Source organism: Mycobacterium asiaticum, from assembly GCF_001673365.1.
Classification (GTDB): Bacteria; Actinomycetota; Actinomycetes; order Mycobacteriales; family Mycobacteriaceae; genus Mycobacterium; species Mycobacterium asiaticum_A.
In genome coordinates, this window is sequence record NZ_LZLS01000154.1 from 1 (window position 1) to 41,025 (window position 41,025).

The following is a 41,025-nucleotide window of genomic DNA, read 5'->3' on the forward strand; positions in this document are numbered from 1 at the left end:
CTGGGCGTCGACGGACAGAAGCGGCTCAAGAACGCGCGGGTGCTGGTGATGGGCGCCGGCGGGCTCGGCGCGCCGACACTGCTCTACCTGGCCGCGGCCGGCGTCGGCACCATCGGGATCGTCGACTTCGACGTCGTCGAGGAGTCCAATCTGCACCGCCAGATCATCCACGGCGTCGCCGATGTTGGCCGGTCCAAGGCGCAGTCGGCGCGCGAGTCGATCCTGGCCATCAACCCCCTTACCGAGGTGTGCCTGCACGAGTTCCGGCTGGATTCCAGCAACGCAGTCGACCTCTTCGCCCAGTACGACCTGATCCTGGACGGCACCGACAATTTCAGCACCCGCTACCTGGTCAACGATGCCGCGGTGCTGGCCGGCAAGCCCTACGTGTGGGGATCGATCTACCGGTTCGAGGGCCAGGTGTCGGTGTTCTGGGAGGACGCCCCCGACGGGCTGGGTCTGAACTACCGCGACCTGTATCCCGAACCGCCGCCCCCTGGTCTGGTGCCGTCCTGTGCCGAAGGTGGGGTGCTGGGCATCATCTGCGCATCCGTCGCGTCGGTGATGGGCACCGAGGCGATCAAGTTGATCACCGGAATCGGCGAGACGCTGCTGGGCCGGCTGATGATTTACGACGCGCTGGAGATGAGCTACCGCACGATCAGGATTCGCAAGGATCCTTCGACGCCGAAGATCACCGGGTTGGTCGACTACGAGCGGTTCTGCGGTGTGGCATCCGAGGCGGGGGCCGACGCAGCCACGGGTTCGACCATCACCCCCCGTGAGTTGCGTGACTTGTTGGATTCCGGCAAGAAGATCGCTCTGATCGACGTCCGCGAGCAGGCGGAATGGGACATCGTGCACATCGACGGCGCCACGCTGCTGCCGAAGTCGCTGCTGATCTCCGAGGAGGGCCTGGCGCAGCTGCCGCAGGACCGCACCACGGTGCTGTACTGCAAGAGCGGGGTGCGCTCGGCCGAGGCGCTGGCGGCGGTGCGGGAAGCTGGATTCTCCGACGCGGTGCACTTGCAGGGTGGGATCCTCGCATGGGCCAAGCAGATTCAGCCCGACATGGTCATGTACTGAACTGCGCTCAAAACCGCCGAATGATCAGGGGTTGCTGACGCCTTAGCAGGTACACAAGTTCAGCAGGCTGGCGCCCGACATGTGTTGTGCGACAAGTGGCTTCGTCTGTTCCAAACAATATTTGGTGAATTAGGCACCCGCCTACCGCGCCCCATGTGTCACTCGGTAGCTGGGTGCAGGGCCCAACTCCGAGCGATAACACTGCACTTGCCACACAAAGAAATCTCAAGGGATACGCACCGAAAAAGATTGGCAATTTCGAGCGGAGCACCCAAGAAAAGCTAACAATGTGACGCAGCGAGAGTGAGCCGCTGCCGGACGATCCGGCTTGTGTTGGATTGGAGCTTGGTCACATGTCATTTTTCGTTGCGACCCCAGAAGTGATATCGGCGGCGGCTACGGACTTGGCTAGCATCGGCTCGACCCTTTCGGCAGCCAACCAGGCGGCGGGAGCCACGACGACGGGTGTACTTGCCGCTGCTGTCGACGAAGTATCGGTGGCCATCGCCGCGTTGTTCGGAAACCACGGCCGCGCCTACCAGGCGCTCAGCACGCAGGCGGCCGCTTTTCAAGCGCAGTTTGAGCAGGTCCTCAATGCCGGCGCGGGCGCCTACGCGGCGGCGGAGTCGACCAACGCCGCACAGGTGCTGCTGGATGCGGTGAATGCGCCCACCCGGACGTTGCTGGGGCGCCCACTGATTGGCGACGGTGCAAACGGCGCGCCTGGTTCTGGCGCAAACGGCGGTGCCGGCGGATTGCTCTGGGGCAACGGTGGAAACGGCGGATCTGGCAAATCCGGTCAGGCCGGCGGCAGCGGTGGTGACGCGGGACTGTTCGGCAACGGCGGGGCCGGCGGGGCGGGTGGTGCCGGCGCGCTCGGTGGCACGGGCGGGTCAGGGGGCTGGTTAAGCGGTAATGGTGGTGCGGGCGGGCAGGGCGGAGCCGCCGCAGCGGGCATCAACGGCGGCGTCGCCGGCCGGGGAGGCAATGGGGGTAGTGCCACGTTGTTAGGCGCGGGCGGCGCCGGCGGCCAGGGCGGTACCGGTCTGGTCGGTACCAACGGCGTCAACCCCGTCATTACCGGGACCGCGGCCGCCGGCAGCGACGGCAGCAGCATCTTCGACCCCACTACTGGCAATGCGTTCGGTTTCAACGGCGGCGACGGCGCCGATGGTGGACTCAGCAGCACCGGAGGTACTGGCGGCACGGGCGGGCCGGCGTTCGCGAACGGGAGTGGTACCGCCAACGCCGGCAATGGCGGTACCGGTGGCGCCGGCGGTAACGGCGGCGCCGGCGGCAACGGTGGAACAGCTCAGGCAGGCGTCGGTGCGGTAAGCGTGGCCGTAGGGGGCGCAGGTGGCAATGGGACCAACGCGCTGTCCCCGGGTGGTACGGGTGGCGCCGGCGGTAACGGCGGGCCTGCCACGGCATTCGGAAACGGTTCGCTTGCCAGCGCCGGGGCCGCCGGCCACGGCGGGGCGGGTGCCGCGGGCGTGTCCGGTGGTACGGGCGGCGTAGGGGGCGCGGGCGGCGACGGTGGTCATGGCGGGTTGCTGGTGGGCTCGGGCGGGGCCGGTGGTGTGGGCGGCACCGGTGGTGGCGGCGGGCTAGGCGCGGGTGGTGGCCTGGGTGGCGACGGCGGCAAAGGGGTGTTCGCGGGCGCCGGAGTTAACGGCTTCCAGACAGTTGCCGGTGCGGGTGGGAACGCCGGCGACGGTGGCGCCGGCGGTATCGGTGGCACCGGTGGTGCCGGCGGCGCGGGCGGTAACGGTGGTGCCGGTGGTCTCTTCGGCGACGGCGGCGTCGGCGGCAACGCCGGCCTCGGAGGCCAAGGCGGCACCGGTGGCACTGGGGGCATCGGTGGTCAGGGCGGCACCGGTGGGAATGTCGCAAACAACAGCGGCGGGACCACGTACGGGGGTGCTGCTGGTGACGGCGGCAAGGGCGGCGACGGAGGCAACGGCGGCAACGGCGGTGGCAGCAGCACGGGCGGTATGGGCGGCGCCGGTGGCTTGTTCGGTCGGGCCGGCACCGCGGGTGGCGCCGGCGCGGGTGGCGCCGGGGGCGACGGCGGCAGCGGAGTCAGCGGCGGCGGTGCGGGCACACCAGGCACGGGCGGAATACCCGGAGCCGTGGGCACTCCAGGCGGCCACGGCGACGATGGTCTGTCCGGTCAGCAAGGCTGACATTCCGGGCTCCTCAGCGCTTCGTCGCCTGAATGGGGCGTGTCTAATAAATGGCGTCGTGTCGCACAGGGTTTTCCAGAGCACAGTTCCGTGGGCAGGGTAGGGCGTTGCGGCTGGTTCACCGCTTCGGTGTGAACTGATGGCGTTGGTTGTGGAGCGACGGCTTTCCGTGTGAACCCAGGGCGGCAGAATCGCCGAAATCCCACCCAGGATTCACACTCAAAGCCCAGGATTCACACTCAAACCCAGGTTGCACCCTGAAAGTCCAAGTTCACTCGAACGTGGCAACGATTGGCCCGCATCGTCGCCCGAGTAGCTGGGATTGTCGGGCTCCTCAGCGCGTCGTACCGACGCGCATCGTCGCCCGAGTAGCTGGGATTGTCGGGCTCCTCAGCGCGTCGTGCCGACGCGCATCGTCGCCCGACTAGCCACGATTGTCGCGCTCCTCAGCGCGTCGTGCCGACGCGCATCGTCGCCCGACTGACCACGATTGTCGCGCTCCTCAGCGCGTCGTGCCGACGCGCATCGTCGCCCGACTAGGCTAACTCCCGTGACCGTCGAGCCGCCGCCCGAGCACGTACTTGCGGCGTTCGGTCTCACCGGTGTACAGCCCGCGCCATTAGGCGGTGCCTGGGAAGGCGGCTGGCGATGCGGTGAGGTCGTGCTCTCCATGGTCGCCGACAACGCCCGCGCGGCGTGGTCGGCGCGAGTCCGGGAGACGTTGTTCGTCGACGGTGTGCGGCTGGCCCGCCCAGTTCGTTCCACCGACGGGCGATACGTGGTGTCCGGCTGGCGGGCAGACACATTCGTCGCCGGCACACCCGAGGCCCGGCACGACGAGGTCGTCTCGGCGGCCGTGCGGCTGCACGAGGCCACCGGCAAGTTGGAGCGCCCGCGTTTCCTGACCCAGGGACCCACTGCGCCGTGGGCCGACGTCGACGTGTTCATCGCCGCCGATCGCGCCGCCTGGGAGGAACGCCCGTTGCACTCGGTCCCGCCCGGCGCACGGACCGCGCCGCCGACCGCGGATGCCGAACGATCCGTCGAGTTGATCAATCAGCTCGCGACGCTGCGTAAACCAACCCGCAGCCCCAACCAGCTGGTCCATGGAGATCTTTACGGCACAGTGCTTTTCGCGGGCACCGCACCGCCGGGCATCACCGACATCACGCCATACTGGCGGCCCGCCTCGTGGGCGGCCGGGGTGGTCGTCATCGACGCGTTGTCGTGGGGAGAAGCCGACGACGGCCTCATCGAGCGGTGGAGCGCGTTGCCCGAATGGTCACAGATGTTGTTGCGCGCGTTGATGTTTCGGTTGGCGGTACATGCGCTGCATCCGCGGTCCACCGCTGAGGCTTTCCCGGGGCTGGCCCGCACCGCGGCGATGGTGCGGATGATTCTCTAACCCTCGAACTCGTAACGCACTTCGCTCAACGCGATTCGCCCGTCCACCGACAGCACCCCCTCGGCACGCAACAGTTCGAGTTGGCGGGTGCTCAGATGCCGAGCCGGCCGTCCGGATGCGGTGATCACCCGGTGCCAGGGCAGGTCCGCCGAGTCGGTGCGCATGATCCAGCCGACGATGCGGGGGCTGGAAAGCCCTGCCGCGGAAGCGATATCGCCGTAGGTCGACACTCTGCCCGCGGGGATGGCCGCGACGAGCGCGCGTACCCGCTCAATTTGCTCGTCGGTCACCGGTGCCACGGCTACCTCGCTGCCAACCGCTTACGCACCAGGGCGGCAACGTCGTCGGGTTTGGCGTGCGGAACCATGTGATCGCATTCGTAATCCAGCAGCTCGAAATTCGCACCGAGGCGCTCGCGCAGTCCGGTGATCAACCCGTCACTGACATACGGCGGCGACGTCCACTTGGCCCGTACCAGCGTCGTCGGCATACCTGCGGGCGGCAGCACGACGCCACGCGCCAACTCGCTCCAGTACGACATCATCGCGGGCAGACTGATCCGCCAGCCATACCGCCCGTTGGGCAACCGGATCAGGTGTTCGTCCAGGTCCGCATCGAGCACCGCCGAGTCCACATCGGCCCATGAACCGCCCGCCTTTTCCTGATGAGCCTGCGCGCGATCGGGATAGTCGGGGAAGGACAACATGGCTTCGGCGATCTGTGACATCCATTGCCCGTCCAGGCCGATCGCCGGATCAAGCAGCAACAATGCGCCCACCAACTCAGGCCGGGCTGCTGCCAGATGCAGAGCCAGCGCGCCGCCGAACGAATGCCCGACCACAAGTGCGGGACCGTCCGCGGCGGTCTCCAGCAAGTTGGCCAGCGCGGCGACGTTGGCGTCGATGCTCCACGGCGCGTTCCATGACGATCGGCCGTGACCGATCAGATCCGGCGCGGCGACCGAGATTTCGGGCACGTAGTCGGTGAAGTGTTGCCATCGCCGCCCGTGGCCGGTTAATCCGTGCAACGCCAGCATCTGGACCGGACCGTCGGGGCCGAATCGGTGCACGTGAAGGGTCACGCGTCGATGATGCCAGGCTGCTTGTCGGTGGCAGGTGGTTGCATGCGGCTATGTCATCGCAGTCCATTTTCTCCGTGGACGAGGTTGTGCAGCCCGGGCTGCGCGGCGTGGTGCGTGTCCTGGGTGGTCCGGGCACGGGTAAGAGCAGTGTGCTCATCGATTCGGCGATCGCTCATATCGCCGCCGGAGCAGATCCCGAATCCGTTCTGCTGCTTACCGGTTCGGGCCGCATCGGAATGCGGGAACGGAGCGCTTTGACGGCGGCCTTGCTGGGTTCGGAAGGGGTGAGAGCCGTGCGCGAGCCGCTGGTACGCACGTTGCACAGCTACGCCTACGCGGTGCTGCGCCGCGCCGCCGAACGCGGGGGTGATGCACCGCCGCGGCTGCTCACCGGTGCCGAGCAGGACGCCATCGTCCGGGAACTGCTGGTCGGCGACATCGAGGACGGCACCTGGTGGCCAGATCATTTACTGCCCGCGCTGCGCACGGCCGGCTTCGCCAACGAGTTGCGAAACCTGTTGGCGCGCTGCGCCGAACGTGGTGTAGACCCCCAGGCCCTGGAGCGGCTGGGACGTCGATGCGATCGTCCGGAGTGGATTGCCGCAGGCCGCTTCGCCAGGCAGTACGAACAAGTGATGCTGTTGCGTGCAGCAGTCGGCACCGCGGCCCCGCAGGCCACGGCACCAGCCCTGGCGGCGGCCGAATTGGTAGGGGCGGCGCTGGAAGCTTTCGCGGTGGATCCGGAGCTGCTCGCCGCCGAACGGGCCCGCGTCCGGGTGCTCTTGGTCGACGACGCCCAGCAGCTCGATCCGCAGGCGGCTCAACTGGTCCGCGTGCTGGCGGCCGGCACCGAAATCGCCCTCATCGCCGGCGACCCGAACCAGGCCGTGTTCGGTTTCCGCGGCGGCGAGCCTGCCGGGTTACTCAGTCAGGACGGCCCTTCGGTGACCTTGACGCAGTCGTACCGCTGCGCGCCGGCGGTGGCGCGTGCGGTCAGCGGCATCGCCGGACGGTTGCCCGGAACCAGCGCCGGCCGACAGATCGAGGGCACCGGCGCTGACGACGGCTGCGTGAGCGCGCAGCTGGTCGGTTCGGTCCACGCGGAGACAGCGCTCATTGCCGACACGCTGCGTCGGGCGCACTTGATCGACGGGGTGCCGTGGTCCCAAATGGCGGTGATAGTCCGGTCGGTCCCGCGGGCCGCGACGCGGTTGCCGCGCGCTCTGGCCGCGGCCGGAGTCGCGGTGGCAATACCGGCGATCGGCGGGTCGCTGTCCGGAGAACCCGCGGCGGCCGCGCTGCTTACCGTGCTGGCCGCGACGGCCGACGGGCTTGACGCCGAGCAGGCGTTGGCGCTCATCTCGGGACCGATCGGTCGCGTCGACCCGGTCTCGCTTCGTCAGTTACGCAGAACGCTCGAACGCAGCCGGGGCGACGGCAGGCCCGGCATCTTCGGGGAACTATTGGTGGCCATGCTGAACGGTGACGATCCGGTATCCGGCCCGCAGTCCGGTGCGCTGCGTCGCGTTCGCGCCGTGTTGGCCGGCGCGGCTCGATGCCACCGAGATGGCCAGGACCCGCGTTATACACTGTGGGCGGCGTGGCACCGCAGCGGACTGCAACGTCGCTGGCTGGCCGCGATCGAGCGCGGCGGCCCGGCAGCAGCCCAGGGCGCGCGGGACCTGGACGTGGTAACCGCGCTGTTCGACACCACTGAGGACTACGTGTCGCGCACTTCCGGTGCGTCGCTGCGCGGCCTCATCGATCACGTCGCGGCGTTGCAGTTGCCTCCCACAAATCGTGATCCGGTATCGCAGGCCGAGCAGGTCAAGGTGCTCAGCGCGCACGCCGCGGTGGGCCAGGAATGGGATCTGGTCGTCATCGCCGGTCTACAGGACGGCTTGTGGCCCAACGTGATTCCGCGCGGTGGTGTGCTGGCCACGCAACGGTTGCTCGACGAACTCGACGGCGTGACACACAACGCGTCGGTGCGTGCCCCGCTGCTAGCCGAGGAGCGTCGGTTGCTGGTCGCCGCGATGGGCCGGGCCCGCCGGCGGTTGTTGGTGACAGCAGTCGACAACGAGGCCGGCAGCGGCGGGGAAGCCGCGCTGCCGTCACCGTTTTTCTACGAGGCCGCGCAGTTGGCGAATGACAAAACCGTTGCGGCCCAGCCGGTGTCGGCGCCGCGAGTGTTGTCGTCCGCAGCGGTGGTGGGTCGGTTGCGGGCCGTGGTGTGCGCACCGGACGGCGCTGTCGATGACGACGCTCGTGCTTGTGCCGCAACCCAATTGGCCCGGCTGGCCGACGCTGGCGTTCACGGCGCGGACCCGGCCGGCTGGCACGGTCTGGTGCCGGTCAGTACCAGCGCGCCGCTGTGCGGCAGCACTGACGTTGTCACCCTGACACCGTCGACGTTGCAAACACTCAGCGACTGCCCGCTGCGCTGGCTGGCCGAGCAGCACGGCGGAACCGATCCGCGGGATATCCGCTCGACCATCGGCTCGGTGATGCATGCGCTGGTCGCCGAATCGGGCAAGAGCGAGTCGCAACTGCTGGCTGAGCTGGACCGGGTATGGGCCCACCTGCCATTCGAGGCGCAGTGGCATGCCGCCAACGAGCTTGCCCGGCACCGCCTGATGATTCAGGCGTTCGTGGAGTGGCGAGCGCAGACGCGAAGTGAGCTGACCGAGGTTGGCGTCGAGGTGGGTGTCGACGGTGTGCTCGACACGCCACGCGGCGACGGGGGACAGGTCCGGTTGCGGGGCCGCGTCGATCGACTGGAACGCGACGCGGCCGGTCGATTGGTGATCGTCGACGTCAAGACCGGCAAAACCCCGGTCAGCAAGGACGACGCCCAACAGCACGCTCAGCTGGCGATGTACCAGTTGGCGGTTGCCGAGGGCATGGTGTCAGCCGGCGACGAGCCCGGCGGCGCCCGCCTTGTCTATCCCGGCAAGACCGGCACGGCTGGCGCGGCCCAGCGGGAACAGGATCCGCTCACGCCCCAAGCTCGCGAGCACTGGCGTGACCTGGTCCGGCAGGCCGCCGAGGCCACGGCCGGACCGCAGTTCATCGCCCGGCGCAACGACGGTTGCTCACATTGCCCACTGCGGCCGTCCTGCCCGGCTTTCGACGGAGCGATCCAGTGAAGCCGCGCTACAGTCCGGCCGAATTGGCCAGTGCCCTAGGCCTTTTCCCGCCCACCGACGAGCAGGCCGCGGTGATCGCGGCACCGCCCGGCCCCTTGGTGGTGATCGCGGGAGCCGGTGCCGGCAAAACCGAGACGATGGCCGCGCGGGTGGTGTGGCTGATTGCTAACGGCTTTGCCGAACCCAGCCAGGTGCTCGGTTTGACCTTCACCCGCAAGGCAGCCGGCCAGCTGCTGCGCCGGGTGCGGTCACGACTGGCCAGGTTGGCCGCGGTAGCCGCCGGCAGCGTCGAATCCGCGGGTACACCGACGGTCAGCACCTATCACGCGTTCGCCGGCACGCTGCTGCGGGAACACGGCCTGCTGTTACCGGTCGAGCCGGACACCAGATTGCTCACCGAAACAGAGTTGTGGCAGCTGGCTTTCGACGTCGTCACCAGCTACCGCGGCGAATTACCCACCGACAAATCGCCCGCGACCGTGACGGCAATGGTGCTGCGGTTGTGGGGGCAGCTCGCCGAGCACCTTGTCGACACCGACCAACTCCGCCACACCCACGTGGAGCTGGAGAAACTGGTGCACACCCTGCCGGCGGGTCCGCACCAGCGTGGCCGTGGCCCCAACCAGTGGCTGCTGCGCATGCTGGCGACCCAGAACGAGCGCGCCGCGGCAGTGCCGCTGCTGGATGCGTTGCAAGAACGCATGCGTGCCGAAAAGGTGATGGATTTCGGCATGCAGATGGCTTCGGCGGCGCGGCTGGCGGCGACGTTCCCGCAGGTCGGGCAGGATCTGCGTAGCCGCTACCGGGTGGTGTTGCTCGACGAGTACCAAGACACCGGGCACTCACAACGGGTGGCGTTGTCGGCGCTGTTCGGCGGTGGAGTGGACCAGGGGCTGGCGCTGACGGCGGTCGGCGATCCGATTCAGTCGATCTACGGGTGGCGCGGCGCCTCGGCGACCAACCTGCCGCGGTTCACCACCGACTTCCCGCTGTCTGACGGCACCCCGGCGCCCACTTTGGAGCTGCGCACCAGTTGGCGCAATCCGCCCCGGACGCTGCACCTCGCCAACGCGATATCCGCCGAGGCGCGCCGCCGTTCAGTCGCGGTGCGGCCGCTGCGTTCCCGGCCGGACGCACCGGGCGGCACGGTTCGCTGTGCGCTGCTGCCCGACGTACAGGCCGAACGCGAGTGGATCGCGGACCGCCTGCAAGAGCACTACCGCCGCGCCGCGGACGAGGCCAGGTCGCTGGGCGTCGCCCCGCCTACCGCCGCGGTGTTGGTGCGCCGCAACTCCGACGCGGCACCCATCGCGGATGTATTGCGGGCCCGTGGAATTGCGGTGGAAGTCGTCGGCTTGGCCGGGCTGTTGTCCATACCCGAGGTTGCCGATTTGGTGGCTATGTTGCGGCTGGTAGCCGACCCGACCGCCGGTGCCGCCGCGATGCGGGTGCTCAGCGGTCCGCGCTGGCGCCTTGGCGGTCGCGACATCGCCGCGCTGTGGCGGCGGGCGCAGCAACTGAGCGGTGCGGCGCGGCCGACCGGGCCCGTCTCGGCCGAGACGATCGCCATCGAGGCTGGTACCGAGGCCGACACTGCCCCCTGCTTGGGCGATGCGATCGCCGATCCCGGCCCGGCCAGTGGCTACTCCGCGGCCGGATACCGGCGCATCGAAATGCTGGCCGCCGAACTGACCGCGCTTCGCGGCCACCTCAGCTATTCGCTACCCGACCTGATCGCCGAGATTCGCCGCGTGCTCGGTCTCGACTGCGAAGTGCGGGCCAAAGCGGCGGGGGAGTGGTCCGGCACCGAGCATTTGGACGCTTTCGCCGACGAGGTCGCCGGGTATGCCGAAAGGGCCGGCGCGACGGCGGCCAAAGCGACCGTCACCGGCCTGCTGGCCTACCTTGATACCGCGGCGCAAGTGGAAAACGGCTTAGCACCGGCCCAGCCGGCCGTCGCTCCCGACCGGGTTCAGGTGCTCACCGTGCATGCGGCGAAGGGACTGGAATGGCAGGTGGTGGCGGTGGCACACCTGTCCGGCGGAGTATTCCCCTCTACCGCGTCGCGAAGCAGTTGGCTCACCGACCCGGGTGAGTTGCCGCCGCTGTTGCGCGGCGATCGTGCCCTCAAGTCCAGTGGCGCGCTCGGCATCCCCGTCCTCGATACGTCGTCGGTCACTAACCGAAAACAGCTGTCAGACAAGATTTTCGAGCATCGAAGTGCGCTCGACCAACGACGTGTCGACGAGGAGCGCCGGCTGTTGTACGTCGGCGTCACCCGGGCCGAGGACACCCTGCTGGTGTCCGGCCATCAGTGGGGAGCCACCGGTATCAAGCCACGTGGACCGTCGGAATTCCTGTGTGAACTCAAGGACATCATCGAGCGGTCCGCGGCGACAGGCGACCCGTGCGGGGTCGTGGAACACTGGGCACCGGAACCGCCAAGCGGCGAGCGAAACCCGTTGTGTGACAGTGTGACTGAAGCAGTATGGCCCGCCGACCCGCTCTCGGTCCGGCGCCCGGACGTCGAACGGGGGGCCGCGCTGGTCGCCGAGGCGATGTCCAACCACGCAGAGGTGGCCGACGTCGACGGCTGGACCGCCGACGTTGACGCGCTACTGGCCGAGCGGGCGCGGGCTGCAACGCCGCCGGATCGCACACTGCCTAGTCAGCTGTCGGTCAGCGGTCTGGTCGAATTGGCCCGCGACCCCGAGGCCGCGGCACAGCGGCTGATGCACCGACTGCCGACGCGACCGGATCCACACGCGTTGCTGGGCAACGCTTTCCACGCCTGGGTTCAACGATTCTATGGCGCCGAGCTGTTGTTCGACCTGGGCGATCTACCCGGTGCTGCCGACTCTGACGTGGGGGACCCGCAAGAACTGGCGAGGCTGCAAGCGGCATTCGCAGAATCGTCGTGGGCGGCCCGCGTCCCGGTGGCGGTCGAAGTGCCATTCGAAATGCCGATCGGCAACGTCATTGTGCGCGGGCGCATCGACGCGGTATTCGCCGATGCCGACGGCGGCGTCACGGTGGTGGACTGGAAAACCGGCGAACCGCCGCGCGGAGCGGAGGCAAAGCGACAGGCCGCTGTCCAGTTGGCGGTCTACCGGCTGGCCTGGGCGGCCCTGCACGGCTGCCCCGAATCCTCGGTGCGAACCGCCTTTTACTACGTGCGCAGTGCAACCACCGTCGTCCCCGACGAGCTGCCCGATATCGACGAGCTGGGGGTACTGCTGGTCGACTCCGGTAGCTCTTGCGGTGCCTGATCGTGGTTACATGATGGGCGTGCGCTGGGTTGAGGTGACGGAATTCCGTGGCGAAAGGTAGCTGGCGGCTGCGGCGTCTCGACGAGAGACTGACCGCCCAGCCGAGTTACGCGCTGGTCGGCATTCTGCGTATTCCGCAAGGCCAGTCCAGCCCCGCTCGCATCATCACCCGTCGGGTAACCATCGCCTTGGCAGCGCTGTTCCTCGGCGCCATCACCGTCTACGTCGATCGCGATGGTTACCACGACTCACAAGGCGACCGCCTGACGTTTCTGGACTGCTTGTACTACTCGGCGGTGACCCTGTCGACGACCGGCTACGGCGACATCACGCCCATTTCGGAGTTCGCGCGAGCGACCAACGTCCTGATCATCACGCCACTGCGCATCGCATTCCTGATCTTGTTGGTCGGGACGACCCTCGAAGTCGTCACCGAAACATCCCGTCAGGCACTGAAGATCCAGCGTTGGAGGAGCAGAGTGCGCAACCACACCGTCGTCATCGGTTACGGGACCAAGGGCAAGACGGCGATCGCCGCAATGCTTGGCGACGAGGTAACCCCCGGCGAAATCGTCGTCGTCGACACGGACCGTTCGGCACTGGAACGCGCCGAATCGGCCGGCCTGGTCACCGTCCACGGCGACGCCACCAAATCCGACGTGCTGCGATTGGCGGGAGCTCAGCACGCGGCATCGATCGTCGTGGCCACCAGCCGTGACGACACTGCCGTCCTGGTCACCCTGACCGCGCGCGAGATCTCGCCGAAGGCCAACATCGTCGCCTCCATCAGGGAGGCCGAAAACCAGCACCTGCTCGAGCAGTCCGGCGCCGACTCGGTGGTGGTCTCCTCCGAGACCGCCGGCCGGTTGCTCGGGCTGGCCACCACCACCCCCAGCGTTGTGCACATGATCGAGGACCTGTTGACCCCGGACGAGGGGTTGGCTATCGCCGAACGCGAGGTGGAACCGTCGGAGGTCGGCGGGTCGCCGCGGCACTTGAGCGACATCGTGCTCGGGGTGGTGCGCAACGGGGAACTGCTGCGCATCGGCGCACCCGAAGTCGACGCCATCGAGGCCAGCGATCGGCTGCTCTACGTGCGTTACGCGGCGCAAGAACGCTAGGGGCCGGCGTGGATTTCCGGCTACGCGACATCCCGCTGTTGTCACGCGTCGGCGCCGACCGCGCCGACCAACTGCGCACTGACATCGATGCCGCGACGGCCGGGTGGGCGCAGGCCGCCCTGCTGCGGGTGGATTCGCGCAACCAGGTGCTGGCCGAGAACGGAAAAGTTGTGCTTGGTCCGGCAGCGGCACTGGGCGAAAAGCCGCCCCCCGACGCGGTGTTTCTGGGCCGCGTGGAAGGCGGCCGGCACGTGTGGGCGATCCGTGGCGCGCTGCAACCGCCCGACGACCGCCAGGTCGAGGTGCTCGACCTACGCAGGCTTGGCCGCATCATCGACGACACCAGCAGCCAACTGTTGTCGTCGGCACTGGCGCTGCTGAACTGGCACGACAGCGCCCGATTCAGCGCCGTGGATGGCACGCCGACGAAACCGGGCCGGGCCGGTTGGTCGCGGATCAATCCGCTCACCGGCCACGAGGAGTTCCCTCGCATCGATCCCGCGGTGATCTGTCTGGTTCACGATGGCGCCGATCGTGCGGTACTGGCGCGCCAGGCGATCTGGCCGGAACGGATGTACTCGCTGCTGGCCGGCTTTGTCGAGGCCGGCGAGTCGTTCGAGGTTTGCGTGGCTCGGGAGATCCGCGAGGAGATCGGGCTCACCGTTCGCGATGTGCGCTATCTGGGCAGCCAGCCGTGGCCGTTCCCGCGATCACTGATGGTCGGATTTCACGCCCTCGGCGACCCGGACGAGCCGTTCTCGTTCAACGACGGCGAGATCGCCGAGGCGGCCTGGTTCACACGCGACGAGATCAGCGCGGCGCTGGCCGCGGGCGACTGGTCCAATGCGTCGCCGGATACGAAACTTGTTCTGCCCGGGTCGATTTCGATTGCCCGCGTGATCATCGAATCTTGGGCAGCCGGCGTTTAGCGGGACTGGGCGTTACTTGATGCGGTCGGTGATGTTGTCCAGGATCGTGCTGGCGATCCGCTCCGCCGGTTCGATGCCCAAAACGCCGACCGACATCAACACCGACTGCTTGGCGCGGTACTGGTGACTCCAGCCGTTGTCGGTGATCCGCAACGTGTTGGGATCCGGCTTGTCGAGCGTGAAGGCATACCTCGGGTCGTGCAGGGCGACGCACGCGTTCAGCGAATTCTCCAGCTGATTGAGCGCGGTGCGCGCCGCCTGCGCGTCCGGATAGATCGCAACGGCCTGACTGACCGAGTCCTTCATGGTGCGACCACCCGGGTCGATGTCGTCGGTCACCCCGCTGTATCCGGCGCTGCGGAATTCGCTCCAGCCGCTGGCGAAGGTGAGATCGCTGGTTCCGGCCGCGCGGCAGGGACCCGGGGCGTTGACGTCACCGGCCGGAGGTTCACGCAGGTTCGCGTGCGCGCGGGCAGTGAGTTCCTCGTAGTTCGCGATGCGCCGCACATCTTCGACGCTGACGATGAGGGCGTCACCTCCGGTCGCGGCCGGGGTGGTCGACGACGCCGACGTGCTGTGGTTCGAACAAGCCGTCAGCACGGCGATCGAGCAGATCCCAATCAGAACCGCTCGCCGGACCAGCGCCGATGCCATGGTGCATATCGTAAAGGCGACCAGACCCGACGGTTCGCACCAGAAGTCGTGTCGGCGTCCCTACTGACCCGCTACTTCGGCCAGCTTCGCCTTGACCTGGTTGGCGCTCGGGTTGGTCAGCGTGGATCCGTCGGCGAACTTCACCGTCGGAACCGTGTGGTTCCCCCCGTTCACGGAGCCGACGAAATCCGCCGCGGCGGAGTCGCGTTCGATGTCGACCTCGTCGTAGGCGATGCCCTGCGACTTCAGCGCTGTCTTGAGCCGGAAGCAGTAGCCACACCAGGTGGTCGAGTAGATGGTCAGCGCAGCGTTGGTCATGACCCTTTAACGTAGCCGGACGATGAACCATTCCAGGCGCGACCCCGAGACGACCGATTTGTCGGTCGCCGCTGCGAAGATGGACGCCATGCCGGTAATGGCCGATCCGCTGCTCGCGGGTCTGGACGACGAGCAGCGCGAAGCGGTCCTCGCTCCGCGCGGCCCGGTCTGTGTGCTGGCGGGCGCCGGCACCGGCAAGACCCGCACCATCACCCACCGCATCGCCCACCTCGTCGCCAGTGGTCACGTCGCGGCCGGGCAGGTCCTCGCGGTCACGTTCACCCAGCGCGCGGCGGGGGAGATGCGCTCGCGCCTGCGCTCGCTCGACGCCGCCGCTCCCAGCGGCGTCGGTAGCGTCCAGGCGCGGACCTTCCACGCCGCCGCCCACCGTCAACTGCGGTATTTCTGGCCTCGGGTGGTCGGCAACACCCGCTGGGAACTGCTGGACACCAAGTTCGCCGTCGTCGCCCGCGCGGCCAGCCGCTCCCGGCTCAACGTCAGCACCGACGACGTGCGTGACCTCGCCGGCGAGATCGAGTGGGCCAAAGCCTCGCTAATCAGTCCGGAGCAGTACGCGGGGGCGGTGGCCGCCGCCGGCCGGGATACCCCAATGGACGCCGAGAAGGTCGTCGCCGTGTACAGCGCCTACGAGGCCCTCAAGGTGCGTGACGAGGACGTCGCGCTGCTCGATTTCGACGACCTGTTGCTGCATACCGCCGCCGCGATCGAAAACGACGCCGCGGTGGCCGCCGAGTTTCGGGACCGCTACCGCTGTTTCGTGGTCGACGAGTACCAGGACGTCACGCCGCTGCAGCAGCGGGTGTTGTCGGCGTGGCTGGGCGACCGCGACGACGTCACGGTCGTCGGCGACGCCAACCAGACCATCTATTCGTTCACCGGAGCCTCACCGCGCTTCCTGCTGGACTTCTCGCGTCAGTTCCCTGATGCCACGGTGGTACGGCTGGAACGCGACTATCGGTCCACCCCGCAGGTGGTGTCGCTGGCCAACCAGGTGATCGCCGCAGCCCGAGGCCGCGTCGCGGGCAGCAAGCTGCAACTGATCGGCCAGCGTCAGCCCGGCCCGGCCCCCTCATTTCGCGAGCACCCAGACGAGCACACTGAGGCCGCCGCGGTCGCGGCGTCGATCACCGGGCTGATCGAATCCGGCACCGCACCATCGGAAATCGCGATCCTGTACCGGGTCAACGCGCAGTCGGAGATATACGAGGAGGCATTGACCGAGGCCGGGATCGCCTACCAGGTCCGGGGGGGCGAGGGCTTTTTCAACCGCCAGGAGATCAAGCAGGCCCTGCTGGCCTTGAACCGCGCCGCCCAGCACGGCACCGAGGGCGCTCTGCCCGAGGTGGTGCGGGCCGTCCTGGAACCGCTCGGGTTGACCGCGGAGCCTCCGCAGGGCACCAAGGCTAGAGAGCGCTGGGAAGCGTTGACAGCGCTGGCTGAGCTGGTCGACGACGAGGTGGCGCAGCGTCCTCAGCTGGAGTTGCCTGGGTTGGTGGCCGAGTTGCGCACGCGCGCCGACGCGCGCCACCCGCCGGTAGTCCAAGGCGTCACTTTGGCCTCGCTGCACGCCGCCAAGGGTCTGGAATGGGACGCGGTGTTCCTAGTCGGGCTGGCCGATAACACGCTGCCCATCTCGCACGCGCTGTCGCACGGCCCCGACAGCGAACCCGTCGAAGAGGAACGCCGTCTGCTCTACGTCGGAATCACCAGGGCCCGAGTGCATTTGGCGCTCAGCTGGGCGCTGGCCCGGTCGCCGGGCGGGCGCCAGAGCCGCAAGCCGTCGCGCTTCCTCAACGGCATCGCGCCGCAGACCAGGATCGAAACCACACCGGGCAAGTCGCGGCGCAGCAAGGGTCCGGCGCGTTGCCGGGTCTGCAACAAAGACCTGACCACCCCAGCGGCGATCATGCTGCGGCGCTGCGAAACATGCGCCGGAGATGTCGACGAGGAACTTTTGCTGCAGCTCAAAGACTGGCGCCTGGCCGCCGCGAAGGAACAGAACGTGCCGGCCTACATCGTCTTCAGCGACAACACGCTGATCGCGATCGCCGAGCTGCGGCCTACCGACGATGCCGCACTGATCGCCATCCCCGGCATCGGCGCGCGCAAGCTCGAACAGTACGGACCGGACGTGCTCGACCTGGTTCGCCAAGCCCGCTGAGACGCATATCCGCAGGTCAGAAAATCGGTTGTCAGGATCAGCTGGTACCGTCTACTCTCGAAACCGCATTTTGCCGGCCTGAGCGCAAAGGGAGGTGGCCCGCGATGATCAGCACCGCATCGGTGAACGTACGCGTGGCGACCCATCATGCCGCCGCTACCCCGGCGGCCGCGGGTAAGCACCGCGTCGCCGCCGCGACTGAAGCGTCCGTGAGGCTCAACGTAGAGACGTAAAGAGCCAAGTTTCGCCAACTGGCCACGGACCCGAAGTCATCAGGATCCGTGGCCAATTCTTTTGGGAGACAAGCTCCCTGGTCCGGATCACCGCAGAAAGACAGCGTATGGACCCGGAAGCAGGTGAAGAGGACATGTCGGGACTGACCGTCCCCAGACGGACCCCCAGACGGACCCAGCCCGCGCTGCCGTGCCATGCCGGCGACCCCGACCTCTGGTTTGCCGACATGCCGGCCGACCTCGAGCGCGCCAAGACGCTGTGCGTCGGCTGTCCGGTTCGGCGCCAGTGCCTGGCGGCCGCGGTGGAGCGCGCCGAACCGTGGGGCGTGTGGGGCGGCGAGATCTTCGAGCGCGGCTCGATCATCGGCCGCAAGCGTCCGCGCGGGCGGCCACGCAAGGAGGCCGCCTAAACCCGTCGCGAGTCGAACGCCACGGCGATTTCCAGTGTCGGATTTCGCAGTGGCGTTCGGCTCGTGAGCCGCAAAGCTAGACGACGACGGTGTCGGGCTCGGTGAAGCCCGGAATCAGCTCCTCCGAGAGCGCCTTGATCGGCACATGCGCATCCAACTGACACAGGATCGCGGCCACCGAGGCAATCACCCGCATCGGGATCGCCAGCTTCGGCGGAAGATCCATCTGCCGGGCCGTCTTGATCTGCGCCACCGAGCGGTCGAACTGGCTCACCGTCATCCGCTGCAACCACCTGCGGGTGTAGTGGAACACTTCGACCTCGATGGGTTCGACGTACTGGCGCAGCATTTCGTCGATCTCCCGGACCGAGACCTGCTGACCCTGCTGGATGAACCCGACCTTCTCCATCGTGGGCAGCAGCTCGTCGTAGTTCTTGTCGCGGGCCAGCCGAATCGTCATGCCGAGCTCGATCGGGTAGCCACCCGGCAGCGGAGCCACCGCGCCGAAGTCGATGACGCCCAGCCGTCCATCGGGCATGAGCATGAAGTTGCCGGGGTGGGCGTCGCCATGCAGCATTTCCAACCGCCGCGGCGCGTCGAAGGTGAGCTCGAGCAGTCGCTCACCGATCAGGTCGCGTTCCTCGGTAGTGCCGTGCCGAATGATCTCGGCCATGTGCTTGCCCTCGATCCACTCCTGGATCACGACTTTCGGGGCGCTGGCAACCACGTGCGGTATGAGGAAACGGGGGTGGCCTTCGTAGGCTTTGGCGAACTTGCGCTGGTTGTCGGCTTCGAGCCGGTAGTCCAGCTCCATCTCGGTGCGCTCGATCAGTTCGTCGACGATGCCCTGCACATCGGCGCCAGGGGAGAGTTGCTTGAACACCCCCACCATGCGCTGCATAGTCTTCAGGTCGGCCCGCAGCGCTTCATCGGCGCCCGGGTACTGGATCTTGACGGCCACTTCGCGGCCGTCGGACCACACGGCCTTGTGGACCTGCCCGATGCTGGCCGAGGCGACCGGGGTGTCGTTGAAGGACGTGAACCGTTCCCGCCACTTGGTGCCCAGCTGCGCGTCGAGCACGCGGTGCACCTTGGCTGCCGGCAGCGGCGGGGCGTCTTTTTGCAGCTTGGTCAACGCTTCGCGGTAGGGCTCTCCGAACTGCTCGGGGATGGCGGCTTCCATCACCGACAGCGCCTGCCCGACCTTCATCGCCCCGCCCTTGAGCTCACCGAGCACGGTGAACAGCTGGTTGGCCGCCTTCTCCATCAACTCGGCGTTGACTTCGTCCTTCGACTTACCGGTCAGCCGCTTACCGAAGCCCAGGGCCGCCCGGCCGGCCATGCCTACCGGCAGGCTGGCGAGCTTCGCGTTGCGGGCTGCGCGCCCACGCTTGATTTCCGACACCCACCCATCATCCATCACCGATGGTGTGTCCGGCGCAGTGATCTGGATCTATTAGTCTCTTGCGCGTCGCAATCGTGTGACGGATCGAACCTTCGGAGGGTGGACCGCAGGAACATGGCAGCCAGACAATCGCAGCACGACGCCGCCGACGCCTTGTTTCGGGCGATCATCGAGACGCTGGATCGGCACCGCAACGAGCGCACTCTGACCGAGGACGTGCTCGACGCACTTGGCCGGGCGTACGCGTCAATCTCCACGTGTGTCCCGGAGCAGGGTCGTCTGGGGTAGACCGCTCAGCAACAGCACAACGGATGCCGGGTCCATGGCCGCGCCACGATGGAGCTGGCATGCAGATCGAACTCCAACGTCGCGTTCAGCGCTGCCGGCGGATCCGGATCCGACTTCTGGCCGTGCACTGCGGCGATCACTTGGTTCACCTGGCTGAGGGCCAGTGCGGCGGTGGCCAGCATGGTGGCCCGGTCGGCCACCCCCACCGTGTCGCGCAACTGAGCTGCGATGGCCGGCCACGCCGCGTCGCGGTCGCGGCGATGCAGGTCAGCGCAGCCCAGGCAGCTGGTTACCCCCGGTACGACGAGCGGTCCGACCAGGCCGATACCGTCGCGAACCCGGACCGCAAGGTGCGGAACGCGGGCGGTGTGCAGGTCACGCACGATGCGCGGATCGGTCACCAGGTAGTCGGCTAGCACGACCAGGTCGACGGGGGTGGCGGACACGGTCGCGTGCGGCTGGTTGCTGTGCCCGATCCGGGCCCCGGAGCTGCGCAGCGCGGGTATGAGCAGATCCGACAGCGGGCCCCGGCCGTGCACCCGGATCGAGGCGGCCCGTCGGACCGGTTTGCGGTCCGCACCGATCGCCACACCGGCGTCGACCAGCTGGGAGACCAGGTTGGTCAGGTCGTCATGGCACACGTCGCGGGCTTGGCGGCCGGCTTGGCGCTGCAGCTCGGTGATCGAAATCGGCGATCGCATCGACCGCAGCACGGTCGCCAGGTCGCTGGCGGTCAAACTTCCCGGCGGCTGGACCAGGACCGCCCGGCGGGGATCCCAGCCCACCTGGACCACGCCGTCGGGCCGCAGCAGCACAGGCATCGCCGGGTCCAGTGCGAACAGGGGTGGGGCGGCCCGGGCCATGGCGTCTCACGCTGCCAGCCCACCAGGTAAAGCCGCAGTCAGTTATCCACAGGGCCGGTTTGGGGTCCGGGATCGTCGCCCTCGAGTCTGGCTTGCAAGTCCGACAGGGCCTGGTCGATCCCGCTGGTGTCACCGCCGATGACCCGGTCGATGAACCCGGCCGGGTCGTCGAGGTCGTCTGCAGCCGGCAGCAGATCCGGGTGTTGCCAGACCGCGTCGCGCGCGTCCATTCCGGCGGCTTCGGTCAGACGGTCCCACAACGCGCCGGCCTCGCGCAGCTTGCGCGGCCGCAACTCGAGCCCGACGAGCGTGGCAAACGTTTGCTCGGCGGGGCCGCCGCTGGCGCGCCGCCGACGCAGCGTCTCACTGAGCGCGGCCTCGCCGGGCAACCGCTCACCCAGCGCGGCGGTAACCACCGTTTGCACCCAGCCCTCGATCAGGGCCAGCAGCGTCTCGAGCCGCTCGAGTGCCTGGGTCTGCGCCGGCGTTGCCTTGGGTTCGAACACACCCTGGCTGAGCAACTGCTCCATGGCGGCCGGATCGGTCAGTGTGGCCGGATTGAAATCCCGGGCCAGTTCCTCGATGCCGCTCATGTCGATCTTCATGCCCATGGCGTAGGCCTCGACAGCCCCTAGTAACTGGCTGGGCAGCCACGGCACGTGGCTGAACAGGCGATGGTGCGCGGCCTCACGCGCGGCCAGGAAGGTCATGATCTCGCTGCGTGGCTGCTCGAGCCCGCTTGCGAACGCTTCCACGGCTTCGGGCAGGATCGCGGCCACACCTTTGGGGCCGAGCGGCAGACCGATGTCGGTCGACGTCAGCACCTCTTTAGACAACCGCCCGAGCGCTTGGCCCAGCTGCGAACCGAAAGCCATTCCGCCCATCTGCGACATCATCTGCAAGAGCGGGCCGGCCATGCTCTTGGCCTCCTCGGGCAGGGCTTGCGCCCACACCGACGAGATCTGCTGTGCCATCGGGTCGCACAGCCGCTTCCACGTTTCCAGCGTGTTGTCGACCCAATCGGTGGGGCTCCACGCCAACGCTTTGCTGGTGCCTTCCGGCAGTGCCGTGGCGCCGTTGAGCCAGGTCTCGGCCAAGTGCACGGCATCGGAGATGGCCGACTGCGTGGCCGCGGGCACCGGCGCGACAAACCCAATCGAACTCGACGCGACCTGGCGTGCCAGGTCGTAGTTCACCGGGCCCGCATTCCCTGAGCTCATCGCGCTGCCGACGCCGCCGAACATCTCGCCCAGGCGGGTGAACAACTGACCGAGGTTGGCCATGTCGAAGTCGCCACCAAACCCGAACGGGTTAGCACCCGGTCCTGAGTTGGGATCGTTCTTCTCGCGCTTCTCGCGGTCGGGGTCGTCTCCAGAGGAGAAGCCGAAAGGCAGGTCAGCCATGATCTCAACCGTACTCACCACGCAAACGGAAAGCGCGAGGCACGGTCACGCTCTCAGCTGAATGGCTCAAGTGCGAGGCCAGTTAGGGTGAACGGCGTGAACAGGCGGATCCTGACCTTGATGGTCGCCCTGGTGCCGATCGTGGTGTTCGGTGTGTTGCTCGCGGTGGTGACCGTCCCGTTCGTGTCGTTGGGCCCCGGTCCGACGTTCGACACTTTGGGCGAGGTCGACGGCAAGCAGGTCGTGCAGATCGAGGGAACGCAAACCCACCCAACCTCGGGTCACCTCAACATGACGACGGTGTCCCAGCGCGACGACCTGACCCTCGGCGAGGCGCTGAGCCTGTGGATTTCTGGTCAGGAGCAGCTGGTTCCCCGCGACCTGATCTACCCGCCGGGCAAGTCGCGCGACGAGGTCGACAAGGCCAATAACGCCGATTTCAAGAACTCCGAGGACAGCGCCGAGTACGCCGCCCTGGGCTACCTGAAATACCCGCAAGCGGTGACGGCCGCGTCGGTCACCGACCCGGGACCCTCAGCAGGAAAGCTCAAGCCCGGCGACGCCATCGACGCGGTCGACCGGACGCCGGTGGCCAACGTCGAGCAGTTCACCGCGTTTCTGAAAAACACCAAGCCCGGGCAGGTCGTGTCGATCGACTATCGCCGCAAGAACGAACCCCCGGGCGTCGTGGAGATCACGCTGGGTACCAACAAGGATCGCGACTACGGGTTCCTGGGCGTCGGTGTGCTGGACGCGCCGTGGGCGCCGTTCACCGTCGACTTCCATCTGGCCAACATCGGCGGACCGTCGGCCGGATTGATGTTCAGCCTGGCCGTCGTCGACAAGCTCACCACCGGAGACCTGGCCGGTTCCACGTTCGTCGCCGGCACCGGGACGATCACGCTGGACGGCAAAGTGGGGCCGATCGGCGGCATCACGCACAAGATGGCGGCCGCCCGCGCGGCCGGCGCCACGGTATTCCTGGTTCCGGCCAAGAATTGCTATGAGGCGGTCTCCGACATCCCGTCCGGGCTGAAGCTGGTGAAGGTCGAAACGCTCAGTACCGCGGTGGATGCGTTGCACGCGATGACAGCGGGGTCGCCAACCCCCAGCTGCTAGCCCGAGTCGCTGAAAAGCGGCGATGCGTACAGTTGTGGCGTCGGGACAATATTGAACAGGGAGCGTAGCCAGTGGGAATGCGGCCCGCCGCAAGGATGCCGAAGTTAACTCGGCGTAGCCGGATTCTGATTTTGATCGCCGTCGCCGTGATCGTGCTGTTGTTGGCCGGCCCGCGTCTGATCGACGCTTACGTCGACTGGCTGTGGTTCGGCGAGCTCGGCTACCGCTCGGTGTTCACCACCGTGCTGGTCACCCGCATCGTGGTGTTCCTGGTGGCGGCCCTGCTGGTCGGCGGCATCGTGTTCGGCGGACTAGCGCTGGCCTACCGCACCCGTCCGGTGTTCGTGCCGAACAACGACAACGACCCGGTGGCGCGGTACCGCGCCGTGGTGCTGAGCCGGCTGCGCCTGGTGGGCATCGGCATCCCGGTCTCGATCGGTCTGCTGGCCGGCATCGTCGCGCAGAGTTACTGGGTGCGGATCCAGTTGTTCCTGCACGGCGACGATTTCGGGATCAGGGATCCGCAGTTCGGCAAGGACCTCGGCTTCTACGCGTTTGAGTTGCCGTTCTATCGGCTGGTGCTCAGCTACCTGTTCGTAGCCATTTTCCTGGCTTTCGTAGCCAACCTGGTGGCGCACTACCTGTTCGGTGGAATCCGGTTGTCGGGCCGCGCCGGTGCGCTGAGCCGATCGGCGCGGATTCAGCTGGTCAGCCTTATCGGCGTGCTGGTGGTTCTGAAAGCCGTTGCGTACTGGCTTGATCGCTACGAACTGCTCTCTCATACCCGCGGCGGCAAGCCGTTCACCGGCGCCGGCTACACCGACATCAACGCGGTGCTACCGGCCAAGCTGATCCTGATGGCGATCGCGTTGATCTGCGCGGCGGCGGTGTTCTCCGCGATCACCTTGCGGGACTTGCGGATTCCGGCGATCGGCCTGGTGCTGTTGCTGCTGTCGTCGCTGATCGTGGGCGCGGGCTGGCCACTGATCGTCGAGCAGATCAGCGTCAAACCCAATGCCGCGCAAAAGGAAAGCGAATACATCAGCCGAAGTATCACCGCAACCAGACAGGCGTACGGGCTGACACAGGACGTGGTGACGTACCGCAACTACAGCGGCGATGCCCAAGCCACCGCGCAGCAGGTAGCCGACGACCGCGCCACCACCTCGAACATCCGACTGCTCGATCCGACTATCGTCAGCCCCGCGTTCACCCAGTTCCAGCAGGGCAAGAACTTCTACTATTTCCCCGAGCAGCTGTCCATCGACCGCTACCCCGACCGCAACGGCAACCTGCGCGACTACGTCGTTGCGGCACGTGAACTCAACCCCGACCGACTGATCGACAACCAGCGTGACTGGATCAACCGGCACACCGTGTACACGCACGGCAATGGGTTTATCGCCTCACCGGCCAACACGGTGCGTGGCATCGCCAACGACCCGAATCAGAACGGCGGTTATCCCGAGTTCCTGGTCAACGTCGTCGGCGCCAATGGCAGCATCGTGTCCGACGGTCCGGCGCAGCTGGATCAGCCGCGCGTCTACTTCGGGCCGGTCATCTCCAACACGTCGGCCGACTACGCGATCGTCGGAAAGACCGGCGCCGACCGGGAATACGACTACGAGACCAGCACCGAAACCAAGAACTACACCTATACCGGTAGTGGCGGGGTTTCGATCGGCAGCTGGATCTCCCGCACTGTGTTCGCCGCAAAGTTCGCCGAGCGAAACTTCTTGTTCTCCAACGTGATCGGGTCCAACAGCAAGATTCTTTTCAACCGCGATCCGGCGCAGCGGGTGGAGGCGGTGGCGCCGTGGCTGACCACTGACAGCGCGGTGTACCCGGCGATCGTCAACAAGCGACTGGTGTGGATCATCGATGGCTACACCACGCTGGACAACTACCCCTACTCCGAACTCACGTCGTTGTCGTCGGCCACCGCCGATTCCAACGAAGTGGCGTTCAACCGGTTGGCTCCTGACAAGAAGGTGTCCTACATCCGAAACTCGGTGAAGGCCACCGTCGACGCGTACGACGGCACCGTGACGCTCTATCAGCAGGATGAGGCCGACCCGGTGCTCAAGGCTTGGATGCGGGTTTTCCCCGGCACCGTCAAGCCCAAGAGCGAGATCACCCCGGACCTGGCCGAGCACCTGCGCTATCCGGAGGATCTGTTCAAGGTGCAGCGGATGTTGTTGGCCAAGTATCACGTCAACGATCCGGTGACGTTCTTCTCCACGTCCGACTTCTGGGACGTGCCGCTGGACCCGAACCCGACGGCCAGCAGTTATCAGCCGCCGTACTACATCGTCGCGAAAAACATTGCCAAGAACGACAATTCGGCGTCATATCAGCTGACCAGCGCAATGAACAGGTTCAAACGTGACTATCTGGCGGCCTACATCACCGCCAGTTCGGATCCCGCGACCTACGGCAAGATCACGGTGCTGACCATTCCGGGACAGGTGAACGGCCCCAAGCTGGCCAACAACGCGATCACCACCGATCCAGCGGTGTCCCAGGACCTGGGTGTGATCGGGCGAGATAACCAAAACCGCATCCGATGGGGCAACCTGCTCACCCTGCCGGTGGGTCAGGGCGGCCTGCTTTATGTCGAACCGGTTTACGCCTCGCCGGGAGCCAGTGACGCCGCGTCGTCCTACCCGCGCCTGATCCGCGTGGCGATGATGTACAACGACAAGGTCGGTTACGGGCCGACCGTGGGCGATGCGCTGACCGCATTGTTCGGACCCGGCGCCGGCGCCGCCGCGACCGGGATCCAGCCCACCGAAGGCGGGATGCCGGCCAGCCCGCCAGCCAGTCCGCCCCCGCCGTCGGCGGGTCCGGGAACGCCGCCGCCGACCGCGGCGGTGCCCCCGCCGCCGGAGGCGTCGACCGCTTTATCGCCAGCGAAAGCCGCTGTGCTACAAGAGATTCAGGCTGCCATTGGTGCTGCGCGGGATGCGCAGAAGAAGGGCGACTTCGCCGGCTACGGGTCTGCGCTGCAGCGGCTCGATGAGGCGATCACCAAGTTCAACAACACCAAGTAGGTCGTTGCCGTTATCCGGCCGGCCCATCCGGCCGCGAGCGCGCGTGTCTGCACACCGACACGCCGCAAACGCTGGCATTAGGTGCGCGCTCGCCCCGGGCTCAGCCCCGCGCGGCCGTCCGGAATCTTTCCCGGTAGGCCTTCGGGGAGACGCCAAGGTGGTCGACGAATACCCGCCGCAAGCTTTCGACGCTGCCGAATCCCGCCAGCCGCGCGGTCTCGGAGACGGTTCGGCCGGCGTCCAGAGCGGCGCGTGCGGCGTCGATCCGAACCATTTCCACATAGCGGGCCGGTGTCGTGCCGAGTTCGGACTGGAAGAGCCGGGTCAGCTGCCGTGTACTCAGGGATGCCCGCGCCGCGAGGGAGTTCACGCTGTGGCGGGTCGTCGGGTCGGCCGAGATCGCATCGGTGACCTTGCGCAGCGGAGATTCTGGCGGGGGATCCGCCTCCACCAGGACTGAGAATTGCGATTGGCCGCCGGCGCGCTTGAGGTACACGACCAACCACCGTGCGACGGCGCGAACCAATTCGCTGCCGTAATCCATCTCGACCAGTGCCAGCGCCAGGTCGATGCCGGCCGAGATACCGGCAGAGGTGAAGATGTTGCCGTCGCGGACAAAGATGGCGTCCGGTTCGACCGTGATGCTCGGAAACGCCCGAGCAAATAGCCGGACGTCATGCCAGTGGGTGGTGGCGTCGTCCGTTGAGTAGGCCGGCCTGTCCTAGGATGAACGAACCCGTGCAAATCGATGCGAGCCGGCCGGTTCTTCCCGCGATGGATTTGACCGCTTCGACGAGTTCAGGGTTGATTGCGCGGCGCGGCAGGTTGTCGCTGCCGGCAACCATCACGGTGTCGGCGCGCTCGATGGACGACAGGGCCTCCGTGACACCCAACCGGGCTCCGATCGACGTGGTGACGTCGCGACCGTCCACCGAAGCAAACTTCAGCTGATAGTCGGCGCCGAAGCGGTTAGCCTCGGCGAAGACCTCACCCGCCCCCGCGACATCCAACATCGTCACGTCGTCGAAAACGACGATCACCACCACGCGCGGGGCACCGGAGGCGCCATTGGGAGACCGCATCCACCCATTGTCCCGGCCTGTGTCGCATTTTGTGGGAATGACGGCACAAACGGCCACCAGCAAATACGGCTGTGGCCTGCACACTAAGTTCATTCAACCGAGGAGGAACCCATGGCCACTCAATCGATAGAAACCATCGCCGGGGTCGTGATCCCTGACACCGCCCTGGTACGCGAGGTCACGGAGTACATCCGCGATGTGGAAGACGACCTGCTCTTCGACCACTCCCGGCGGGTGTTCTTGTTCGGGGCGCTTCATGGCCGTCGGTTGGGTTTGCAACCCGATCTGGAGTTGCTCTATGTCGGGGCGATGTTCCACGACATCGGCCTCACCGCGCGTTACCGGACCTCCATGCTGCGTTTCGAAGTCGATGGTGCCAACGCGGCACGCGACTTCCTGCTGGAGCGTGGTTACGACCCGGCTGACGCGGAGAAAGTATGGCTGGGCATCGCGCTGCACACCACCCCGGGAGTGCCGGAATTCTTGGACCCCGAAATCGCTCTGGTTACAGCCGGTGTCGAGACGGACGTGCTCGGCATGGGCCGTGAAGACCTGGTGCCCGAGGCGCTGGACGCGGTCACTGCCGCGCATCCGCGCCCGGACTTCAAGAACCGCATCGTCGCGGCTTTCAACAACGGTATGAAGCACCGTCCCGCAAGCACTTTCGGCACCATGAACGACGACGTGCTGGCACACTTCGATCCGAGCTTCAAGCGGGAGAACTTCGTCGACATCATCCAAAACAACGGCTGGCCCGAGTAACAGAAAGGAAGCAGGAAATGGACGTTTACGAAGCGTTGTACACCACCAGGATGATGCGGCGGTTGCGGCCGGATCCGATTCCGTTGGACACACAGGCCCGCATACTTGACGCTGCCGTTCGCGCCCCGAACGGGGGTAACACCCAGCGATGGCATTTTGTGGCGGTGGACGATCCGGAACTCAAAAGTGAACTAGCGCAATTGTTCCGACAGGCACGCGCCGTCGAGTACGAGAAGTTCAGCACCGGAACGGGGCCGATGGCAGCGCCGGCACCCGGTGTGGATCTGGCCACCCACGCCGAGACAATGCGTCGAATCGAGGGTTCTGGGAACTATCTGGCGGACCATTTCGAAGAGATTCCGTTGTTGCTGTTCGTCTTTGCCATCGACGACCTCGGTGGCGCCAACATCTATCCGGCGATCTGGAGTGCATTGCTCGCTGCCCGCGCCGAGGGCGTCGGCGGGGTCATGACGATGGTGCTCCGCAATTTCGAGGACAGGGTGAACGAGATACTCGGTGTGCCCGTCGAGGAGGGCTGGAAGATGTCGGCCATGCTTGCCCTCGGCTACCCGCGTGGCAAGTGGGGGGTCGCGGCCAATCGACGTCCCGTGCAGGAGGTTTCGTCCCGTAATAACTGGGACTCGCCGTTCGGGGTCGAGGTGCCTGAACCGTTGTGGCCGCCTCAGCAGGATGTTCCGGCGGGCCTTTCCGCGGTGGGATGAGCTGGCGCCGGCCACCAACCGCTGCAGCGCGGACGCAACGCCTTGCATGAACGCCGGCGACGCTTGTGCAATTTCAACCCGTTGTATGGACAAGGGATGTCGGTTGCCGCCATCGAAGCGCTGGTTCTGCGTGATTGTGTCCACAGGAGATTAGCGCCTTGCGCGTCGATTCTTCGGTCTCGGTACCAAGCAAATTGCCGTCGCTTGGCAAACAGCCGTCAGTTCGGATCTGGCAGTGCCGCAGATACCAGGTAGCGCACCGCGTCGGTGCGGGTCCGGCACGCTCTCGTGGACCGGTTGATCTTGGCCGCGCAAAACGATCCAGCGATGGTCCAGCGATTCCTGCGGCTGATGAACATGGTGGGTCCTCGCGCAGAGTTGTTCGGGCCGTCGACGATGTTGCGCATGGTCGCGCAGCGACCGTCGGCCGCGGCCGCGGCCGCGGCTGGCTGATTGTCTGGGCCCGTTGTCCCGGTGACGGTAACTGTGGGAAAGACGTCTCATCGTCACCAGTCGCTCAACGTCCCGTCGGGGAATGCTTGATAAATCGTGATCTAGGAGGTGTTCTCATGAGACAGCCACCGACAACACCCCGCAGTCTGGCCCGGCACGGCCTGGTGTTGTTTTTCATCGGCCTGGTGACAGGTACGCAGCAGCGACGCTTCACCAACATCCGCATGGCGCTATCAGCTCATCTGGAGGGAGTGATGAACGGGACGTTCCTGATGGCGCTGGGTGCGATATGGGATCACGTCGATCTGCCGCCGGAGGTCGAACAGGCGGCCCGATGGGCGACGCTCTACGGCACTTACGGCAACTGGTTCTTCACCGCGCTCGGCGCGGCGTTGGGGACCGCCGCCGCCAATCCGACTCTGTCCCAAGGACATCACGGAACCGCGTGGCAGGAACGGATTGTGTTGCTCGGATTCCGCAGCATGCGTTACGCGTTCCTGGCGGCAGTGGCGCTGATCCTTTTGGGCATCTTCCGGCGAAACACACCGCAAGACAACACGAACACTGTCGACCGCGTGAACGAAGGAGAACGGCAATGCGTTTAGTAGTCGCCATGACCGGCGCGACGGGCGCTGTGCTTGGTATCCGCCTGCTCGAAGTCCTGCGTGACCTGGATGTCGAGACACATCTGGTGCTCAGCGACTGGGCAAGGGCCACCATCAAACTCGAGACGGATTACACCGTCAACGACGTCCGAGCACTGGCTGCACATGTCTACAGTGCTCGTGACCTGGCCGCCGGAATCTCCAGCGGGTCATTCCGGACCGACGGCATGGTCGTCTGTCCGTGCAGCATGAAGACGTTGAGCGCCATCCGCATCGGCTTCAGCGACAACCTGATCACGCGCGCCGCGGACGTGACGTTGAAGGAACGGCGCAAACTGGTCCTGGTTGCACGTGAAGCGCCGCTGAGTGAGATCCACTTGGAGAACATGCTTTACCTGTCGCGTGCCGGTGCGGTGATCTTCCCGCCGACGGTTGCCTACTACGCGCGGCCCTCTTCAGTTGACGACGTGACGAACTACGTTGTCGGTCGCGTCATCGACCAACTCGGAATCGAACACTCGCTGATCGAGCGGTGGAAGGACAATCAGGTCAACGGTCACGAGTTGGAGCTGACGAGATGAGCACCGCCACCGAGATTTCCGAGCTGCAGCCAAGCATCCCTGAGAGCGGCCCCGATTTGCGTAGCTGGATGGATACGCTCGAGGCCGCCGACCAGCTGCGCCACATCACCACCCGAGTCGACTGGGACGAGGAGATCGGCGCCGTCACCCGCGCGAACCTGTCGCTCGGCGGTCCTGCGTTGCTGTTCGAAAACATCAATGGTCACGAAAACACCCGGTGCACAAAGTTCCTGACGTCTGGGATCGGGAACCGGCGGCAGATCCGACTCATGTTGGGCTTGCCGGAGAGTACTACTGATTCGGCGGTCGTGCGTCATCTCAAAGAGGCGTTCAAGCAACCGATTCCGCCGCGCATAGTGGAGACCGGCCCCGTGAGAGAGAACATCGTCGAGGGTGACCAGATCAACCTCTGGGAGTTTCCGGCCCCGAAATGGCATGCCACCGATGGCGGTCGGTACATCGACACGTTCTGCGGCGTGGTCACCGAGGACAAAGTCACCGGGCGCGACAACATCGGCGTCTACCGGGGCATGATCGCCGATCGGGACAAGATCGTGAAGCTGCTTGCTCCCATCCAGGGGTGGGGCGGGCATCTGCAGCAGTACAAGCCAGAGCCGATGCCGGTGGCGGTGGTGTACGGCTGGCACGATGTCCTGCCGTTCTGCGCCGGCAGTCCGTTCCCGAAGGACGTCTGCGAGTGGGACATGATGGGCGCGTTGCTCGGCCGTCCGGTCGACTTGGTGGCCTGCGAGACGGTGCCCCTGCACGTCCCGGCGAGCGCCGAGATCGTCGTCGAGGGATTCCTTGACCCGGACCCGGCGACGTTCCTGCCGGAGGGGCCGTTTGCCGAGTACCCCGGATACCTCGACGGCCATGCGACGCCTACGCCGGTGCTGCGGGTCACGCGGATCACCCATCGCAACGACCCGGTGCTGCGTGGCTCTCTCGAGGGGATGCGGCCAGGATTCCTGGTGGAAGACTCCATGATCAATTACGCGCGTTCGGCAATCGCCTGGAATCTGCTCGACAGCCTCGGGGTCAGGGGCGTCACCGACGTGTGGATGTCACAGGTGACCAACGGCACCAACATCGTCGTCCAAATCCACAAGGCGTACCGCGGGCACGCCCAACAAGTGGCCGCGGCGTTGTGGGGGACCAGCGGATCCATCTGGTTCTACAAGAATGTCACGGTGGTCGAGGAGGACATCGACATCCACGACCCGGAGGCCCTCGACTGGGCCATGGCCTACCGGGTCAACGCCGGCCTCGGTGACATTTCGTTCTACGGGCCAACTCTCGGCTCACCGCTGGATCCGTCCACACCTCCGCAGAAACAGGACATGGCGAAGTACGGCAGTGGTGAATGGACCCGGGTGCTCATCGACGCCACCCGGAGCTGGGAGTTCGAACCGCGCCCGGAATGGGGCGGACGCCACTACCCAGCGGTCAATACGATCTCCCCGGCGCTGGAGGCGCGAGTGGCTGCCCGGTGGGAGGAGTACGGCATCGGCATTTCCTACCTCGACGACGAGCGGCGGGAACTGCTGACCATGGAGCAGCTCAGCAAGCGCCTGTCGGACGTGTAGGTCTACTGCCCTTTGACATTCATGATCTGGCGCAGCGAGGTGACGATCTCCACAAGCGGGTCGGCGTCTGCCATCACCTGGTCAATCTCCTTGTAGGCCTGCGGAATCTCGCGATCCATGCCCTGCCGTGCCGGTATTCGATGCCCATTATCGCGTCGGCCAGATCTTGTTCGGAGAACAGCTGTTTGGCCTTCGTCCTGCTGTACCGGGTCAGCTTTGCCTGCGCACGGTGTCGGCGGCGATTTCGGTGGCGAAGTTGACCAGCTTCGGCCCAAGGCGGTGCGACATGGCCGTCTCCTCGGGCGTTATGGGGATGCGGGTCACTTCGTGGTACTACCCACCTACCAACACCGCAAGCGGCCCCGCTCATGCGGTTGACCGCGCGATTTGGTCAGTCCAGCACGGGTTGGGTAACCTTGCGTTTACCGACGCGGGGTGGAGCAGCTCGGTAGCTCGCTGGGCTCATAACCCAGAGGTCGCAGGTTCGAATCCTGTCCCCGCTACTAGCGGAAATGGTCCCGGAGACTTCTCCGGGGCCATTTTTCGATCACCGCCCAACCATCAGCCGCGCAATCCCGCGCATCACGGACCGACTTGCTCCGGCCCGGACACGCTCGCGCAAGGGGCGAATGGGCAGGGCGGGCGCGCTGCCCAGCCTGGGAAACAGCCTCAGCGCGTTGTCGTGGTCGAGTGCGGCTCGGGTGGCGTCGTCGAGCGCATAGTTTTCCAGCGCGGCGGCGAATAGTTTTGCCGCGGCCAGCGGAGCGAATGGCCAGTCCGAGCCGAAGGTGATGTGACCGGGTTTGGCAAAGTTCAGCAGGGTCGGCAGCGCGGCGGGACTCGATGACAACGCTGTGTCGAAGTAGAAGCTGGAGAAGTCGTCGAGACTGTCGGCCGGGTTGCGGCCGGTGTCGGCCAGTATGGCAACGGCCATGCGGTGGCTGGCGTATGGCACGAACCCGCCAGCGTGGCTGAGGATGAATCTAATGTTCGGGTACTTGCGCCGAATTCCGTTGCGCACCAACAAGTACGCTGCACGAGTGGTGTCCAGTAGGAAGTCCGCGGCGAACGGTAGCACTCCAGGAACCTGCGAGCCTGGTAGGTCGGCGGGATGAATGCAGACCACAGCGGAGCGGGCGGCGAGTGCGGCAAACAGGTCGTCCTGCCCGTCCTGCCCCAGATAGATGCCGGCATTGTTGGCCAACAGCACGACGCCGTCTGCTTTCAACTCGTCGAGAGCACGTACGACTTCAGCCACGGACTGCTCGACGTGCGGCATCGGAATTGTGGCGAAGAAGCCGAACTGGTTGCGTTGCTGGGCAACGAGATTCGCCGCATAATCGTTAATGTCCCGAGCCAAGGCGGTTGCATCCGCCGCTGCGGGAAAGAACGTAGATCCCGGTGTGGATACCGACAGGATCGCGGCGCGGACGTCCAATTCGGCCATCGTGTGCAGCGAGGCGTCGGGACTCCAGTCGGGAAGTGCGCGTCCGCCGGCCTCATCGATGCCGGCCTTGCGCAACGCGTCCCGGTAGAAAGGCGGAACCATGTGATGGTGGGTGTCTATTCGGGCCATCGAAACCATCTTTCAGTTGTCTGGGATGCCTGCGCCGGCGAGGGCCGGCACGGGGTCTTCGCGGTGCAGCACTGACCGGGCACCGGTCTTGAACTGGTTGAGCTTGTCGATGATGGTCTGCCCTTCAGGCCTGTGTCCCCAGATGCTGATGCCCTTATAGGTAGTGGGTTCCCAGGTTGACTCATCGATGGTGATGGGATTCCACCCAACTTCCCACTCGAATCCGGAGGGGGTCACGGCGTAGAACGACAACTCCCGGTCGTTGGTGTGCTGTCCCATTGATAACGCCATCTCGAACCCCAAATCCTTGACGCGTTGATAGGCGTCGGTGACATCGTCGAGTTCGGTCGCTTGGATGTTCAGGTGTTGGATGCGGGTGCGAATCGGGTTGAGCGGCAACCGGTTCACCGCGGCGATAGCAATGGAGTGGTGTCGTTCGTTGACGCGCAGGAAGCGGATTTTGAGCTTGACGCCACTGATGGTCTCGTCGATGTAGTCGGTCAGGCGCGCATCGAACACGGTGTCGTAGTAGCCGCGCATCTGATGCGGTTTCTTCGACGTGATCGCGACGTGGCCTATGCCCGAGTCGCCGGTGACGAATCCGCGGCCAATTATTTGCAGCGGATCGCTGGCGGTGTGGGCGCGGACGAACAGTTCCTGTGCCAGACCGTTGGGCCCGGGAATCCGCGCGAGCCGTTCGACGCCTCGTAGCGCTGCCTCGTCGGGTGTGCCGTCGGCAATGGGGACACCGTGGCGGGTGACACGGCGCAGGATTTCGTCAAAGGTGTCGTGGCCGTCGAGTTGCCAGCCGAGGGCGGTGACGTCTTCGGCGGGTCCGCGCTGCAGTAGGAAACGGCACTTGTGCTCGTCGAGGCGGAAACGCATGACGTCGGGCAGCGTCTCGTCGAGGTGCATCCCGATCGCGTCGCGCCCGAACCGGCGCCAGTCGGCGAAGCGGTCGGTTTGCACCACCACGTATCCGAGATGGACGTTGCCGAACACCGAGCGGACGGTCATGACGCGAAAGCTCCTTCAGGCGTAAGGAACTCGATGACAAGTTGGTTGAACAACTCGGCGCGTTCCCACTGCATCCAGTGACCGGTGCGCGATGTCATGATCAGTTCGGCGTTGGCCATGGTGTTGAGCAGCATCGGACCGCCGCCGGGCTTGTTGACTTTGTCGTCGCGCCCCCATAGGACCAGCGTCGGGTTCTGCAGCGTCTTGAGCCGGGAGTCGCGGGTCAGGTCCATTCGCCACAGGGTGCGAAGTGCCGTGGGGCCCGTGGGCCGACGGAGCGGAGGGTCGGCGATCACGCCGGGCTCGATGGATGCTTGGTATCGCGAGTCGATCAACTCGTCCGGCACGGAAGACCCGTCGTAGACGAGGTAGGTGCGGATGAACCTTTCGAGCTTGTCGCGGCTGGGGCCGTCGCCGCCGTAATAACCGAGCAGGCAGTTGAGGCCGGCGGTCGGCAGCCCTCTGGTCGTGCCGATCCCGCCAGGTCCCATCAGCACCAGTTTGGCCACCCGGTGCGGGGTGTCGAGTGCGAGGCGCAATGCGGCTGCCCCGCCGTAGGAGTTGCCGATCAGGTGCGCGATGTCGATGTCGAGGTGATCGAGCAGGCCGCGGATCATGTCGGCGAGGTACCCGAACGGGTCGGCCTGGTTGACGCCTTTGACCGAGCGGCCGTAGCCGGGCATGTCAGGCACGATGACGCGGAAGTGTTGGGCGAGGGTGTCGATGTTGCGGGAGTAGTTCGAGACTCCCGACGCGCCGGGTCCGCCGCCGTGCAGCATGACGATGGTAGGTCCGGAGCCGGTTTCGACGTAGAAGATCGGCTTGCCGTTGACTGTCACGGTGTGTTCGACGAAGTTGGCGGTGGTCATGCGGTCGCTCCGTTTCGAATTTCTGCGGTGACTGGTTGGGGTGATGGTGCCAAGAGGGCGGCGGGGGGTGGGGGCAGATGTTGGCTGAATCCCGTTGCGCCGTAGATGAATCCGTCCGGTCGCAGAATCACAGCGGCAGTCTTGTTTGCGCGGAACCAGCATCGCAAGGCCCCCGTTCGGTCGCTTATGGCGTTCGGCGCGGCAGCGGCTGTCTCGCTGGTCAGTGCCACGACGGATATCCCGAGCTGCTTCCACGCGGAAGCGCCGGCCGGCTCCTTACCTAGGTGCAAGACTGTCCATCGACCGCCGAGCGCATCGTCGAGCAGGACCTCGGCGCCGGTGTGGTCGATCACTCGGGGTTGAGGGATCTGCCAGCCTGTCGCCTGATGCTTGTTCGCTGCGAAAAACCCTGCGCTGTAATGAGCATCGGGAATCCAGTACAGCTTCTGACCACCGGCAAGGGCGCCGGGCAACTTCGTGATGGCCCGAAGTATGTGGTTGCGCGCTGCGGCAACGGACCGCCGCCGTTCGGTGATTATCCGGCCGACCAACACGGCACGGCGGGTCACTTCGATCACGTGCGGTTTGCGTTCCGCCTCATAGGAATCCAGCAGCGAGTCCGCGGCTTCGCCTCGCACGACTGCGACTAGTTTCCAGCACAGGTTGGCGACGTCGCGCACTCCGGCTGACATCCCCTGGCCGATCCACGGCGGCATCGCATGGGCTGCGTCGCCGGCAAGGAACACTCTGCCCACGCGCCAGCGCTCGGCAACGCGAACGTGATGGCTGTAGACGACGGCGCGCAGGATCTCCACGTTCTCGTCGGTAATGCCTTGGCCGTTGAGGACCCGCCACACGTACTCGTCGGTGACGAGCCTCTTTTCGTCCTCACCGGCGCGGGCAGGAAATTCCCAGCGGTGATGGCCAAGTGGGGTGGGACAGTCCACGGTGGGACGCTCGGGTTTGCAGTGAAACCGTAAGCGGTCGTGGGCATCCCACTGCTTGATCATTCTGGTGTCGATCACCACCCAGCGCTCTGCGTAGGTCTTGCCGGAGTAGCCAATTCCGAGCAGACCACGGGTAGGCGAGGAGCCGCCGTCGGCGGCGATCACGAAAGACGCCCGGACGCGACGCAGGGTGTCGGCCCGCATCATGCCGACCAACAGCTCGACATGATCACCCTTGTTCAGCGCGCGAAGGCATTCGGCTTCCAGCAGCACCTCGACATTTGGAAAGCGGGCCACGCCCTCGCGCAGGACGTGGTCGACTGCGGGCTGGTAGATGAACTGCTGAGGGGGGTGGCCGCAACCGCGTCCAGTAATGGTCGTCTCGATGAAGGGCCTACCTTCCGCGTCGACGAAGGCCAGCGGTCGGCTGGGCAGCATGTCCTGCTGCAGGCGATTTGCCAGCCCGACCGACTGCCATATTCGCAGCACCTCCTCGTCGGTGGAGATCGCCCGCGCGCGGTTGTAGACGTCGGGGTCGCGCTCGATCACCAGCACGCTGAGGCCGAGCTGTCCCAGCAGGTTGGCGGCGGTCGCGCCAGTGGGGCCGTACCCGATGACCGCCACGTCGTAGCTCGTATCGCTCACTCGCCTCATCCGTTCAATCGGCGCAACTTGTTATGTAGCGATCACTACGGTAATGTAGCGATCACTACAGAGTCAAGAAGGGGACGGAAATGGCTGAGAAGAAGTCCACCCGCCGCGGACGTGCTGACGGCGAGCTGTCGCGCACCCGAATACTCGACGCCGCCACTGAGATAGCCGCCGAGCGCGGCTACGAAGGCACCAGCATCAACGCGGTGAGCGCAAAATGCAGACTGCCGGCCAGCTCGATCTACTGGCACTTCAAGGACAAGGATGACCTGCTGGCCGCTGTCATCGAACGCAGCTTCGGCGCGTGGCTGTCGGCGTGGCAGTTCCCTGAGGAGGGACCCGGCGTCGACCGCCTGATCGCGATGGCGACACAAATCGCGAAAGCCCTACTCGACTCGCCTGACTTCATCAGGCTCGGGTTGATGCTCAGCCTGGAGCGTCGACCCGTTGAACCGCGCGCACGCGCGATGTTCCTCCAGGTACGCGAGAAGGCGTTCGCCATGCTCGTCGCGGGGATAGGTGAGATGATCCCCGGCCTTGACGACGCCCAAAACCATCAGCTGGCTCAATACGCGATCGCCGGCGCGGACGGACTGTTCATTACCAAGGAGATCGGCGGCGACTCCGTGGACCTTGTCGCACTGTTCGAACTGCACGCCCGCGCCATCTACAACCTCGGTGCAGAGATGAACGCGTCATGACCGGCCAACACGATTACCCGGTCGCGATCATCGGCTCGGGCAACATCGGAACCGACCTGCTGATCAAGATTCTGCGCAGCGACGGACCGCTGCGCGCCGCGGTGATGGTCGGCATCGACCCAGGCTCGGACGGACTTGCCCGCGCCGCGCGCATGGGTGTGCCCACCACCGCCGACGGAATCGATGGGTTGCTCGCCATGCCCGACTTCGCGGACGTCAAATTGGTTTTTGACGCCACCGCGGCTACAGCGCACCAGGCCAACTGGACGAAGCTCGCGCCGACCGGAGTGCGGGTCCTGGACATGACCCCCGCTGCGATCGGCTCCTACTGCGTGCCGGTGGTCAACCTCGACGATCATCTCGACGCGCAAAATCTGAACATGGTGACCTGTGGCGGTCAGGCCACCGTGCCCATCGTGTCCGCTGTGGCCGCGTGCGGCATCGTGTCCTATGCCGAAATCGTCTCCTCCATCTCGTCGAGGTCTGCCGGCCCCGGCACCCGCGCCAACATCGATGAGTTCACCGAAACCACCTCCGCGGCAATACAAATGGTCGGTGGGGCACAGCGCGCGAAGACGATTATGATTCTCAACCCCGCCGACCCACCGATCCTCATGCGCAACACCGTCTACTGTCTCGTCGACGGTGACAGTGACCGCAACGCGATTACCGAAGCCATCGACAACATGGTGGGACGGGTCAGCGCCTACGTTCCCGGATACCGGCTCAAACAGCGCGTGCAGTTCGAGACCTTCACCGCCGAAAATCCGCTCTACATCCCCGAGACCGGAAAGTTCACCGGTACCCGTGTCACGGCCATGCTGGAAGTCATCGGAGCCGCACATTATCTGCCGGCCTACGCGGGCAATCTCGACATCATGACGTCGGCGGCCAAGGCCACCGCGGAGCGCATCGCCACGCACACCACCGAACCCGCCGGAGCCGCGACATGAGTCGGGATCTCTACATCAGCGACGTCACGCTGCGCGACGGCATGCACGCAATTCGTCACCAGTACACCGTCGAGCACGCCGTGACCATCGCCGCTGCCCTCGACGAAGCGGGCGTCGACTCCATCGAGGTCGCCCACGGTGACGGCTTGGCGGGATCGAGCTGCATCTACGGCTTCGGCGCCCATACCGATCTCGAGTGGATCGAGGCAGTTGCCAACACCGTGCGCCAGGCGCGAGTCGCCACCCTGCTATTGCCGGGCATCGGCAGCGTCCGCAACCTCAAAGACGCTCACCGTGCCGGAGCCACCGTCGTGCGCGTTGCCACGCACTGCACTGAAGCCGACATCTCGGCTCACCACATCACCGCCGCACGCGAATTAGGAATGGACACAGCCGGATTCCTGATGATGAGCCACATGGCCGACCCCGACTCACTGGCAGAACAAGCAAAGCTCATGGAAGACTATGGCGCCAACTGTGTATATGTCGTCGACTCCGGCGGCGCGATGACTATGCGCGACATCGCCCAGCGAGTCGACGCACTGCGTCAACACCTAGACGACGCAACCGAAGTCGGTATCCACGCTCACCACAACCTGTCGCTCGGCGTGGCCAACTCAATCGTTGCCGTCGAATACGGAGCCAACCGAGTCGACGCTTCCCTGACCGGAATGGGCGCCGGAGCGGGCAACGCACCGCTGGAGGTGTTCGTCGCCGCGGCAACCAAACTCGGCTGGCGTCACGATTGCAACCTGCACAGGCTCGAAGACGCCGCCGAGGATCTGGTTCGACCGCTGCAGGACCGGCCCGTACGCGTGGACCGCGAAACCCTCACCCTCGGCTACGCCGGTGTCTACTCCAGCTTCCTGCGGCACGCCGAGAACGCCGCCGCGCGGTACGACGTCGACGCCCGTACCCTGCTCGAAGAGGCCGGCCGGCGCGGCATGGTCGGTGGCCAGGAGGACATGCTCGTCGATATCGCGCTGGATCTCGTTGGGGGATCCAATTCGTGATCGACGACTGTCCTAGTCGCGAAAACGAGGTAGGGTCCGCTCGATGTCGGATAAGCGAAAGCGTCGGAAGGCCAAACAAGCGCGGCGAGATGCGCGGCGGATGCGCTCGGCCCGTCGCGAGCAGCCGGAGGAGTTCCACCTTGTCGATGCGGTGCGGGAGGCCCTAGCCAGCGAGCATCCACTCGAACTGCTCAGCACGGTCAGCATGATCATCGAAGCGACGGAGCCGGGACAAGATTTGTTGCTCCAATCGGAAGAATCCGAGGTGATCGGCCTCGACGAACTCGTCGACAGCTTCATCGACGTCAGGGTTCCCGAGACGACCGCGTTGCTGGCGGTGCTCTCCGAGATGGTCGATGACGAGGTTCTTCAGTTGCGTTGTCAGCGTGAGCTTTCCACGCGTGAGGACGACCTCCCTTCGTGGATCACCGACTTGGGTCAGACTCACATCGACAGGGTCGTGCGGATGACGCATGTGCTGGGCGATGGCGACGAGCTGATGCTTAGCGTGCGTTTGCCCATAGACCAAGAACTGACCTGCGCGGTTTACATCGACCACGCCTTGACGTCGGAGGTCAGCGATGCGTTCTTCGTTCCTGCGTCGCTGGAGGAAGTCCTCGACGTCGCAAAGCGCAGCCGCACCGATCCTGACACCTTCTTCGTCGAGATGAGCCTCGCCGATGCCCGCGCTTGGATGCGCCGAGGTGTAGAAGTCGACGGTCTGCTATCTGGGCTGCAGGAGTCCGACACCTGGCCGGCCAGTCGTCCCCTGCTCCGCTGGCTGGCTCGACTCCTACCCGAGGGCGGCAGCGGCTACCAAACGCCGTCGCTCGACACGGCAGAGCTTGACGACTTGTTCGACAAGTTCTTTGCCTCGCCGGCGGGGATGCGCTTCGACGATGACGATCACCGCAAGCTGCTGCAGATTTGCGTCGACGATGGCACGGGTGATCCGTTGCGGTGGAGTGCAAGACGGCTGCAGGACTTACCGGACGCTCTACTGCCCTTGGAAGAATGTTTCTACGACCCGACCGATGTTGTGAATTGCGTGCTGGACTTACCGGATTTGATGCGCGCGTACGTTCCGTTCGCCCATGCCGTGAGCGGTATCCGCGAGGAATTGACTGCGGAGGCCCAAGCCGCCATCGATGAGATCGAGCCCGAGTATCGGGAGATGGTTATGGAGGAGGCGCGCTACCTCGACGACGAAAGCTAGCGCGTGTCAGACGATCTCGTCGGTCAGTCGGGTTTGTCGTCGTCGTTTTGTTCGCAGAGGGTTTTCTCTGGGTGGTGGTAGCGGTTGGTGCGGCGTTGGCCGTGGTCAAGGTGGGCTGGGGGGATCCATTCGACGTC

The 41,025-nt window shown here is 65.8% G+C and carries 34 protein-coding genes, 1 tRNA gene and 2 pseudogenes; 23 read left to right on the plus strand and 14 right to left on the minus strand.

The window, feature by feature from the left end; genetic code table 11:
* The 3 genes from moeZ to A5634_RS15855 form a co-directional block, all read left to right on the plus strand.
* The coding region (moeZ, locus tag A5634_RS15845) for an adenylyltransferase/sulfurtransferase MoeZ (RefSeq protein ID WP_065144989.1) at positions 1-1,086 on the plus strand (1,086 nt) is incomplete at its 5' end.
* 353 nt (positions 1,087-1,439) lie between these two features.
* Positions 1,440-3,272 (plus strand): PE family protein, encoded by a 1,833-nt coding sequence (locus A5634_RS15850; RefSeq protein WP_065144990.1) that lies wholly within the window; start codon positions 1,440-1,442, stop codon positions 3,270-3,272.
* A gap of 550 nt (positions 3,273-3,822) precedes the next feature.
* Positions 3,823-4,677 (plus strand): TIGR02569 family protein, encoded by an 855-nt coding sequence (locus tag A5634_RS15855; protein ID WP_065144991.1) that lies wholly within the window; start codon positions 3,823-3,825, stop codon positions 4,675-4,677.
* Here the strand turns inward: A5634_RS15855 and A5634_RS15860 are convergent.
* Both A5634_RS15860 and A5634_RS15865 read right to left on the minus strand, forming a co-directional pair.
* Positions 4,674-4,976, minus strand: a complete 303-nt coding sequence (locus A5634_RS15860) for an MGMT family protein (RefSeq protein ID WP_065144992.1) — start codon at positions 4,974-4,976, stop codon at positions 4,674-4,676. The genes A5634_RS15855 and A5634_RS15860 overlap by 4 nt on opposite strands.
* Positions 4,977-4,978: 2 nt before the next feature.
* A complete protein-coding gene (locus A5634_RS15865) occupies positions 4,979-5,713 on the minus strand; it encodes an alpha/beta fold hydrolase (protein WP_065145015.1) in 735 nt (244 codons plus the stop codon).
* A 95-nt stretch (positions 5,714-5,808) separates the two neighbouring features.
* Between A5634_RS15865 and A5634_RS15870 the strand changes: the two genes are divergently transcribed.
* Genes A5634_RS15870 through nudC form a run of 4 tightly spaced genes read left to right on the plus strand, consistent with a single transcriptional unit; the run spans position 5,809 to position 14,226 of the window.
* Positions 5,809-8,907, plus strand: a complete 3,099-nt coding sequence (locus A5634_RS15870) for an ATP-dependent helicase (protein WP_065144993.1) — start codon at positions 5,809-5,811, stop codon at positions 8,905-8,907.
* On the plus strand, positions 8,904-12,176 hold the full coding sequence (locus A5634_RS15875) for an ATP-dependent helicase (protein ID WP_065144994.1): 3,273 nt from the start codon (positions 8,904-8,906) through the stop codon (positions 12,174-12,176). Before A5634_RS15870 ends, A5634_RS15875 begins: the two co-directional genes overlap by 4 nt.
* A 47-nt stretch (positions 12,177-12,223) precedes the next feature.
* Entirely contained in the window at positions 12,224-13,297 is a 1,074-nt protein-coding gene (locus A5634_RS15880) for a potassium channel family protein (protein ID WP_065144995.1), read from the plus strand.
* A gap of 8 nt (positions 13,298-13,305) precedes the next feature.
* Positions 13,306-14,226, plus strand: a complete 921-nt coding sequence (nudC, locus tag A5634_RS15885) for an NAD(+) diphosphatase (protein WP_065144996.1) — start codon at positions 13,306-13,308, stop codon at positions 14,224-14,226.
* 12 nt (positions 14,227-14,238) lie between these two features.
* On the opposite strand, the gene A5634_RS15890 is transcribed toward nudC, so the two are convergent.
* Both A5634_RS15890 and mrx1 read right to left on the minus strand, forming a co-directional pair.
* Positions 14,239-14,880: a sensor domain-containing protein gene (locus tag A5634_RS15890; protein ID WP_065144997.1), complete on the minus strand. Its 642-nt coding sequence runs from the start codon at positions 14,878-14,880 to the stop codon at positions 14,239-14,241.
* Positions 14,881-14,940: 60 nt separating this feature from the next.
* On the minus strand, positions 14,941-15,198 hold the full coding sequence (gene mrx1 / locus A5634_RS15895) for a mycoredoxin Mrx1 (RefSeq protein ID WP_065144998.1): 258 nt from the start codon (positions 15,196-15,198) through the stop codon (positions 14,941-14,943).
* Positions 15,199-15,286: 88 nt separating this feature from the next.
* Here mrx1 and A5634_RS15900 point away from each other — a divergent pair, with 88 nt between their 5' ends.
* The gene (locus A5634_RS15900; RefSeq protein WP_172831716.1) at positions 15,287-17,380 is read left to right on the plus strand and encodes an ATP-dependent DNA helicase UvrD2; all 2,094 of its coding nucleotides are present in this window, start codon (positions 15,287-15,289) and stop codon (positions 17,378-17,380) included.
* Between the two features lie 367 nt (positions 17,381-17,747).
* Entirely contained in the window at positions 17,748-18,023 is a 276-nt protein-coding gene (locus tag A5634_RS15905; protein ID WP_065145017.1) for a WhiB family transcriptional regulator, read from the plus strand.
* A gap of 76 nt (positions 18,024-18,099) precedes the next feature.
* Here A5634_RS15905 and A5634_RS15910 read toward each other — a convergent pair whose 3' ends face one another.
* Positions 18,100-19,443 (minus strand): macrolide-binding ATPase MABP-1, encoded by a 1,344-nt coding sequence (locus A5634_RS15910; RefSeq protein ID WP_065144999.1) that lies wholly within the window; start codon positions 19,441-19,443, stop codon positions 18,100-18,102.
* A 99-nt stretch (positions 19,444-19,542) separates the two neighbouring features.
* On the opposite strand from A5634_RS15910, the gene A5634_RS28290 reads away from it, so the two are divergent.
* A complete protein-coding gene (locus A5634_RS28290; protein WP_155769570.1) occupies positions 19,543-19,716 on the plus strand; it encodes a hypothetical protein in 174 nt (57 codons plus the stop codon).
* A 5-nt stretch (positions 19,717-19,721) separates the two neighbouring features.
* Here A5634_RS28290 and A5634_RS15915 read toward each other — a convergent pair whose 3' ends face one another.
* Both A5634_RS15915 and A5634_RS15920 read right to left on the minus strand, forming a co-directional pair.
* Positions 19,722-20,579 carry a cyclodehydratase gene (locus A5634_RS15915; RefSeq protein ID WP_065145000.1) on the minus strand — a complete coding sequence of 286 codons (858 nt, stop codon included), beginning with the start codon at positions 20,577-20,579 and terminating at the stop codon, positions 19,722-19,724.
* Between the two features lie 38 nt (positions 20,580-20,617).
* Complete coding sequence (locus A5634_RS15920) at positions 20,618-22,000, minus strand: zinc-dependent metalloprotease (protein WP_155769571.1); 1,383 nt, start codon at positions 21,998-22,000, stop codon at positions 20,618-20,620.
* A gap of 78 nt (positions 22,001-22,078) precedes the next feature.
* Between A5634_RS15920 and A5634_RS15925 the strand changes: the two genes are divergently transcribed.
* Positions 22,079-23,101, plus strand: a complete 1,023-nt coding sequence (locus A5634_RS15925) for a YlbL family protein (protein WP_065145018.1) — start codon at positions 22,079-22,081, stop codon at positions 23,099-23,101.
* A 71-nt stretch (positions 23,102-23,172) separates the two neighbouring features.
* Complete coding sequence (locus A5634_RS15930; RefSeq protein ID WP_065145002.1) at positions 23,173-26,154, plus strand: UPF0182 family protein; 2,982 nt, start codon at positions 23,173-23,175, stop codon at positions 26,152-26,154.
* Between the two features lie 100 nt (positions 26,155-26,254).
* Here the strand turns inward: A5634_RS15930 and A5634_RS15935 are convergent.
* Positions 26,255-27,236 (minus strand): annotated as a pseudogene (locus A5634_RS15935) (GlxA family transcriptional regulator).
* A gap of 111 nt (positions 27,237-27,347) precedes the next feature.
* Between A5634_RS15935 and A5634_RS15940 the strand changes: the two are divergent.
* From A5634_RS15940 to A5634_RS15960, 6 genes are all read left to right on the plus strand, one after another.
* Complete coding sequence (locus tag A5634_RS15940; RefSeq protein ID WP_065145003.1) at positions 27,348-27,998, plus strand: HD domain-containing protein; 651 nt, start codon at positions 27,348-27,350, stop codon at positions 27,996-27,998.
* 17 nt (positions 27,999-28,015) lie between these two features.
* A complete protein-coding gene (locus A5634_RS15945) occupies positions 28,016-28,720 on the plus strand; it encodes a nitroreductase family protein (RefSeq protein WP_065145004.1) in 705 nt (234 codons plus the stop codon).
* A gap of 327 nt (positions 28,721-29,047) precedes the next feature.
* A complete protein-coding gene (locus A5634_RS29965; RefSeq protein ID WP_301337114.1) occupies positions 29,048-29,173 on the plus strand; it encodes a hypothetical protein in 126 nt (41 codons plus the stop codon).
* 116 nt (positions 29,174-29,289) lie between these two features.
* Positions 29,290-29,778 (plus strand): hydrogenase, encoded by a 489-nt coding sequence (locus A5634_RS15950; RefSeq protein ID WP_253861660.1) that lies wholly within the window; start codon positions 29,290-29,292, stop codon positions 29,776-29,778.
* Complete coding sequence (locus A5634_RS15955; RefSeq protein ID WP_065145006.1) at positions 29,769-30,359, plus strand: UbiX family flavin prenyltransferase; 591 nt, start codon at positions 29,769-29,771, stop codon at positions 30,357-30,359. Before A5634_RS15950 ends, A5634_RS15955 begins: the two co-directional genes overlap by 10 nt.
* Positions 30,356-31,945: a UbiD family decarboxylase gene (locus tag A5634_RS15960; protein WP_065145007.1), complete on the plus strand. Its 1,590-nt coding sequence runs from the start codon at positions 30,356-30,358 to the stop codon at positions 31,943-31,945. Before A5634_RS15955 ends, A5634_RS15960 begins: the two co-directional genes overlap by 4 nt.
* A 2-nt stretch (positions 31,946-31,947) precedes the next feature.
* Here A5634_RS15960 and A5634_RS29500 read toward each other — a convergent pair.
* A pseudogene (locus tag A5634_RS29500) lies at positions 31,948-32,153 on the minus strand (RtcB family protein); the annotation flags it as partial.
* 221 nt (positions 32,154-32,374) lie between these two features.
* On the opposite strand from A5634_RS29500, the gene A5634_RS15965 reads away from it, so the two are divergent.
* A tRNA-Met gene (locus A5634_RS15965) sits at positions 32,375-32,448 on the plus strand.
* Between the two features lie 44 nt (positions 32,449-32,492).
* On the opposite strand, the gene A5634_RS15970 is transcribed toward A5634_RS15965, so the two are convergent.
* From A5634_RS15970 to A5634_RS15985, 4 genes are read right to left on the minus strand one after another with little or no spacing between them, the layout of a single operon-like run.
* Complete coding sequence (locus A5634_RS15970; RefSeq protein ID WP_065145019.1) at positions 32,493-33,521, minus strand: amidohydrolase family protein; 1,029 nt, start codon at positions 33,519-33,521, stop codon at positions 32,493-32,495.
* A gap of 12 nt (positions 33,522-33,533) precedes the next feature.
* Complete coding sequence (locus A5634_RS15975; RefSeq protein ID WP_065145008.1) at positions 33,534-34,538, minus strand: VOC family protein; 1,005 nt, start codon at positions 34,536-34,538, stop codon at positions 33,534-33,536.
* The gene (locus A5634_RS15980; RefSeq protein ID WP_065145009.1) at positions 34,535-35,407 is read right to left on the minus strand and encodes an alpha/beta fold hydrolase; all 873 of its coding nucleotides are present in this window, start codon (positions 35,405-35,407) and stop codon (positions 34,535-34,537) included. The genes A5634_RS15975 and A5634_RS15980 overlap by 4 nt, the downstream gene beginning before the upstream one ends.
* On the minus strand, positions 35,404-37,008 hold the full coding sequence (locus A5634_RS15985; protein ID WP_081290466.1) for a bifunctional 3-(3-hydroxy-phenyl)propionate/3-hydroxycinnamic acid hydroxylase: 1,605 nt from the start codon (positions 37,006-37,008) through the stop codon (positions 35,404-35,406). Before A5634_RS15985 ends, A5634_RS15980 begins: the two co-directional genes overlap by 4 nt.
* Before the next feature lie 80 nt (positions 37,009-37,088).
* On the opposite strand from A5634_RS15985, the gene A5634_RS15990 reads away from it, so the two are divergent.
* From A5634_RS15990 to A5634_RS16005, 4 genes are all read left to right on the plus strand, one after another.
* Entirely contained in the window at positions 37,089-37,706 is a 618-nt protein-coding gene (locus A5634_RS15990; protein ID WP_065145011.1) for a TetR/AcrR family transcriptional regulator, read from the plus strand.
* A complete protein-coding gene (locus A5634_RS15995) occupies positions 37,703-38,659 on the plus strand; it encodes an acetaldehyde dehydrogenase (acetylating) (protein ID WP_065145012.1) in 957 nt (318 codons plus the stop codon). Before A5634_RS15990 ends, A5634_RS15995 begins: the two co-directional genes overlap by 4 nt.
* Positions 38,656-39,672, plus strand: a complete 1,017-nt coding sequence (dmpG, locus tag A5634_RS16000) for a 4-hydroxy-2-oxovalerate aldolase (RefSeq protein ID WP_065145013.1) — start codon at positions 38,656-38,658, stop codon at positions 39,670-39,672. The genes A5634_RS15995 and dmpG overlap by 4 nt, the downstream gene beginning before the upstream one ends.
* Positions 39,673-39,877: 205 nt before the next feature.
* Entirely contained in the window at positions 39,878-40,888 is a 1,011-nt protein-coding gene (locus A5634_RS16005; RefSeq protein ID WP_155769572.1) for a hypothetical protein, read from the plus strand.
* A gap of 23 nt (positions 40,889-40,911) precedes the next feature.
* On the opposite strand, the gene A5634_RS29505 is transcribed toward A5634_RS16005, so the two are convergent.
* Positions 40,912-41,025: hypothetical protein (locus A5634_RS29505; protein ID WP_253861469.1), on the minus strand; the 114-nt coding region annotated here is incomplete at its 5' end.

Bases quoted from the DNA above. Each gene is read 5' to 3' on its own strand.
- A5634_RS15955 (WP_065145006.1), top strand. From the start codon at position 29,769: ATGCGTTTAGTAGTCGCCATGACCGGCGCGACGGGCGCTGTGCTTGGT.
- A5634_RS15945 (WP_065145004.1), top strand. From the start codon at position 28,016: ATGGACGTTTACGAAGCGTTGTACACCACCAGGATGATGCGGCGGTTG.
- mrx1 (WP_065144998.1), bottom strand. From the start codon at position 15,198: ATGACCAACGCTGCGCTGACCATCTACTCGACCACCTGGTGTGGCTAC.
- A5634_RS16005 (WP_155769572.1), top strand. From the start codon at position 39,878: ATGATCATCGAAGCGACGGAGCCGGGACAAGATTTGTTGCTCCAATCG.
- A5634_RS15950 (WP_253861660.1), top strand. From the start codon at position 29,290: ATGAGACAGCCACCGACAACACCCCGCAGTCTGGCCCGGCACGGCCTG.
- A5634_RS15870 (WP_065144993.1), top strand. From the start codon at position 5,809: ATGTCATCGCAGTCCATTTTCTCCGTGGACGAGGTTGTGCAGCCCGGG.
- A5634_RS15975 (WP_065145008.1), bottom strand. From the start codon at position 34,538: ATGACCGTCCGCTCGGTGTTCGGCAACGTCCATCTCGGATACGTGGTG.
- A5634_RS15985 (WP_081290466.1), bottom strand. From the start codon at position 37,008: ATGAGGCGAGTGAGCGATACGAGCTACGACGTGGCGGTCATCGGGTAC.
- dmpG (WP_065145013.1), top strand. From the start codon at position 38,656: ATGAGTCGGGATCTCTACATCAGCGACGTCACGCTGCGCGACGGCATG.
- A5634_RS15890 (WP_065144997.1), bottom strand. From the start codon at position 14,880: ATGGCATCGGCGCTGGTCCGGCGAGCGGTTCTGATTGGGATCTGCTCG.
- A5634_RS15990 (WP_065145011.1), top strand. From the start codon at position 37,089: ATGGCTGAGAAGAAGTCCACCCGCCGCGGACGTGCTGACGGCGAGCTG.
- A5634_RS15850 (WP_065144990.1), top strand. From the start codon at position 1,440: ATGTCATTTTTCGTTGCGACCCCAGAAGTGATATCGGCGGCGGCTACG.
- A5634_RS28290 (WP_155769570.1), top strand. From the start codon at position 19,543: ATGGCAGCCAGACAATCGCAGCACGACGCCGCCGACGCCTTGTTTCGG.
- A5634_RS15970 (WP_065145019.1), bottom strand. From the start codon at position 33,521: ATGGCCCGAATAGACACCCACCATCACATGGTTCCGCCTTTCTACCGG.
- A5634_RS15900 (WP_172831716.1), top strand. From the start codon at position 15,287: ATGCCGGTAATGGCCGATCCGCTGCTCGCGGGTCTGGACGACGAGCAG.
- A5634_RS15995 (WP_065145012.1), top strand. From the start codon at position 37,703: ATGACCGGCCAACACGATTACCCGGTCGCGATCATCGGCTCGGGCAAC.
- A5634_RS15915 (WP_065145000.1), bottom strand. From the start codon at position 20,579: ATGGCCCGGGCCGCCCCACCCCTGTTCGCACTGGACCCGGCGATGCCT.
- A5634_RS15960 (WP_065145007.1), top strand. From the start codon at position 30,356: ATGAGCACCGCCACCGAGATTTCCGAGCTGCAGCCAAGCATCCCTGAG.
- A5634_RS29965 (WP_301337114.1), top strand. From the start codon at position 29,048: ATGGTCCAGCGATTCCTGCGGCTGATGAACATGGTGGGTCCTCGCGCA.
- A5634_RS15980 (WP_065145009.1), bottom strand. From the start codon at position 35,407: ATGACCACCGCCAACTTCGTCGAACACACCGTGACAGTCAACGGCAAG.
- A5634_RS15905 (WP_065145017.1), top strand. From the start codon at position 17,748: ATGTCGGGACTGACCGTCCCCAGACGGACCCCCAGACGGACCCAGCCC.
- A5634_RS15865 (WP_065145015.1), bottom strand. From the start codon at position 5,713: ATGCTGGCGTTGCACGGATTAACCGGCCACGGGCGGCGATGGCAACAC.
- A5634_RS15910 (WP_065144999.1), bottom strand. From the start codon at position 19,443: ATGGATGATGGGTGGGTGTCGGAAATCAAGCGTGGGCGCGCAGCCCGC.
- A5634_RS15940 (WP_065145003.1), top strand. From the start codon at position 27,348: ATGGCCACTCAATCGATAGAAACCATCGCCGGGGTCGTGATCCCTGAC.